This is a genomic window from Luteimonas sp. 3794, from assembly GCF_031456825.1.
GTDB lineage: Bacteria > Pseudomonadota > Gammaproteobacteria > Xanthomonadales > Xanthomonadaceae > Luteimonas.
The window spans coordinates 54,606-109,717 of sequence record NZ_JAVDVJ010000010.1; the positions used below are offsets into that span (position 1 = coordinate 54,606).

The window sequence follows — 55,112 nt, forward strand, 5'->3', positions numbered from 1 at the left end:
AATGGTGGCGGCGTCACCGGCCTGCCGACCGGCTACACCGAATTCGACGAGATGACCGCCGGCCTGCAGCCGACCGATCTGATCATCCTCGCCGCGCGTCCGGCGATGGGCAAGACGACGTTCGCGCTGAACATCGCCGAGTACGCGGCGATCAAGACCAAGAAGGCGGTCGGCGTGTTCTCGATGGAAATGTCGGCCAGCCAGCTCGCGCTGCGCCTGATTTCCTCCAATGGCCGCATCAATGCCACGCGCCTGCGCACCGGTGCGCTCGAGGACGAGGACTGGAGCCGCGTCAGCAGCGCCATACGGATGCTCAAGGAGACCAAGATCTTCATCGACGACACGCCGGGCCTCGGTCCCGACGTGCTGCGTGCGAAGTGCCGGCGCCTGAAGCGCGAGCACGATCTGGGCCTGATCGTCATCGACTACCTGCAGCTGATGTCGGTGCCGGGCAACAGCGAGAACCGCGCGACCGAGATCTCGGAGATCTCGCGATCGCTCAAGGGGCTGGCCAAGGAGCTCAACGTGCCGGTGATGGCGCTCTCGCAGCTCAACCGCTCGCTGGAAACGCGCGCCGACAAGCGCCCGGTAATGGCCGACCTGCGCGAATCCGGGGCAATCGAGCAAGACGCCGATATCATCGTCTTCATCTACCGCGACGATTACTACAACAAGGAAACCTCGCCGGACAAAGGCCTGGCCGAGATCATCATCGGCAAGCAGCGAAGTGGTCCGACGGGCTCGGTGAAGCTCAAGTTCTTCGGCGAGTACACGCGCTTCGACAACCTCTCGCACGATTCGATCGGCAGCTTCGAATAACGCAGCGGTTCACCCGCACGTCCAGCGAACGCGCCGCCGCAGGCGCACAATAGGCGGCCCTAAAGCCGCCCTCCGTCGCATGGCCCGCCCGATTACCGCCACCATCCACACCGACGCGCTGCGCCACAACCTGGGCGCGATGCGCGCGCGGGCGCCAGGGCGGCGGCTGATGGCGATGGTCAAGGCCGACGGCTACGGCCACGGGCTGGAAACCGCAGCACGTGCGCTGCGCGCGGCCGATGCGTTCGGTGTCGCCGCGATCGAGGACGCCGCGCGCATCCGCGACGCCGGGCTCGAGCAGCCGATTCTTGTGCTGTCGGGATTCGACAACCCGGACGATCTCGACCAGCTGCGCGCCCTGCGCGCCGAGGCGATCGTGCATCACGCGGCGCAGCTCGACCTGCTGGAGCAGACCGACGGCGCGCCGATCCGCGTCTGGCTCAAGATCGACACCGGCATGCACCGGCTCGGCTTCGCGCCCGACCAGGTTCGCGCGGCGCATGCGCGACTGCGCGCCGCGCGCGGCGTCACCGGCGACATCGTGCTGATGACGCACTTCGCCAGTTCCGACGAGTTCGACATGCAGGCGCCGAACGGTTTGCAGACGCCGGCGCAGATGCGCGCGTTCGTCGCGGCGACCGAAGGTCTCGACGGCCCGCGTTCGCTCGCAAATTCCGCGGCCGTGCTCGGCTGGCCTGATGCCTGCGGCGACTGGATCCGCCCGGGCGGCGCGCTGTACGGCATGTCGGTGGTCACCGGCCGCAGTGGCGCTTCGTTCGGCCTGCGTCCTGCGATGACGTTCGAGACGCGTCTGCTCGCGGTCAATCGCGTGAGCAAGGGCGAGCGCATCGGCTATTCGGCAACCTGGGAAGCACCTGAGGACATGCCGGTCGGCGTGGCCGCGGTCGGCTACGGCGACGGCTATCCGCGGCTCGCGCCGGCCGGTACGCCGGTGCTGGTGAATGGCCGCATGGCGCGCGTGGCGGGGCGCGTGTCGATGGACCTGATGACGATCGACCTGCGCGGCCAGCCCGACGCACGCGCTGGCGATCCAGTCGTGCTGTGGGGCGATGCCTTGCCGGTGGAGACAGTGGCCGAAGCCGCCGGCACGATCTCTTATGCGCTGACCTGCGGCATCACCCGCCGCGTGCGCTTCGTCAACGACTGACGTCTTGCCTTACGGTTGCACGTGGGTCAGACGGATGCGGCCCACATGCACATCCACGGTATCGGCAGCGATGTTCACCGGCACGCGCGTGTCGGTGACGAAGCGCAGGCTGCCGTCGGGCATCGAGACCGAGGCATGCAAGCCGTACTGACCGTTGTCGCGCAACCTGGCGCGCGGCACGTCGATTGCGAATTCGTAGGGCCCCGGGCCGACCGTCGTCACCTGCTCGGCGAGCACCGCCTGCGGCGTGTCGGCGAGCTGGTTGTCGAGCACCTGCAAACGCAGCTGCGCACCTTCGGGCAGCAGGATCTTCTCGAAATACATCGCTTCGCCCTGGACGCGCACGCTTTCGGTGGACTCGGTCATCGGCGCATCTCCAGAAACGGGCGAGGGCGGCGCGGTCTGGCAGGCGGCCAGCAGGGCGGATGCGCACAGCGGCAGTGCGGCAAGGCGGAGCAGGGCACGGGACATGATCGGCTTCCTGATGGATGGCGTCGCGGACGAGCATGCGCCGGCGCGATGGAACAGCGGGTCAACGCGTCGTCGGGCGCAGCACGACGAAGGTGCCGAAGTGGTCCGACGGCCAGGTGCCGTCCGCGCCGGGCGTATCGAGCACGATGCGCGCTTCGCGGATCTCGAAGCGACCGCTCCGAGCGAAAACGTGATCGATGCGCCTGCGGTAATCGGGGAAGAAATGCGGGTTCAATGTGGTGACGCCTTCGGCGTCGGCACCGGGGTGCAGTGCCCCGTAGGTGTCGATGTATCCGTCCAGCACCGAAAGCTCCGGCGCACTTACCGGTGCATTGAAGTCGCCCAGCACGATGGAAGGCGCCGCATCACCCTGACGCTGGATGAAGGCGCGCGCATCCTCGAGCTGGCGACGGCGGAGTGCAACGCCCTCGGGTGTGTGGTGCAGGTGGGTGAAGTAGACGTCCAGCGGCCTGCCGTCGAAATGCAGCCGCGCGTGCCCCATGCTGCGCGAGTCATCGCGTGGCTCCAGCGCCGTCCAGTCCTGTTCGAGCACGGGCAATCGGGTCAGCAGGGCATTGCCATAGCGGTGTGGTTGGCCTTCGGGGTCGTTGGATACGAACTGCACCGAGTAGCCGAGCGCGTCGCCGAGTGTCTGCGCCTGGTTCGGCAACTCCGCGGTCTGCAGCACCTCCTGCAGCGCGATCATGTCGGCATCGAGCGCGCGCAGCTGTTCGACGATCAGCGGCAGCCGCTTCGGCCACTCCGCCTTGTCGTGATAGATGTTGAGCGTGACGACACGCAGATCCGGTGCCTGGTTCACGCGCGGCTGGGTGGCGGCGCAGGCGGCGAGCGAGAAGGCGAGCAGGGCGGTCAACAGATGCTTCATGGCGTGATGTCTCCGGTGGTCCGCGCAGCGTCGGTGCGCATGACGGGGTAGAGGTTGTAGCGATCGTCCCAGGCGCTGTGTCGGCGGTAGAAGAACTCCAGGCGCGCGGCGGCGTCACCGGCAAACACGGCATCGTCGCGAAGTCTGGCCTCGAACTCGGCGCGTAGCGCCGGATGGGCCGCCAGCATGTCGCGCGCGACCTGTTCGGCGACGTAGTCTTCCATGTATTCCTTGCGCTCGAAATGCGTGTTGAAACGTCCCCACGCCGCCAGCGAATCGGGCGCCTGCGGTTCCAGCAGCGCGGCGACCAGGCGTGCCTTGGGTTGCCCGATCGGCACGAACAGCGCGCCCGCGCCGACATCGTGTTGCTCGATGGTCCATGCACCCTGCAGTTCGAGCCGCTGGTGGCCTTCGACCGACGTCGTCGCGGGTGTGGCCTGCGTCGCGCGGAACACCTCGACCGCGGCTGCGGGCTGCGCCGTGGCGAGCGCGTGGAACATGACGCCGTGCTGGCGCAACTTTTCGCCAACCCAGGCCGCGTGCGCGGCCGGCACCAGATAGCCGCCGCGCGGCAGCGTGACCTCGAGCGATGGCACCAGCGTGTCGCGCATCGGCACGCGCCATAGTTGCGGCGTGGTCTCGTCGTAGCGGGTCATCAGCGCGCCGGACACTTCGGACGGCGTGCGCGTGTAGGCGTAACCGCGGAAGTCCACGGTGTGGCTGGCGTCGGTGGCCTTCCAGGCCAGCGGCGCGCGCGTGCCGCCGAGGGACGCAGCGCGGGCGTCGGCCTCGCGCGCGACGTGCATCCAGTCGCGGCCATGACGCGCGACCTGTTCGACCACCGACACCACGGTATTGCGGGTGATGCGCACGCGCACCGGATATTCCTTCCAGGAATGCGTTTCCACCAGCATGGCCAAACGGTTGCGCAGCAGGAAGTAGCCGGTCGAGAACCGCGGCGGCGACACGCCATCCTCGAAGCCGGATTCCGGGTTGTCGTGTTCGACGAACGAGGGGTAATAGGGCAGCGGCAGCGAGCCCTGCTGGGCAAGATCTGCCATCACCGCGTCGCGGAACGTGCGGCCGACCTCGCGCAATACGGCGTCGCCGGCATGCACCGGCTCGACTTGGATCGAGATGTCGTGCTCGAACTGCGCGCCGTTGGTTGCATGCAGGTCGATATAGGCGATCGGATCCCAGGCCTCCACCAGCGCCAGCATCGCCTGCATCTCGGGCGCGTCGGCCTTGGCGTAGTCGCGGTTGAGGTTGAGGTTCTGCGCGGTCGTGCGCCAGCCCATCTCGCGCGGACCGCGCTGGTTGGGCCGGTTCCACGCGCCGAAGCGCTCGTGGCCGTCGACGCTGAACACCGGCACGAAGACCAGGACCGCATCGTCCAGCGCGCCGGGCGCGGCGTCGCCGTCGAGCAGTTCGCGCAGGGCGAGGAAACCCGCGTCCTTTCCGTCGATCTCGCCGGCATGAATGCCGCCCTGCACCAGCACGACCGGCATGCCGGCCTTGTGCGCGCCTTCGGGATCGAGCGCGCCGCTGCGGCTGGCGACCAGGGCCTGCATCGGCCGGCCTTCGGGCGAGGTGCCGAAGCGGATGCAGCGCACTGCGTCTGGATGCAGTCGCGCGAAGGTGTCGCACAGCGCGATCACTTCGTCGTAGCGCCCGGTCTCGATGAAACCGCTGCGCTCAGCGACGGTGATGCGCGGATCATCGGCGGCCGCGACGGGTAGGGCGGAGAGCAGCAGGGCGAGAGCCAGCGGCAGGCGGGGAACGGGCATGGCGAGGTCCGGACGGGTAATCCGCCATGATGCCGCCCGCCGCGCGCAGGCCCAAATGGGGCGGCCCCCGGATCAGGCGCAGTGGCCTTGCATGTGCCCCATCCGGAGGGGCGTACAAGCCGCTGTCGGAGCACCGCGATCGGGTAGGCTGTGCGGCTTCCAGCCACCCGCGACGCGCCGATGACGACACCGCAGACCACCAGTGGGCCGATGCCCCGCCAGATCGGCTACATCATCGGCAACGAAGCCTGCGAGCGCTTCAGCTTCTACGGCATGCGCAACATCCTGGTGCCGTTCCTGATCAGTTCGGTGCTGCTCGGCTATTTGCCGCAGGGCGCGGACCGGGACGCGGCGGCGAAGGACATCTTCCATACCTTCGTCATCGGCGTGTACTTCTTCCCGCTGCTCGGCGGCTGGCTGGCCGACCGCTTCTTCGGCAAGTACCACACCATCCTGTGGTTCTCGCTGATCTACTGCGCCGGCCACGCATGTCTGGCCGCGTTCGAGAACAACGCGACCGGCTTCTACACCGGTCTGTTCCTGATCGCGCTCGGTTCGGGCGGCATCAAACCACTGGTGGTCTCATTCTGCGGCGACCAGTTCGACCAGACCAACAAGAGCAAGGCGAAGGTGGTCTTCGACGCCTTCTACTGGATCATCAATTTCGGTTCGTTCTTCGCCTCCCTGCTGGCGCCGCTGTTCCTGCGCCACTACGGGCCGGCTGTCGCCTTCGGCATTCCCGGCATCCTGATGTTCATCGCGACCTTCGTGTTCTGGCTGGGCCGCAAGGAATACGTTAACGTGCCGCCGGCGCGTCGTGATCCAAACGCGTTCTTCGAAGTGGTCAAGACCGCGCTGCGCGCGCGTCAGGCCGGCGCGGGTCGTCCCGGTCTGGCAGTGGCGATGGTCGGTATGGTGTCGGCCGTCGTCATGTTGCTGCTGTGGCTGTTGTCGGCGACGGTCTCGATGCCGTGGTGGCCGACGGACTTCGGTTTCGTCATTACCGCATGCCTGTCGCTGGGCGTGATCATCGCGCTGGGCGGCTGGGGCGCGTCGCTGCAGCTCGAACGTGCGCGCGGGCTGCATCCCGATGCCGCCGTTGACGGCGTACGCGCCGTGCTGCGCATCCTGATCGTGTTCGCGCTGGTCACGCCGTTCTGGTCGCTGTTCGACCAGAAGGCGTCGACCTGGATCATCCAGGGCCGCGAGATGGTGATCCCGCATGCATCGGCATGGTGGCCGAGCTGGCTGATCCAGGACGCGGCGCAGATGCAGGCGCTCAATCCGTTGCTGGTGATGCTGCTGATCCCGTTCAACAATCTCGTGCTGTATCCGGCGTTGCGCCGGATGGGCTTCGAGCCGACGGCGCTGCGCCGCATGGGCTGGGGCATCGCGATCTCCGGCACCTCGTGGATCATCGCCGGTGGTCTGCAGCTGTGGCTCGACGGCGGCCAAGAAGTGTCGCTGGCGTGGCAGTCGGTGCCGTACCTGCTGCTGACCTTCGGCGAAGTGCTGGTCTCGGCAACCGCGCTGGAATTCGCCTACAGCCAGGCCCCGCAGGCGATGAAGGGCGTGATCATGGCGCTCTGGTACCTCACCAGCACCTTCGGCAGTCTGTGGGTGCTGCTGACCAACGCCGGCGTGCGCAACGATGCGGTGACGGCGTACATCGCATCGACCGGCATGAGCGAGAACGCCTTCCTGATGTTCTTCTTCGCCGCGTTCGCCTTCGCTGCGGCACTCGCGTTCGGCCTCTACGCGCGCCGCTATCCCATGCAGGACAACTACCGCGTCGCCTGACGCGGAGGACTTTCGATGAATTTTGGACCCGTCACCCTCTTCCTGATCGCCGTGACCGTGCTGGTCTCGTGGCAGGCCTTCGAGAAGCCGACATTGCTCGGCCGTCTGATCCTGTGGCCGCCTGCGATCGATCGCCACAAGCAGTACGACCGGCTGATCGCGCACGGCTTCATCCACGCCGACTGGCAGCACCTGATCTTCAACATGATCACGCTGTTCTTCTTCGGCGCCGGGATCGAGCGCGCATTCGCGCCGTACATCGGTCCGGTCGGCTTCCTGCTGTTCTATGTGTCGGCGATCCTGGTCGCGATCCTGCCCACCTATCTGCGCCATCGCCACGATCCGAATTACCGCAGCCTCGGTGCATCGGGCGCGGTGTCGGCGGTGCTGTTCGCCTCGATCCTGATCAATCCCTGGCAGTTGCTGCTGGTGCTCTTCATCCCGATGCCGGCCATCGTGTTCGGCGTCTGCTACATCGGCTACAGCATCTGGATGGACAAGCGCGGCGGCGACAACATCAATCACAGCGCGCATCTGTGGGGTGCGGGTTACGGCATGTTGTTCACCGTGATCATGGAGCCGCGGATCATCGGAGTGTTCCTCGAACGCTTGATGTCACCCTCGTTCTGACGGCGCGTTGGCCGGCACTGCTCACCGCATCTGCATGGAGCGCGTGATAATCCTGGTCGCACGTTCAACCACGGAGTGCGCCTTATGGCAGTTACGCGAGCGAAAGCCACCGCCCTGCTCAACAAGACCGAGATGGGTCTCTACGACGACAGTCGTGCCAATGCCCTGCGCGAACACAGCGAGTCGCGCCTGACGCAACTGGTCACGCGTGCGCGTACGGCGCGCGACCGCGCACGGGATCTGGAGAAGCGTCAGCGCCTGGCATCGCGCAAGACCAGCGGCAGCAAATCGGGCCGCACGGGTATTGCCAATGCGCGCACGGGCGAGAAAGCAGAGCTGCTGGCCGACATCCTGGGCCGGCTCGAGACCCGTCAGCGCGACGTCGCCAAGGCCGTGAAAACATCCGCGCGCGCGCAGTCGAAGGACAAGCCCGCCAAGGCCGCTGGAACCAAGCGTGCGCCGGCCAAGGCTGCGAAGACGACTGCAGGCAAGACGAAGGCCGCGAAGCCGACGGCGGCTGCGAAGACCTCGAAGTCCGCGAAGAAGACATCGACCACGAAGCAGGCGGCAACGCGTGCTCCGGCAGCCACGGCCACGAAGAAGACTGTCGGCGCGGCCGCGAAGAAGACGGCGTCGGCCAAGAGCGCCGCCACGGCTCCCGCTGCGCCCAAGCTTGCGAAAAAGCAGGTCGCAAAGAAGGCGGTCGCGAAAAAAACCGCATTTAAGCAGTCGACTGCCGCCAAGGCCGCGTCGGCGGCCGCGACCCGAACTGCAGGTGACGGTGCCAAGGCAGCCAAGGCGCGCGTGGGCAAGGCGAAGAATGCGAGCGGTCGCGGCAAGCGGGGCATCACACCCGAACAGGCGCTTGCGAACACCCGCAAACTGCTCGAACAGCGGGAGGCCGAGGCGAAGGGCAGCAAGTCCTGGGAAACACTGGGCGCGGAACCAGCCTCACCCGAAGCGCCCGGCTTCCAGTCACCGCAGGCGCGGTCCAAGGTGCTGGCGCTGCATGAGGCCGAGACCCGGCAGGCCTCGATCAACGGCAGCATCAGTACGCGTGACCGACGCAATCAGAGCAAGCGCGACCATCGCAGCGACTGACCGCGCAGGGCGCGCGCCATCCGCAACGCGCGCCCTTCGCGTGATCGCTCAGGCGACAACGCGCAGCGCGACCTCGGTCGCGTCCGCATAGGCGTCCAGCAGGCGCTGCTGGACGAAGTGGTCCAGCTGTTCGAATTCGCTGGAGGCGGTCTGGTCGAGCCGGGTGAGTTCGAACAGCCGCTCGAGAGCGTCCTGTAGATCCTTGCGTCGCGTGGTCATCGTGGCCTTCCCCTGTATGCCGGGGATGCAGCACGTCCCGTGCCAAACTCCCCCCCAATCAGCGTGCCGCCCCCTGCGCGCGGCCCGCGAAGGCGCCAGCGCCGGATCGTGACGCAGTGCGTCATCACCGGGTGCACGGGGACCGGCCTCCAGGGTGGCGACGTGCCGCGGGAGGCCTCGCGTAACGCGCCGCCTTTCAGACCGGATGCACGTCTCATGTCGACCCCCTCCATCCAAATGGACACGGCCCGCCGACTGTTCGAGATCAGCGTCGACGGACACGTCGCGCACCTCGAATACCGCGAAAAACAAGGCGTTCTGACGATTCTGCATACCCTTGTGCCGAGTGCACTGGGCGGCCGCGGATACGGCGCCGCGCTGGTCGATGCGGCGGTCGCGCATGCGTTGCAGGCGGGCCTCCGGGTCGCATCGGAATGCGGGTACGCGACGCGTCGTCTGGCGGCAAACGAGGCCCGCGCAACGGCTGGCAAAACCGGTCACTAAGCGCCGTTTGCGCATTCACCCTTTCTGTTTTTTTTGCGGTATCGTTCGCGAACTGTTCAAGGCGGGATCACGATCCATCGTGACTCCGATGCGGTAGATCCACGTTGAACGCCCGGTTCGCCGGTCGGGACGATCCGCTCCATCGCTTCGCGTTACCCCTTGCTCGACAGTCGCGGCATCCGGACCACAGCGTCGGCGGGTGTCGTGTTCCCAATAAAAACTGCTTCAAGGAGTAATAAACATGTCGGATCAGCGCCAGACCGGAACCGTCAAGTGGTTCAACGATGCCAAGGGCTTCGGCTTCATCACCCCGGAAAGCGGCCAGGACCTGTTCGTCCATTTCCGTTCGATCCAGGGCACCGGCTTCAAGTCGCTGCAGGAAGGCCAGCAGGTGACATTCAAGGTCGTCCAGGGCCAGAAGGGCCTGCAGGCTGACGAAGTGCAGGCCGTCTAAGACGCCACGCTTCCGCGAGACCCAGCCCCGGACGGCGACGTCCGGGGTTTTTCGTGTGTGTGATTCCTCGACGCGAACCGTCACGACAATCGCACGCCGCGCCCGTTAGTTTTTCGTTTCACCATGTCATTTGGAACATCAATGTCTGCACCGATCCGGTCCCTGTACTGCCTGCCACTGCTCGCACTGGCGCTGGCGGCTTGCCAACGCGACGTGCCGGCGCCCGAACAGGCCGGGGACGCTGCGGCGATGACAGTTGCCGAGACCGTGGAGCCGCTCGAAGAAACGCCGGCCGAGTTGCAGGACGTGGTCGAGATGGACCCGAAATTCATCGTCGGAATCAGCTATCCCCCCGAGGCCAACAAATACCCCGGACTCGCCGCTGAACTGCACCGCTATGCACAGAGCGCGCGTGAGGAACTCATGGAAGCGGTGGGCGGCGCCGAACTCCAGCCGGGCACGATGTACGACCTGTCGCTCAACTTCAGTACCTTGCTCGACACGCCGGACATGCTGGCGATCGCGGCCGATGGCAGCAGCTACACCGGTGGTGCGCACGACGCGCCGCTGATCGAACGCTTCGTGTGGTTGGTGCGCGAGCAGAAGCTGCTGACCGCCGAGGCGCTGGTGGCTGGCGAAGACGACTGGAAGGTGATCTCTCGCTACGTGCGCGAGCAGTTGCATGCGGCCCTGTCGCAGCGGATCGACGCCGACGAACTCGAGCCCGACGAGCGCAGCCGTCTGATGCGCTCGGCCGGCAGGATGATCGACGAGGGCTCGGGCCCCGACGTCGCCAATTATCAGCAGTTCGAGCCGATCCCCGGCGCAGGCGGCAAACTGTCGGGTCTGCGCTTCGTATTCCCGCCCTATCAGGTCGGGCCGTATTCGGACGGCGCCCAGACCGTGGACGTGCCGGCCGCGGTGCTGCTGCCGCATGTGGCGCCGGCTTACCGCGATCTGTTCGTGCAGGCCTGACCCGCCGACGGATCAGCGGCCGAGCGCACCAAGCGTGATGCCGATTTCGGCGTTGAGCCGCAATGTGGCGAGGGCGTCGGCTCGGGTCGTGCCGCCGTTGAGGATCGCGAGCGGCAGGCCGGCATCGGCCGCCATCTTCGCGAAGCGGAACCCCGAATAGACCATCAGCGACGAGCCGACGACGAGCATCGCCTCGCTCGCCAGCAAAGCGGCCTGCGCGTCCTGTACCCGGGCGCGCGGCACGTTTTCGCCGAAGAACACCACGTCCGGCTTCAGCATCCCGCCGCAGCGCTTGCAATACGGGGGCGCGAAGCGCTGTTCGGCATCTGCGGCGATGTCGGCGTCGCCGTCTGGCGCCATTGCTGCGTCGCCGGGATGCCAGTCCGGATTGTCGGCGACAAGCCGCGGCTGCAACGCATCGCGCGGTGTGAGGTCGCCGCAGGACAGGCAGGTGACCTGATCGAGCCTGCCGTGCAGATCGATGACACGCTGGCTGCCCGCGGCCTGGTGCAGGCCGTCGACGTTCTGGGTCAGCAAGGTCGTGACCGGTCCTTCGTGTTCCAGTGCGGCCAAGGCGCGGTGCGCCGCATTCGGCTGCGCGGCCGAGAACTTCGGCCAGCCGACGAAACTGCGTGCCCAGTAGCGGCGGTAGATGGCGGGATCACCGGTAAACGCCTGCCAGGTCACCGGCGCTGCCCGCTTCCATTCGCCGTTGGCGTCGCGGTAATCGGGGATGCCCGAGCCGGTGCTGATGCCTGCACCGGTCAGCACGAACAAGCGCTGGAACCGGGCAAGCCAGTCACGCAATTGCGTGGAGGCATCGGGCATATCGAGGACGGTCGCGGACATGTGGTCATGCTACAGGCCGGCTATCCCGCAATGTGCGTGGAACGGGACGTACGGACGCCGTGGCGGCGTCGCACGCTGTAACGGATGCGCAAAAGAAAACGCCCGGCGCGAGGCCGGGCGTTGTTGGGGTCACACAGTGCGAGGCACGATCAGTTCGTGGCGGCCTGCGGATCCGGCGCCAGGCCACGCTTGATCAGCAGCGGCTCGATCTGCGGCTCGTGTCCGGTGAAGTCCAGGAACAGCTGCTTGGCATCCTTGCTGCCGCCGCGCGAGAGCAGGGTGCTGCGGAAGCGGTCGCCGTTCTCGCGGGTCAGGCCGCCGTTCTGCTCGATCCACTGGACGGTGTTCGCGTCCAACACTTCCGACCAGATGTAGGCGTAGTAGCCGGCTGCATAACCGCCGTTGATGTGGCTGAAGTACGGCGTGCGGTAACGCGGCGGCACCGGCGCGTAGTCGAGGCCGGCGGCCTTGAGCGCGGCGGCCTCGGTGGCCATGACCTGGGAACCGTCTGGCAGCTGGTCGGCCGGCAACTGGTGCAGGTACTGGTCGAGCATCGCTGACCCCAGGTACTCGGTCGTCGCGAAGCCCTGGTTGAACTTGGCCGCGGCCTGCACCTTGGCCAGCAGTTCGGCCGGCATCGGCGCGCCGGTCTGGTAGTGCTTGGCGTAGTTGGCGAGGATCTCCGGCCAGTCGGCCCACATCTCGTTGACCTGCGACGGGAACTCGACGAAGTCGCGCGGCACGCTGGTACCGCTGAAGAACGGGTACTTCACGTCCGAGAACATGCCGTGCAGCGAATGGCCGAACTCGTGGAACATCGTGGTCACCTCGTCCCAGGTCAGCAGCGTCGGCTGGCCGGCCTGCGGCTTGGGAATGTTCTGATGGTTGGCAGTGACCGTCAGCGTGCCTTCAAGCTCCGACTGCGACACGTACGAGTTCATCCACGCACCACCGCGCTTGGACGCACGCGCATAGGGGTCGAAGATGAAGATCGCGAGCTGGCTGCCGTCTTCATTGAAGACATCGTAGGTCCAGGTGTCGGGGTGGTACTTCGGCAGGTCCGTCCGCTCCTTCATCGTGATGCCGTAGAGCTTGGTCGCGGCGAAGAACACGCCGTTTTCCAGCACGTTCTTCATCTCGAAGTAGGGCTTGAGCTGCGCGTCGTCGAAGCTGTACTTGTCCTGGCGGACCTTCTCCGAGTAGTACGCCCAGTCCCACGGCTCGAGCTGGAACGTCGGCTCGCCCTTGGAGGCCTGCTCGCGATCGATCATCGCCTGCAGTTCGGCGGCTTCGAGCTTGGCATTGGCGACGGCGGCCGGTGCCAGCTGGCCCAGCATGTCGTTGACGGCCTCGACGGTGCCGGCGGTCGAATCCTCGAGGATGAAGGCTGCCTGGTTCGGGTAGCCCATCAGGTTCGCGCGCTCGGCGCGCAGCTTGAGGATCTGCGAGATGACCTCGGTGTTGTCGTACTGGTTGCCGCGGCTGCCACGTGCGACCGACGCCTTGTGCACGCGCTCGCGCACCTCACGATTGTTGAGCTGCGGCAGCGGCGGCTGACCGGTGGTGTTGAGCAGGGTGATGACGTATTTGCCTTCGAGGCCGCGGGTCTTCGCCTCTTCGGCGGCGGCAGCGATCTGCGCCTCGCTCATGCCGTCGAGTTCCTCGACCGTGTCGACCACGACAGCGGAATCGTTGACCTCGTTGAGCACGTTCTGGCTGAAGGTCGTGCCGAGCCTCGCCGATTCGGCATTGATGCGGCGCATCTCTTCCTTCTGCGCTTCGGTCAGGTTGGCACCGGCGCGGACGAACATCGTGTGGTAACGCTCGACCAGGCGCTTGCCCTCGGCGTCGAGGCCCAGCGAGTCGACGTTCTTGAACAGCGTATCGACCCGGGCGAACAGCTTCGGGTTGAGCATCACCGCGTCGCGGTGGGCGGCGAACTTCGGCGCGTAGTCGGCGTCGATCTTCTTGCGCGCATCGTTGGTGTCGGTGCCGTTGAGGCTGCCGAAGATGACGCGCGCGCGCGACAGCAGGTCACCGGACTTCTCGAGCGCAATGATGGTGTTGTCGAACGTCGGCGCCTCCGGATTGTCGGCGATCGCTTCGATCTCGCGCAGGTTCTCGGCCATGCCGGCGTCGAACGCGGGACCGAAATGCGCGTCCTGGATCTGGTCGAAATGCGGGTAGCGCAGGTCGAGCGTACTTTCGACGAACAGCGGATTGTCGGCGGGGCGCTGGGCGCTCGTGGCAGGCGTGGCGGTGGCGGTGCCGGTGGACTGCGCGAAGACGGGCAGGGCGGACACGGCGAGGGCCGCGCAGAGTGCGACGGCGAGCGGGTGCTTCAGCAAGGGGATTCTCCCGGTGACATGACCCACTAGGCTAGCCGATCGGATGTGGAGACGGCCCATGCCGGAAGTCCGGTTGCTGAAATGCCATGTGCAGCAACGGCTTGCGGGCGGAAATGCACGCGCGACAGAAAGAGTCGCGCGTCGCGACGGCACGGGGCAGACTGGCGGTCCGTTTCCCATGCCGGAGCCGCGATGACCAGCGCGTTCGATTTCCAGGCCACCAGTCTCGACGGCTCGCCGCAGCCCCTGTCCGATTACGCCGATCGGGCGCTGCTGATCGTCAATGTCGCCTCGAAGTGCGGTTTCACCCCGCAGTACACCGGCCTGCAGCAGCTCTGGCGCGACTACCGTGACCGCGGGCTGGTGGTGCTGGGCTTCCCCTGCGACCAGTTCGGGCACCAGGAGCCGGGCGCTGCGGCCGAGATCCGGGATTTCTGCGCGCTCAATTACGCCGTCGATTTCCCGATGTTCGCCAAGACCGACGTCAACGGTGCGCACGCGCACCCGCTGTGGACCTGGCTGCAGGCGCAGAAACGCGGCGTGCTGGGCACGCGCGCGATCAAATGGAATTTCACCAAGTTCCTGGTCGGGCGGGACGGTCAGGTCCTCGACCGGTTCGCGCCGTCCGCGAAGCCAGAGAGCCTGCGCAAGCCGATCGAGGCAGCGCTGGCCGACTGACGCGGGCGTCAGTACGGCAGCGCAGGCTCTGCGTCAGCGCACGACGGTCACCGGAATCGTGGTCTGGGCGATGACCTTGCTCGAGACGGATCCGAGCAGTACGCCCTTCACCGCGCTCCGGCCGTGGGAGCCCATCACCAGCAGATCGACCTTGCGCTTGGCTGCGACCGCTAGGATGGTTTCGGCGATCTCGCCGGTTGCAGCGACTTCCTCCACAGCCACCTGGCTGCGCCCCAGCGCCTTGCGAGCGGTCTTGAAGACATGCGCGTGGTTGTCGGCGTGATAGGCCTGCACGGCCTCCTTGCCGATGCGCCGCTCCACGCCCGGAAACACCGGCGGATCGACGTGTAGCACGGTGACGCTCGAGGCTGCCGTGGACTGTTTGGCGAGCTTCAGGGCGAACTTCAGGGCGCGCGAACTGATGTCGCTGCCGTCGACGGTCACGAGAATTTTCATGGGCCGCTCCAGTGGATGATGCGTGGAGTGTAAGGCCTGCTTGCCGCAGCTACTTCTCGACGAACGCGCGCTCGAAGACATATTGGCCCGGCGTGCCGATGCGGGGCGCGGCCTCGAAGCCGCGTGCGTCGAGCAACTGGCGGAAATCGGCCAGCATCTGCGGGCTGCCACAGATCATCGCGCGGTCGTGTTCGGGATCGAGCGGCGGCAGGCCGAGGTCGGACGCCATGCGGCCGCTGTCGAGCAGTTCCGTGAGGCGCCCGCGGTGGCTGCGACCGTTGAAGTCGAAGTCCTCGCGGGTCACGGCGGGGTAGTACAGCAGCTGCTTCGACATCTGCTCGCCGAGAAACTCGTGGTGCGGCAGTTCGTTGACGATGTAGTCGCGGTAGGCCAGATCCTGCGGCGTACGCACGCCGTGGGTCACGATGACCTTGTCGAAGCGTTCGTAAGTCTCGGGATCCTTGATCACCGACAACCACGGCGCGAAGCCGGTGCCGGTGCCCAGCAGATACAGGTTGCGGCCCGGGTGCAGGTCGTGGATCAGCAGCGTGCCGGTCGGCTTGCGACCGATCAGCACCTGGTCGCCCGGTTGGATGTGCTGCAGGCGCGAGGTCAGCGGGCCGTTGTCGACCTTGATGCTGAAGAACTCGAGTTGTTCTTCCCAGTTCGCGCTGGCGATCGAATACGCACGCAGGATCGGCTTGCCTTCGGTTTCCAGCCCGATCATCACGAACTGGCCGTTCTCGAAGCGGAAGCCATCGTCGCGGGTGGTGGTGAAGCTGAAATAGGCGTCCGTCCAGTGACGGACATCCAGCACCGTTTCGGTGCCAAAGGCGGCTGACATATGCGGAAAGGCGACGCGGGGAAGGCGCGCATGATACCAGCGATGAGACCGGTTCTCATTCTGCGCGCTTGGCACGGGGCGGACATGGCGTTCCACCCGGGCCTTGCCGTTGCGCGTCAGACTGGGCGGCGTCAGTTCGGCCCGCGTTCCTCGTTGGGCCTGGCGCGCTTGTCGCCCAGCAGCGCGCTGAGCACGATCGCGATGCCGAGACCGGCGCCGGTCAAAAACAGCAGCAGCGCGATCGCCGGGTAGCCGAACAGCCGCGGGCCGCCGGGGTTGTCCATCATCATCGCCGAGGCCAGGATCAGCGCCGCGGTGACGATGCCGGCCGCGATGCGGTTGGCGATCTTGTGCAGGCTTTCGAGCAGGTGCGATTCCTCCAGCCCGGTGAGCCGCACCCGCAGGCGGTTTTCCGACAGCAGCGACAGCACGTTCGACACCTTGCGCGGCGCGTCGCGCACCAGCTCCTGCATGTCCATCAGTTCGCTGGCGAGGTTCGCCGGCGACAGCGATTTGCGCAGGCGCTGGCGCATCATGTTGTTGAGGTGATCCTCGACGACGCGTTTCATGTCGAGATCGGGATCGAGCGCCTGCACCACCGATTCGAGATGCAGCAGCGTCTTGCCGAGCAGGCTCATTTCCGGCGCGGTGCGCAGGCCACACGCCGTGGCTAGCCGCACGAGGTCGAGCATCAGCCGGCCTTCGGTCTGCCCGGTTGCGCCGGATTGCGCGGCGTAGCGCGCGACCAGCTGGCCGACATCGCGGTAGTAACGGCCTTCGTCGAAGTCTTCCAGCCGCGTGCCCATCGCGATGCCTTCGGCGGCGACTTGCTCGCCGCGGCCGTCGACCGCTGCGAACAGCAGCTTGAGCAAGCGCTCGCGGGTACGCGGAGGGACGTGGGCGACCATGCCCAGATCCAGCAGGGCCAGCCGCCCGTCGCGGGTGAACAACAGGTTGCCCGGATGCGGGTCGGCGTGGATCTCGCCGTGCACGAACACCTGGTCCAGATAGCCGTGCAGCAGTTCGGTCGCCAGCGGTGCCATGTCGCGCTCGGTGCGCTGCAGGCCGGTGATGTCGGTGACCTTGGTGCCTTCGACCAGCTCCATCGTCAGCACGCGGGCGCGGGTGAGATCCCAGATCGGCTTGGGCACGAACAGCGCGGGATAGGCGACGAAATGCGCGTCGAAGCGGTCGAGGTTCTCGGCCTCGATGCGGTAGTCGAGTTCGGCCAGCAGGGTGCGCCGGAATTCGTGCACCCAGTCGGCGAAGCGGATGCGCCGGCCGACTTCGGTGACCCGGTCCACGCCGCCGGCGAGGCGGGCGAGGGTGTCGAGGTCGTCGCGGATCTGTTCGGTGATGCCCGGGCGCTGCACCTTCACCGCGACCTTGCGGCCGTCGCGCAGCGTCGCGCGATGCACCTGCGCCAGTGACGCGCTGCCGAGCGGCTTCTCGTCGAAACTCTCGAAGATCTTGCTGATGCGCACACCCAGCGCATCTTCGACTGCTTCGTGGATCACCTCGAACGGCAGCGGCGCCACGTCGTCCTGCATGCGCTCCAGCGCGACGAGATACGCCGGCGGGACCATGTCCGGCCGCGTCGACAAGGCCTGGCCGATCTTGATGAAGGTCGGACCCAGCGCTTCGAGATCGTCGACGAAGGCCTCGGGCTTGCCGGGTTCACCTTCGGGCGCCGCATCCGCCGTGGACGGGTCGAATTCGAATCCCGACAACACCCCCGCACTGCGATACTTCATCAGGAATCGCAGAATCTGCGCATGGCGCGCAAGGGCGCGGCTGGTGTCGGTCATTCGGTCTACTCCGTTGGTCCCACGCAGCGTACGCAAGGCGCCGTCAACGGCGACTCACGACCGCTGCCCGTGTAGGAGCGCGCTTGCGCGCGAGGGCATTCCCGGCAACGCCCCATCGCGCGCCAGCGCGCTCCTACAGATGCGGATCAGCGGTATCCGGCGGCCTGCAGTTCGAACAGCTCCGCATAGCGTCCGCCCTGCGTCATCAGCTCGGCATGGGTGCCGCTGGCTTCGATGCGGCCCTGCTCGAGCACGAGGATGCGGTCGGCCATGCGCACGCTGGAGAAGCGGTGCGAGATCAATACCGCGGTCCGGTCTTCCGAAAGCTCCTTGAAACGGCGGAACACTTCGAACTCGCTGCGTGCGTCCAGCGCGGCGGTCGGCTCGTCGAGGATCATCACCTGCGCCTCGCGCATGTAGGCGCGGGCGATGGCGATTTTCTGCCACTGGCCGCCCGACAGGTCCACGCCGGTCTTGAAGCGCCGGCCGATCAACTGGTCGTAGCCGTCCGGCAGGCCGGCGATGAGCTCGTCGGCCATCGAGCGGCGCGCGGCGTCCTGGATGCGTGACGCGTCGCCCATGGCCTCGATGCGGCCGACGCCGATGTTCTCGCCGGCGGTGAGGTGGTAGCGCACGAAGTCCTGGAAGATCACGCCGGTGTTCGCGCGCAGCGCGTCGAGGTCGTACTCGCGCAGGTCGCGGCCGTCGAGCAGGATGCGGCCTTCGTCCGGGTCGTAGAGCCGCGCCAGCAGCTTGACCAGCGTGGTCTTGCCCGCGCCGTTCTCGCCGACCAGGGCCAGCACTTCACCGGCCTGCAGGGTGAAATCGAGATGGCGCACCGCCCAGCGTTCGGCGCCGGGATAGCGGAAGCCCACGTTCTCGAACGTGAAGCCTTCGCGGATCGGCTGCGGGAACGGCACCGGATCGGCGGGCGAGGTGATCTCGGGTTCGATCGCAAAGAACGAGAACAGATCGTCGAGATACAGCGCTTGGCCGGCGACCTGCGAAAACCCGACCAGCAGGCTTTCCAAGAGCTGGCGCAGGCGGCGGAAGCTGCCGGCGAGGAAGGTCAGATCGCCGATCGTGAAATCGCCACGCACCGTGCGCCAGGCGATGTAGGCGTAGGCGACGTAGTAGCCCAGGGTGCCGAGTGCGGCCAGCAGCGTGCCCCAGACCGCACGCCTGCGCGCGAGCGAGCGGTTGGCGCGGAAGAAGCCGTCGGCGAGCGTGCGGTAGCGGTCGATCAGGAACCGGTGCAGGCCGAAGATCTTGACCTCTTTCGCCGTTTCCAGACTGGCGCCGGTCTGGCGCACGTATTCGAGCTGGCGGCGCTCGGGCGTCCACTGGAAGTTGAGCGTGTAGCCGAGCGCGTTGAAGTGCGATTCGCCGATGAAAGCCGGGATCAGCGCGATCGCCAGCAGCAGGATCAGCCACGGCGCGTAGACCACCAAGCCGATCGCGAAACTCACCACCGTGATCGCGTCCTGCACCTGGCCGAACAGCTGGCCCATCAGGTTCATGCGTCCCATGGTCTGGCGGCGCGCGCGGTCGAGCTTGTCCTGCAGCTCGGGATCCTCGAAGTCCTCGAGGTCGAGCGTCGCCGCATGTTCCATCAGGCGCACGCTGGTCGCGTTGGTGAACAGCTCCGACAGCAGGTTGTCGGCGTAGCTGACCACGCGGCCGAGCAGATCGGAGCCGATCGCCAGACCGAATTCCAGCGCGAGCAACCAGGCCAGATGATCGAGCGCGCCGCCATTCCAGGCAGTGGCGAGATCGTCGAAGGCGACGCCCGCGCCGACCAGCCGGATCGCCTCGTCGATGATCAGCTTGCCGATGTAGAGCATCACCACCGGCAGGAACGCGCGGATCAGCCGCAGGCCCAGGCTGGTCAGCGTCAGGCCGGGGCTGGTCTGCCAGATCATGCGCAGGAAAGGCCGCAGGTTGCGCATCGCGTTCACGCGTTCGCGGAAGCTCGGTTTGACGGAGGCGGACCTGTTCGCTGTGCTCATCCGCGGATTGTGCGCGATCCCCGAGGGTCGATGGCATGGGCATGGGCACGGGCGATGCGCGATTGCGGGCCGCGCGCACACGGCGATCCGCGTCGCCATTGCAGTGCACGGTCGGCGGAACGCCGGCGTCTGGCACCCGCAGACGGGAGAGTCCGGCCGCGCATGCGGCCGTGATGGCGTGCCGGAACCGGCATGCCGCCCGCGTCGACAGGTGTCAGATCAGCGGCGCGGGCCTGGCGAGAGCGTATCCCTGGGCGTAGTCCACGCCGATCTCGCGCAGTCGCTGGACGATCGCTGCGTCCTCGGCGAACTCGGCAATGGTGCGCAGGCCCATCATGTGGCCGATGTGGTTGATGGCTTCCACCATCGCCTGGTCGATCGGGTCGACGAGCAGATCGCGGACGAACGCGCCGTCGATCTTCAGATAATCCACCGGCAGGTGCTTGAGATAGGCGAACGAGGACATGCCGCTGCCGAAATCGTCCAGCGCGAAGGTGCAGCCCAGGGCCTTGAGTTCGACCATCAGCGCCGATGCCTGGGCCAGGTTGCCGATGGCCGCGGTCTCGGTGATCTCGAAGCAGATCCGCGCCGGGTCGACGCCGGTGGCATCGAATGCCTCGCGCACGAACACAGCCAAGCCCTCGTCGGCCAGCGAAGCGCCCGACAGGTTGACCGCGAACACCTGTTCGGCCTGCGTGCCGGCGCGCAGCCGCGCCAGGACATTGCCGATCACCCAGCGGTCGAGCGTCGGCATCAGGCCGTAGCGTTCGGCCGCCGGTATGAAAGCCATCGGCATCACGAGGGTGCCATCGGTGTCGCGCATCCGCAGCAGGACCTCGTGATGCAGCACATGACCATCCTGCAGGCCATAGATGGGCTGGGCGTGCAGCAGAAGCCGTCCTTCCTCCAATGCGCGGTTGACGCGCCCGATCCACTCCATCTCGCCATGGCGGCGCGCCAGCGCCTCGTCCTGCGGTCGATAGACATGGACCCGGTTGCGCCCTTGATCCTTGGCGACATAGCACGCCGCGTCCGCCGTGCTGAGGATCTCCATGGGCGTCATGCTGCCATCGCTGAAATCGACCTGCCCGATGCTGACCGCCACTGGAAACCGCTTGTCCTCCCAGCTGAAGGCCAGATCCGACGCGGCGCGGCGCAGCCGGCCGGCGGTCGCCCGCGAGACATCGGGCGCACTGTTCTCGAGCAGCACGCCGAACTCGTCGCCGCCGAGTCTGGCCAGGACGTCGGTCCGCCCCAGTGCGGCCCTGAGCACGGTCGAGACCTGCCGCAAGAGCTCGTCTCCAGCCATGTGGCCGCAGGTGTCGTTGACCACCTTGAACTGGTCGAGGTCCAGGTACAGCAGCGAGTGCGAGAGGCCCTGCCGGGTTGCGCTCTTGAGTGCGGCCCGCAGCCGGCGATTGAACTCGTTGCGATTGACGAGTCCGGTCAGCGGATCATGTCGTGCCTGGTAGCTGATCTCGGCCGCCATGCGTCTGGACGGGGACACGTCGCGAAACGCGATCACCGCACCGGCCGGCCGAGGGCCGCGATCGGCCAGGGGCGCGATCGATCCCTCGATCGAGAACACCTCGCCGTCGCGCCGGACGAGCAGGCTGCGGTCCCCAAGCTGGAGGGCCTCGCCGCTGTCGAGCGCGCGGACAACAAGGTCGAGCACTGTCGCCTCGCTCTCCTCGTCGACAAGGTGCAGGACCTGGCCGCAGTTGCGGGCGATCGCTTCGTCGTAATGCCAGCCCGTCAGCAGCTCAGCGGCCGCGTTGAGGAAGGTGATGGTGCCATCACAATCCACGGTCACTACGCCGTCGGCAATCGAGCGCAAGGTCGTCTGCGCACGCTCCTTCTCGTTCCAGAGGGCTTCCTCGGCGCGCTTGCGCGCGCTGATGTCGCGGAAAAAGCCGACAAACAGTCGCCGGCCCTCCATCTCGATGTCGGCGAAGGAAATGTCGACGGGCACCTCGGCCCCATCGGCGCGGATCGCGGGGACCTCGGTCGATCGCCAGTCGAGCGTGCGGACCCCGCTTTCCAGATAGCGGCGCATGCCATGCCGATGCGCCTCGCGATGACGCATGTGCTGCAGCACCTCGAGATTCCGGCCGACGAGATCCTCGGGTCGATAGCCCAGTACGTCCCGGACCGCAGGGTTGGCAGACACGATGGTGCTGTCGACATCGAGGATCAGCACCGCGTCCGTCGTGGTGTCCCACAGCGCGCCGTAGAGCTTTTCGATCTGCCGCGCGTCCGGTCGAAAAGGGGGAGGCGCGTGTGGCGTTGCCGTCATCGTACGTCGCCCTGGGTGGCCGGAGTGCCCGGTGATCGCGCCTCGGTCCGCCAGCGCGGCAGCCTCGCGGGACCGGGCGTGGCAGCGCCTGAAGTTACACTATCGGCTCCCAGCCTGAGGCCTTGAGCGCCGTGACCCAGATCCGCCAGGAAGATTTGATCCAGTCCGTCGCCGACGCGCTGCAGTACATCAGCTACTACCACCCGGTCGACTACATCAAGAACCTCGCCGCCGCCTACGAGCGCGAGGCATCGCCGGCCGCGAAGGACGCGATCGCGCAGATCCTGATCAATTCGCGCATGTGCGCCGAGGGCCACCGGCCGATCTGCCAGGACACCGGCATCGTCACCGTGTTCCTTGAAGTCGGCATGTCGGTGCGCTGGGACGACGCGACGATGGGCGTCGAGGACATGGTCAACGAGGGCGTGCGCCGCGCCTACGCGCACCCGGACAACAAGCTGCGCGCTTCGGTCCTGGCTGATCCCGCGGGCAAGCGCATCAATACAAAGGACAACACCCCGGGCGTGGTCAACGTCAAGATCGTGCCCGGCAACACCGTGGATGTGATCGTCGCGGCCAAGGGCGGCGGCTCGGAAGCGAAGTCGAAGTTCGCGATGCTCAATCCGTCCGATTCGATCGTCGACTGGGTGCTCAAGACCGTGCCGACGATGGGCGCCGGCTGGTGCCCGCCGGGCATGCTCGGCATCGGCATCGGCGGCACCGCCGAGAAGGCGATGCTGCTGGCCAAGGAAGCGCTGATGGAGCCGATCGACATCGTCGAGCTGCAGGCGCGCGGCGCGTCGACCCGTGCCGAGGAACTGCGGCTGGAGCTCTACCACAAGGTCAACGCGCTCGGCATCGGCGCGCAGGGCCTGGGCGGCCTGACCACGGTGCTCGACATCAAGGTCAAGGATTTCCCGACCCACGCGGCGAATCTCCCGGTGGCGCTGATCCCGAACTGCGCGGCCACGCGTCATGCGCACTTCACGCTCGACGGCAGCGGCCCGGTGATGCTCGATCCGCCGTCGCTGGCCGACTGGCCGGAGCTGACTTACAACCCGACCGGCGCGCGCCGCGTCGACCTCGACACGATCACGCCGGACGAGGTCACGACCTTCAAGCCGGGTGAGGTACTGCTGCTCAGCGGCAAGCTGCTGACCGGCCGCGACGCCGCGCACAAGCGCATGGTCGAAATGCTCAACCGCGGCGAGACACTGCCGGTCGATCTCAAGGGTCGCTTCATCTATTACGTCGGCCCGGTCGATCCGGTGCGCGATGAAGTCGTCGGCCCCGCGGGCCCGACCACCGCGACGCGCATGGACAAGTTCACCGACCAGATCCTCGAACAGACCGGCCTGCTGGGCATGGTCGGCAAGGCCGAGCGCGGGCCGACCGCGATCGAGGCGATCAAAAAGCATCAGTCGGTCTACCTGATGGCGGTCGGCGGCTCGGCGTATCTGGTGTCGAAGGCGATCAAGGCGGCGAAGGTGCTCGCGTTCGAGGACCTCGGCATGGAAGCGATCTACGAGTTCACCGTGCAGGACATGCCGGTGACCGTCGCCGTCGATTCGGCCGGCACCTCGGTGCACGAGACCGGCCCGTGCGAGTGGAAGGCACGCATCGGCGGGATTCCGGTGGTCGAGATCGCCTGAAGCGCGTTGCTGCGCCAGCGTCACGTATCGATCCCTGGTCGATGCGACGCTTGAACGAGAACGGCGCCCCAGGGCGCCGTTCTCGTTGGCGGTCCCGCCCGACGGCCAGGTTGGGCTGCCCGGAATCTCCGCTCGCGCGCACAATGCGAGCCTCCGTCGAGAGAACCATGCACATGCGCACCACCTTGTACGGATCCCCCAGCACCGCCGCCCTGGTGGTGCACTGGCTGCTGCTGGAATTGAAGATCGAGCACGCACTGGTGTTGCTGGATTTCGAGAAGCGCGAGCACAAGACGGCGGCGTATCTCGCCTTGAATCCGGCCGGTCTGGTACCGACGCTCGTCCTCGACGGACAGGTGCTGACGGAAGCAGCGGCCATCGCGCTGCACCTCGCCGAACGGCATCCGGAAGCCGCACTGCTGCCGGCGCCCGGCACCGCCGGGCGTGCTGAGGCCTATCGCTGGATGTTCTGGTGCGCCAATACCCTGCAGCCCGCGTACCGTGCGTGGTTCTATCCGCAGGAGATGGCCGGTGCCGAGCATGTGGATGCGACACGGGAGCGGGCACGCGAGCGTCTGGAAGGCGGCTGGCAGCATCTTGCGGCGCACCTGTCCACGCACGGCCCGTATGTGCTGCGCGACGCAGTGAGCGTGGTCGATTTCATGCTGGTGATGCTGATGCGCTGGTCGCGCAACATGCCCACGCCGAGTGATACCTGGCCGGTATTGAAAGCCTACGCGGATCGCCTGAAAGCACGTCCGGCATTTGCCGAGGTCTACCGGCGCGAGGGCATCACCGACTGGCGTTGATGCATGCGCATCGGGCGGCGGGATTGCCGCGCAGTGCAAGCGCTGCCGGATCCTGCCGGCAGCGTCATTCGACAAACGCGTCGAATGTCTTCTTCCGCCGGAACGGCATCAGATGCTGCTCGACGATGCCCTGCGGCACGGTCTCCAGTTTCATGACGCCGTATTCTTCCGGCCACTGCGTCTGGTCGCGCGGCAGCTTGAACGTGCCCATCAGCATGTCGACCAGCGGCAGGTGGATGGCGTAGTTGACGTCGATGTAGTCCTGCTGCCGCGCGTGGTGCCAGTGGTGATAGCGCGGCAGCACCAGCAGGTATTCGAGCCAGCCGAAGCGCACGCCGATGTTGGCGTGGGCGAGTACCGCTTGCAGGCCGACGAGAATCACGTAGGCGTTGACCGCCGGCGTGGAGAAACCGAGCACGAGCAGTGGCAGCAGCACGATGCTGCGCGTGAGTACGATTTCGACGAAGTGGATGCGCGAGCCGGCGAGCCAGTCCATCTCGCGACTGGAATGGTGCACGGCGTGGAAGCGCCAGAGCCACGGCACGTTGTGATACGCGCGGTGCAGCAGGGCCTGCGCCATGTCGGCGACGAACACCGCGATCAGGAACTGCGCCCAGACGGGCAGCGACTGGATCGCATCCTTGAGCGCCGGAAACGCGGCCAGGCCGGCGATCGTCGAGGTGGAGGCGGTCACCAGGATCAGGATGAACTGCACGAGCACGTGGCTCATGAAGAAGTAGGTCATGTCCGTTCGCCAGCCGCGCCGCAGCGGCGACAGCCGACGTTTGCCCAGATACCGCTCCAGCGGCACGAACACCAACGCGGAGAAGAACAGCGAGATCACGAACCAGTCCAGCCCCAGCGAGTAGGGCGTCTCGCCAATGCCCTCGAACTGCACGTTGCTGCCACCGAGCAGCACGGCGAGCGTCGCGCTGCCGACCCCGACCGTCGCGATGCGCTTGTTGCGGTCACGCAGGATCGCCAGCGTTCCCAGGATGAAGGCCGCGACCAGCCCGACCAGCAGGAGGTGTCGTGCGAAATATTCGTTGTAGACCGCGCGGAATTCGCGGCTGGTCAGCAGGTCGGGAAAGTGGAAGCAGACGACGCCGAAGACGCTGAGCAAGCCCAGCAGGGCCGATGCGTAGGCCAAGAACGAGCGGCGGGGGCGTTCAGCGGCAGCGTCCATGCATGAACCGGTCGGCGGGAGATGCTGCCGAGCATAGGGCAGATCGCGCCGTCGCCGCCCGGGTGAGGCGACGACGGCGTCAGGTCGTCAGTGGACGCGCCTCAGAACCAGTCGAGCAGCGAAATGCCCAGGCCGACGTAGGTGGCCTTGTGGTTGTAGTCGATCAGGCTTTCGCCGTAGCCGTTGAACACCTGCAGGTGGCCACGGAAATTGCGGTGGATCGGGAAGCCCCAGTCGAACTGCAGCGCGCCGCGCGAGCGTTCGCCGCCGCGCAGCGTATGTCGACCCATCAGCGTGTACATGTGACCGCCGCGGACGTGGGTCAGGGTCATGTCGCCGCGCCCCATGTAGTCCTCGATATCCGGATTGTCGTCCTCGCTGCCGTCCGAGATGCGCACCCAAGGGCGTACCACGAGTGCCCAGTCATCGCGGTCGAATCCGAAATTGAACATCACCCGGTTCCAACTGCGCGACAGCGGATCGCCGCGCCCGTTGGACTGGTGGTTGACGCCGATCGCGGCCATGCGGCCATGCCAGCCGCCGGGCAGGCTGTAGCCGTTGCGGAAGACCATCAGCACTTCGGGTTCGTAATTGGTCTCGCGGAACGGGCGCGACTCCTCGGTGTTGTAGACCTGCCACCGCGAGCTCTGGGTGTAGCCCATCCAGATGTCGCCATTGCTGCCGAACAGGTTCTCGACCGCCTTGGTCTTGAAGCTCAGCTGGAACTTCGCCTCCAGGCTGTCGAGCCCCTGGGGCGTGGTCAACGTGTTGTCCGGATTCGGCGATGACGGCGTCTGGTTGACGTCGGAGGTCCAGAAGGCCGGCAACAGATAGACCGGCTTGTAGGCCCGCATATTGAAGATGCCGAGCTTGGAGTCCTTGGCCAGTTCCCAGCGACTGTCGAGCAGCGAGCCCTGGCCGACGTTGGCGATCGCGTTGGCGAGGTGGTCGCCGCCATCGTGGGCATAAAGACTGTGCGATGCGGTGCCCTCGGCCAGCGCGTCCGCGCGCAGGGCCGGATCCTTGCGCAACTCGCGTGCGACGGCGGCCTCGGTGTCGGCCTGCTCCGGCGTACGCGCAGCCCGTCCGGTCATGGTGTCGAAACAGGCCAGGCGCTGGGCGTCCTGCTCGAGCGCCACGCAGGCGTCGAGGCTCGCCGGCGCGGTGGGGGCGAGGCTGGGCCCTTCGGGCACCTGCGCATAGGCAAGACTGGAAGCTGCAGCCAAAGCAGCGGGAAACAGGTAGGCGGGTCGCATGATCAGGTCGCGTCCTTGAGCGTGAGGAGGTTGCGTTCGTCGGTACTCTGCACCTCGGCGACCTGGCGGTCGATATCCCGGTTGACCGAGGTGTCGACGCCAGCGCTGGTGGCTGGCTCCTGGTCGGCGAGCGCCGGAGTGGCGGTCGCTTCGTCTTTGGCCAGCACCACATGTGTCGTGGTCTTCGGCCCTTGTATCCCTTCGCGCCAGAATGCGCCCTTCACAAGGCGGATCGCCTCGCTGCGGGTCTTGCCCAGATCGCTGTGGCGTTGGTCCACCCAGCCGAAGAAACGCAGCACGCTGCCGCTGGCGCCGAACTCGACCACGGTCCACGACGGCGCAGGGTCGGTCAGCACGTCCGCGATGCTGGCGATCTCCTCCATGGCGATCGCGTGCGCCTTGCGGATCGACTGGCTGGCATCGATGCTGAAGGTGAAATCGAAGCGCCGCTTCGGGTTGCTGGTGTAATTGAGGATCACGGCCTTGAACACCAGCGCATTGGGCAGGCGCAACTCGTTGCCTTCCAGCGTGATCAGCGTCATGGCACGCGCGCTGAGCGCCGCCACCTTGCCTTCGTAGCTGTCGATTCTGACCAGCTCGCCGGGTTCGAACGGCCGTCGCAGGCTCAGCAGGATGCCGGCGATGTAGTTCTCGGCGATGTCCTTGAACGCGAAGCCCAGCGCCAGCCCCAACACGCCGGCCGACCCCAGCATCGCGCCGACGAGTGCGGTGGCATTGAGCAGATCCAGCGCGACGAGAAAGCCGATCAGCAGGATCACCGCACGGACCGCGCGCCGGATCAGACCATCCAGGTAAGGATTGCGCGTGCGCAGGCGCAGCCAATGCAGCCGTTGCGAGATGAAGCCGCCGATCCACGAGGCCAGGAACACGATCAGCGCAGCGGCGAGCAGCAGCGGCAGGTTGGCGAGGAGGCGAAGTACCCGCAGTTCGGCTTCGTCGTAGACCTGTTCCAGGCGGGTGCGCACATCGACTTCATCAACGACGCTGCCGTGCGCCGTTTCAGCAACGGCAGGGACTGGCTGCGCGGCAGGTGCTGCGGCAACGGCCGACGTCGAGACGCCGGGCGTGGCTGCATGGAGCGGTGCGGAGAGCGCGGCTGCCAGCAGTGCGATGAGGACACAGCCCATCACGCAGGTCAGGCGTGCCGGGAAAAGCTTGGGCAGGGGGACATCGTGCATGTTGCAGTCGTTCGCGTGCGGTCGAAGCGCGACGATAGTGCACTCACCACCACCAGGCGAATGCAAAGACCGCCAGCATCAGCACCGCAAGGGCAAGCTTGAGCGCCACGCCGATGGCGATCCCCACCCAGGTGCCGATGCCCACCCGGGTCGCCTGACCGAGCCCGCTCGGGCGCAGATCGCGGCGGCTGATCAGCTCGCCGATCACTGCGCCCACGAACGGGCCGGCAAACAGGCCCGGCAGACCGAAGAACAGGCCGACGAAGGTACCGATGATCGTGCCGACCAGCGCGAGCCTGCTGGCACCGACCCGTTTCGCGCCGAGCGCGGTTGCCCAGAAGTCCACCGCGAACGACACCGCCGTCAACACGCCCAGCGTGACCAGCGACCAGACGCCGACGCGCTCGAAACCATCCGCCCAGGCCGCAAGCAGCATGCCGCCGAACATCAAGGGCACGCCGGGCAACGCAGGCAATACGACACCTGCCAGACCGATTAGGACGAGCAGCGCCGCCAGGATGTAGAACAGCGCACTCAGATCCATGTTTCAACTCCACACAAGCGTGTTTCAGCAAGGTTTTGACGAGGGGAAAAAGCTGGGGAAACCCCGGATTGCATTTTCATAAACAGCGGGTTACTTTCCAACCGCTGTGTTTGTCAAGGTCACCGTGAACCGTGACCCTGCGTGAAGTAGATTCGTGTTGGCTCGTCCCACCCGGTCCGCTGCATCGTCGCACCCGTGTTCTCCTTGCAACCAGCCGCCGCATCCGGCGTTCCATCGATCAACCATCGAAACGTTCCAGGGAGAGAGAGCAGCATGGCAACTCGCGAAGAAGGCACCGTCAAGTGGTTCAACGACGCCAAGGGCTTCGGCTTCATCAGCCGCGAGAGCGGTGAAGACGTATTCGTGCATTTCCGCGCCATCCAGGGCACCGGCTTCAAGTCGCTGCAGGAAGGCCAGAAGGTTTCGTTCGAAGTCGTGCAGGGCCAGAAGGGTCTGCAGGCGGATGCTGTCACGCCGCTCTGATCCCGCCGGATTCGAGCCAGAAAAAACCCGGCTTGCGCCGGGTTTTTTCTTGTCCGGTTGCGCGGCGCCGATCAGTAAGCGTAGGCCTGACCGTTCTGCACGCGCACGTTCGAACCCTCGCGCAGACCACTGACGTCGCCCTGCGACAGCACGGTCGTGCGACCATCCTGCATGCGCACATGGACGTTGTACACATTGCCGCCTTCGGTGCGGTTCTGGATCGCGTTGCCGGCGACGGCACCACCGATCGCACCCGCGCCGATCGCGACGTTGCGACGGCCCTCGCTGTCGGTGTTGCGCCGCGCAAGCTCCTTCGCAGCGACCGCGCCCACGACGCCGCCGATCAGCGGCCCGGCGACATTGGGGTTGCTGTTGCCGCGGATGGTATCGATCCGCGTAACGGTGCCGCAGTCGTAACAGTTCGCGGGGCGGCCGTAGCCACTATTGCCATAGCCACTGTTGCCGTAGCCGGACGAGGATCCGGGCGAGGTCGCGCAGCCGGCAAGGGCGACGGACGCGGCCAGTACGGCGGTTCCGATCAGACCAGTCTTCATGGGGCAAGCCTCCGCTGCATTCGCAGCATTCTTAAGGGAGCGCGGGCGTGATCGGCCCGACGGGTCAACGCTAGGCAGGTGTGCGTGAATGACGCAGCAATTCCGCCGGCGCCAGCAGAAACGTGCAGCGCCCGTTCAGTCGAATCGCGGCTTCGGCATCACCCGCGCACGTCTTGGTGACAGGCGCTGCAGGTCGCTCCGATTGAATCGATCGTCGTGCGCAGGCCTGCGCAGTCCACCGGCGGCGACGCCAGCGCTGTATCGAGCGTGCGACGGGCGTCGGCTGCATGAGCGACGAAGCCCCGGTGGTCACGCAGGGCGGGGAAGGCGGGTTCGAGATCGTTGGACAGAGCCCGCATCGTCTGCAGATGCCCAACGGTATCGCTCGTTGCGCAGCGGTTGGCATCCAGATTTCCCGACAGCTGGGCCATCTGCGCCTGGTAGAGCTGCATCAGTGCGGCGGGATAGCGGTCCTGCCAGGTCTTGCGGGCATCGAGCACGCGCAGCATCACCACGATCAATACGATACCCATCAGCAAACCAATCGCGAACACCACCAGATAGCCGGCTGCCGAGGGAGGTGTGCGCGGCGACTGGGTAGGGGGCGGAGGTGCCGTGGACATCGCAATTCCTGTCGAGCTGCGGGGCTGCGCGACACTAACATGCCGCCGCGCGGGCCTTCGCCCCCGTTAAACTGTGCGCATGGACGACGACGCACGTGCACGCTTTTCCGGCATCGAACGCCTGTACGGGCAGGGCAGCGTCACGCGCCTGCTGCAGCGGCACGTTGCGGTGGTCGGGCTGGGCGGCGTCGGCTCGTGGGTCGCCGAGGCGCTCGCGCGGACCGGCGTCGGCGCGCTAACCCTGATCGATGCCGACGACATCTGCGTCTCCAACACCAACCGGCAACTGCCCGCGCTCGCGGGGCAGTACGGGCGCAACAAGGCCGAGGCGATGGCCGAGCGCTGTCGCGCGATCAATCCGTCGATGGAACTGCACGCCGTGCAGGCTTTCGTGACCCCGACCAATCTGGAAGAGATGCTCGGCGGCGGCTTCGATCTCGTCATCGATGCCTGCGACAGCTTCCGCAGCAAGGTGGAACTGATTGCCTGGTGCCGTCGTCGCAAGTTGCCGGTAATCACGGTGGGCGCCGCGGGCGGACGCGTCGACCCGACCCTGGTCCGCGTGCGCGACCTGTCACGCACCGAACACGACGCGATGCTGGCGCTGATCCGCAAGAAGCTGCGCGCGGAGTTCAATTTCCCGAAAACCGTCAAGCGCTACTTCGGCGTCTCGGCGATCTATTCGCTGGAGAATGTGCGCTACCCGCAGGCGGATGGCACGGTTTGCGGCATCCGTCCGCAGCTCGGTCCCGATGCGGCGCTGAATCTCGATTGCGGCAGTGGTCTGGGCGCGGCGACGCACATCACAGGCGCGTTCGCATTCGCCGCCGTGGGCCGCGCGATCGAACTGCTGCTCAAACCGCCGGCCGAGATCGCGGCCTGAGCAGGCGTTTCAGTCCGCGTCGATCCGGAACAGCGTCAGCGCATTGCGCGACGTCCGGGCGGCGACCTCATCGGGCGTAATACCGCGCAGCTGCGCCACCACGTCGCGGATGCGCGACAGCCGTGACGGCTCGTTGCGCTGACCACGGTGATCGGCGTCGGGCTGGTCAGGCGCGTCGGTTTCGAGCAGCAGCTGTTCGATCGGCATCTCCGCGACCACGCGATGCAGACGCTTGGCGCGGTCATAGGTCAGCGGCCCGCCGAGCCCGATCAGAAAGCCGATCTTCCACAACTGCGTGGCCTGTTCGGGGCTGCCGCTGAAACTGTGAACCACGCCGCGCAGCCCGTCGAAGCGGCGCAGCAGGCCGATGGTTTCTTCCACCGCGCGTCGCGCATGCACGATCACCGGCAGATCGTGCGCATGCGCGAGCCGCAGCTGGCCTTCGAAATAATGCAGTTGCGCGTCGGAATCGAGGCCTTCGACGAAGCGATCCAGGCCGCACTCGCCGATGGCGACCGGGCGCTCGCGTTCGACCCATTCGGCAAGCGCGTCGAGGTGCTCGTGCCTGTGGCGCGTGAGGAATGTGGGATGCAGCCCGTAGGTCGCATGCAGGCCGGGCGCGGCCGCGCAGACATCGCGCAGCTTCGGCCAAGCCTCGGCGTGGGTCGCCGGAATCACCTGGTGCGTGATCCCGGCCTGCCGCGCTCGCGCGATGACAGCCTCGCGATCGGGGTCGAACTCCGACGCATCGAGATGGCAGTGGCTGTCGACCAGCATGGCAGTGCTCAGGAGCGACGCGCCTCGCCGTCCAGAGGCGGGCGGGGCGCTTCGTCGCCCGGCTTGGGCGCGCGCTTGCGCTTGGCCAGCACGACGGTTGCCAGGCCGAGCAGGACCTCGTCGATCAGGATGATCGGGTCGGGAATCAGCAGGTTCACCCCGAACAGCACGGCGGTGACCATGAAGATGCGCGGGTAGCTCAGCCGCGACAGCCAGGCGATGAGCGGGACAGACAGGGGATTGCGCACGGCGGCCTCCAGCGGCGGAATTCACAACAGCAAATGGACGCTAGCACGCGGTTGTGCAACCCCGGTTTAGCGGGTCCTCAGGCTGGAGGGTCATATTCCGGTGGCTGTTCAGCATGCGAATGCTGCAATCGGCACCAAGAACGCAACAGGCCGTCCAGGTCGAAAGGAGAGAGCGATGAAGAGCAACACGATCGCGATTGCATTGGCGTCCCTGCTCGTGGGTGGCGTGGCCGTCGGCGCGTATCACAACAGCCGCGATGCGGTCGATCCGGTTGCCGGCGCGGATGCACCCGGCGCCATCGACGCGAAAACCGGCGAGCCTATCGGCACCGCAACCGACGCGCTGGCCTATGCCGACGTCGTCGATGTCCGCCCGGTGACCGAAACCGGGCAGCTCTATGCCACCGTGCTGGGCAGTGAGCCGATCCGCGAAACCATGACCAGCAGCTCGCCGCGTGAGGTCTGCGAAGACGTGGTGGTGCAGGAGCGGCTTCCGGAACGCGACGGCAATGTCGGCGGCACGGTAGCCGGCGCACTGATCGGTGGCTTGGTCGGCAACCAGATCGGCAGCGGAAACGGCCGCAAGCTGGCCACGGCCGCTGGCGCGACTGCGGGCGGATTCGTCGGTAACCGCGTCGACCGCAACCATGTGGGTGGCCGCGTCGTGGAGCGCGTCGATCGCCAGTGCCGCACGGTGCAGGATTCGTCACAGTCCTCGCGCGTCGTCGCCTACAACGTCAGCTATCGCAATCCCGACGGCACGACCGGCTCTATGCGCACCGACGCCAAGCCGGGCAACCGCATCCTGCTGGGCGATGAAGAGCGCACGGTCGGCTACGACGTGACCTACGTCTACGACGGTACCGAGCGCACCATCCGTATGGACGAGCGTCCGGAGGAGCGTCTGCCGGTCATCAACGGCCGGATCATGACGGCCGCGATGGAGTCGTCGGCCGAGCGCCAGTAACGATTCACCGCGTGATCGCGTGACCCGAAGGGCCGGCCAATGCCGGCCCTTCGCACGTCCAGGCCCGGGTCGGCACGCAATCGTTGCCCTCGATACAATCAGCCGATCACCCTCCGGGACGATCCGCCATGGCCCTGCATCCCTACGATCTCTACGACGTGCGTTCGCTGCTGTCCGACGAGGAGCGTGCAGTACAGGATGCAGTGGCGCGCTTCACCGACGAACGCGTGCTGCCGATCATCGGTGACTGCTTCGACCAGGCGCGCTTCCCGAACGAACTGATCCCCGAGATGGCCAGCCTCGGGTTGCTTGGTGCAACGCTGCCGGAGGAGTACGGCTGCGCCGGCCTCAACTCGGTCAGCTACGGCCTGATCTGCCAGGAACTCGAGCGCGGCGATTCGGGTCTGCGCAGCTTCGCCAGCGTGCAGTCCTCGCTGTGCATGTATCCGATCTTTGCCTACGGCTCCGAAGCGCAGCGCCGACGCTGGCTGCCCGACATGGCCAAGGGCGAGGTCATCGGCTGCTTCGGCTTGACCGAAGCGCATGGCGGCTCGGATCCGGCGAACATGAAGACCCACGCCAAACGCGACGGCGACGATTGGGTGCTCACCGGTTCCAAGATGTGGATCACCAACGGCAATCTAGCCCATGTGGCGATCGTCTGGGCGCAGACCGACGAGGGCATCCAGGGGTTCCTGGTCGAGAAAGACTTCGCCGGCTTCACCGCGCAGGAGATCAAGCACAAGATGAGCCTGCGGGCGTCGGTGACCAGCGCGCTGTACTTCGATGGCGTGCGCGTGCCGGAGGCTAACCGCCTGCCTAACGTCAAGGGTCTGAAAGGCCCGCTGGGCTGCCTGACCCAGGCGCGTTACGGCATCACCTGGGGGCCGATCGGTGCGGCGATCGCCTGCCTCGACGAAGCACTGAACTACTCCAAGGAACGCATTCTGTTCGAACGCCCGGTCGCGGCGACGCAGAGCGCGCAGATCAAGATGGCCGACTGGGCGCGCCGCATCACCACGGCGCAGTTGCTGTCGCTGCAGCTCGGTCGCCTGAAGGATGCGGGCAACATGCAGCCCACGCAGGTGTCGCTGGCGAAGTGGAACAACTGCCGCATGGCGATCGACATCGCGCGCGAAGCGCGTGACCTGCTCGGCGGCGCCGGTATCACCACCGAGCACAGTCCGATCCGCCACGCGCTCAATCTCGAATCGGTGATCACCTACGAGGGCACCGAGACCGTGCATCAGCTCGTGGTCGGGCGTGAGCTGACCGGGATCAGCGCGTTCTGACACCCGCGGTCCGGGCGCCGCATGCGCGGCGGGGACCGAGGCCACTGCACCGACGTTCCAGGAGGTCACGACGTGCCATATCCGGATGTCCAGCTCGAAACCGAACGCCTGATCCTGCGCCTGCCGCGGCGCGAGGACTTCGAGGCGTATGCCGAATTTGCCGGCGATGCGGAGACCATGCGTCACCTCGGTGGCGTGCAGCCGCCACCGACGGCCTGGCGCAGCCTGGCCGCACTGGTGGGCAGTTGGCATTTGCTGGGATACGGCATGTTCTCGGTGATCGAGAAGGCCAGCGGCGACTGGATCGGCCGGGTCGGGCCTTGGCAGCCGTTCGGATGGCCGGGTCCCGAAGTGGGCTGGAGCCTGCGTCGCGCATCGTGGGGGCAGGGGTACGGGCCTGAAGCGGCGGCCGCGACGATCGATTGGGCATTCGACACGCTGGGCTGGGACGAAGTGATTCACACCATTGCACCGGCCAATGCCGGTTCGAAACGTGTCGCGGAAAAGCTGGGCTCGTGCTTTCTGCGCATGGGTCTGCTGCCCGCACCGTTTGACACCGACCCAATGGAGATATGGGGTCAGACGCGCGCCCAGTGGCAGGCGGGCAGGGCGACTCCTGCATGACCGTCGTCTACGGGTACTCGCCGTCCGGCAACTGCCACAAGGTGCGTCTGCTGCTGGCGCAACTCGGGCGGCCCTACACGTGGATCGAAACCGACAGCAGTCGCGGCGAGACGCGCACGCCGGCGTATCTGGCGAAGAATCCGAACGGCCAGGTGCCGATGCTGGAGCTCGAGGACGGCCGCGTCCTGGTCGAGTCGAACGCGATCCTGTGTTTCCTCGCCGCCGGCACGCCGTTGCTGCCGACTGATCCCTGGCAGCACGCGCAGGCGCTGCGCTGGATGTTCTTCGAGCAGTACAGCCATGAGCCGGCGATCGCGGTCGCGCGTTTCATCCGCGGCTGGACCGAAGCCGATTCGTCGCGCCGCGCTGAACTTCCCGCGCTGCAGGCGCGTGGCCATCGTGCGCTGGCGGTCATGGAGGGCCATCTCGCGGGCGGCGCGGCATGGTTTTCCGGCAGCGTTTATGGCGTCGCCGATATTGCGCTGTTCGCCTATACCGCCGTCGCGCCCGACGGCGGCCTCGACCTGGCCCCGTATCCCGCGCTGCAAGACTGGCTGACGCGCGTGCGCGGCACGCCGGGTTTCATCGACATGCCGGCGCCCGCGCCGGTGAACGCCGCGAGGCTCGCGGCCACGGACTGAAGGTGACTCGATGTTCGCAGTCGTTCCCGATCCGATCCCGGCCCGCATGAAGGGGCTCAACCGCGCCGAGATCTGCGACGCGAATTTCCAGCAGTTCGTTCGCGACTGGGAAGGGCCGCGCGCTGCGGCGCCGGCCGAAGACGCGCCGATTCTCCACGGCAGCGCTCTCGATGCACGAGGCTTCCGAGAGCTGTTCGAATCGCAGCTGATCAGCCGACACCTCGATCTGATGGCACGCGTGCTGCGCGTGCAGAACAAGGTCTTCTACACGATCGGTTCCAGCGGCCACGAGGGCAACGCGATGGTCGCGCGCGTCACACGGCATACCGATCCAGCGTTCCTGCACTACCGCAGCGGCGGCTTCATGGCGGAGCGGTTCCGCAAGGTGCCGGGGATGGATCCGGTCATGGATTCGGCATTGTCGTTCGCCGCCAGCGCGGATGATCCGGCCAGCGGCGGTCGGCACAAGGTCTGGGGCAGCAAGCCGCTGTGGGTGCTGCCGCAGACCTCGACAATCGCCTCGCACCTGCCCAAGGCGCTGGGCACCGCGATCGCGATCGAGCACGCGCGTCGTATCGGCCATGCGCTGCCGGTGCCCGCCGACAGCATCGTGGTGTGCTCGTTCGGCGATGCGTCGACCAACCACGCGACTGCGCAGACAGCGTTCAACGCCGCGGCCTACACCGCGTACCAGAAGCTGCCCGCGCCGGTGTTGTTCGTCTGCGAGGACAACGGCATCGGCATTTCAGTGAAGACACCGGAGGGCTGGATCGCGCGCAATTTCGCCCACCGCCCGGACCTCGACTATTTCGCCGCCGACGGGCTGGATCTGGGAGCCGGCTACGGCCAGGTGGCACGCGCGGTCGAGCACTGCCGTCGCATGCGGCGTCCCACCTTCCTGCACCTGCGCACGGTCCGTCTCATGGGCCACGCCGGGACCGACTTCGAGATCGAATGGCGCGCGCTGGGGGAATTGTGCGCCGTCGAGGCCAGCGATCCGCTGCTGCGCAGCGCCGCGATCGCACTCCAGTCCGGCCTGATGTCGAAGCAAGATTTGCTGGCGTTGTATGAAACCACGCGTGCGCGGTGTTTCGCAGCCGCGGAAGATGCCGACAGCCGTCCGCGACTGACCCGGCTTGACGATGTGATGGCGCCGCTCGCGCCGTATTCGCCCGGGCCGGTGCACGAAGAGGCCACCCGTGTTCCCGACGCGGCAGCGCGCCTCGCGGCCTTTGGCAGCGAGGCCGCGCTGCCCGAGCGTCAGCCGCCGAAGCATCTCGCGGTGCAGATCAACCAGACGCTGCACGACCTGTTCGCAAAGTATCCCGAAGCCCTGTTGTTCGGCGAGGACGTCGCCAAGAAGGGGGGTGTCTATACCGTGACCAAGGGGCTGCAGAAGGCCTTCGGCGGCCGACGCGTGTTCAACACCCTGCTCGACGAGACGACGATCCTCGGCCTGGCGCAGGGCTTCGCCAACATGGGCATGCTCCCGCTGCCGGAGATCCAGTACCTGGCGTACTTCCACAATGCCGGCGACCAGATCCGCGGCGAGGCCGCCAGCCTGCAGTTCTTCAGCAACGGGCAGTACCGCAATCCGATGGTCGTGCGGATCGCATCGCTGGGCTACCAGCGCGGGTTCGGCGGGCATTTCCACAACGACAACTCGATTGCCGCACTGCGCGACATTCCCGGCATCGTCATCGGCTGCCCCTCGCGCGGCGACGACGCAGCGACGATGCTGCGCACGCTCACCGCGATGGCCAAGGTCGACGGCCGCGTCTGCCTGTTCCTCGAACCGATCGCGCTGTACATGGCCAAGGATCTGTACGCCGCAGGCGACGGCGGCTGGTCGACGACATACCCGACGCCGGACCAGGCGATGCCGTTCGGCGAGGCGCGCGTCTACGACGCGGATGCCACCGACCTGGTCGTGCTGACGTTCGGCAATGGTGTGCCGATGAGTCTGCGCGCGGCGCGCGCGATCGAAGCCGAGCGCGGCTGGCGGGTGCGCGTAGTCGATCTGCGCTGGCTGTTGCCGCTCAACGAGGGCGAGATTGCCCGCCATGTCGGCGAGTGTGCCCGCGTGCTCGTGGTGGACGAGGGCCGGCGCAGTGCGGGCGTGGGCGAGGGCATCGTCACCGCGATCGCCGAGGCCGGGTTCGGCGACGTGCCGCTTCGGCGCGTGGTGGGCGCCGATACGTTCACGCCGCTGGCGGGCGCGGCGTTCCTGGTGATTCCGTCGGAGGCGGACATCGTGACGGCGGCGTTAGCGATGGTGTAACGCACCTGTTGGTGCAGGGATGTGCCTCGTCAGCCAGAAGGGAAATGGACACCGTTTGTTCTTGGCGAGGGTCGATCAGGGGGGGCGCATTTGCGAAAGCACCCTCATCCGCCCTGCGGGCACCTTCCCCCAGAGGGGGAAGGGTCGCAACCCATCAAGAAGCTCGCGATCGGCGTCAGTCCGCCAACCGCACTCGCACTTCCACACGTCGGTTCGGCGCCAGGCAGGTGATCAACGCCTGACCGCGCTCCGATCCACACTCTGCCACTGGCTCCACATCGCCGCGCCCGACGGCCGTGATGCGGTCCGACGGTACGCCGCGCTCGACCAGATAATCGCGGACAGCGTCGGCGCGGCGGTTCGACAGGCGCAGGTTGCCTTGGCGGTTACCGATGCGGTCGCTGTGTCCGATGACGTGGACGACGTCGAGATTGCGGCCAGTCAGGCGGCCGGCGAGTGTGTCGAGTGCGGCGCGCCCCGCCGGGCTGATGTCGCGGATGTCGGCCTTGCCGAATGCGAACAGGCCGTCGGCGTCGAGTTGCTCGACGAACGCGGTCGGCTCGGGAGGCGCTGGCGCGGCGGATTCGTGCATCGGTGCCGAGCTTGCGCAGGCAGCGAGTACACACGTAAACACGGATGCGGCAAACGCCGCAGACAGCGAGCTGTGCTTCATGACGACCCCTTGGATGATGCCCCTGATCCATATCGCCACACCGGCGGCAGCCCATGCGGCGACGGCTTCGACATTTCCCCTGGGCGCGTGCGCCCCCTGTCGCGGCCGAGCATAGCAGCCGGATCACGACATTCGCATGGCGGACGAGCGGGGGTGAATCCGCGGGATCAGCGGGCGAGGCCGTCCAGCAGCGGTGTATCGACGACATCGATGCCGCCGATCTGCAGCGGCGCATCCAGGCGTTCGAGCGGCAGCACGGCCAGCACGAGATCGCCGGCGACGGACACGACCTTGCCTTGCACCTGCTCGCCGGCACGCACATCTTCGCCAGCTGCGGCATCAGGCGCGCCGCGCAGGACGGCCAGGCCGCGCTTCGCCTGGCCGAGGAAGTGCGTGCGCGCGACGATCTCCTGTCCGGGATAGCAGCCCTTGGCAACGCTGAAGGCACGCAGGCGTTCCAGCGACAGCTGTTGCGGCGTCCACTGCTCGCGCTGGTCCGCGTCGAGGCGGGGCAGGCCGTGGGTGATGTCGAAGGCGCGCCAGCGGCGTTGCGCATCCTCATCGACTGCGATCACCGGATCGGCTTCGCGCAGGGTAAGGGAGCGCGGTTCCGACGGTGAGCCGAGGTCCAGCTCGACCGCAGACGCATCGATCGCGGCAGTCGCACCGCGCGCAATCGACGGCAATGCGAACTGTCCCATCGCAGAAACGCCACCGCCCACCTCGATCGAGACCTTGCTGCGGAAGACGTAGCGTTTCAACGATGTCGCCAATGCAGCGATATCGGCGTCGAGCACGATCAGGTCGAGCCGCTCCGCGCTGTGCCGCAAGACGGCGAACAGGGCGATCACGCGCCCCTTCGGGGTCAACCAACCGCTCCACTGCCACTGTCCGTCACCGAGCGCCGCGATGTCGCTCATGAACTGCGCCTGCGCGAATGCGATGCAATCGCGTCCGTGAAGCGTCAGCGACGCGATGTCCGGAAGCGCGAATGCAGGGCGTGAAGTGGATTGCAGCTTGTCTGACATGCCTGTGGGAACTAAAATTGAACGAATGACCAACCCCGACATCATAGGCGAGCAGACGGACACGCCGTCGTCGACGCCTGCGGAAATGCCTGTTCCGGCATCGCCGCCCGCCGAAGAGATCGGAGGCCGCGAGGGCCTCGATCCGACGCGCTATGGCGACTGGGAAAAGAACGGTCGTTGCATCGATTTCTGATCTGTCACGTCGTGTCTGGCGGGCAGATCCGCAGTACCAGCCACGCGGCGAGACGCCGCCAGCGAGGAGAGCACTACAACGATGGCACACCGTAACCGTCCTCTGTCACCGTTCATGCTCGGCACGCTGTATCGCCTGCAGATCACATCGGTGATGTCCCTGATGCACCGGGTCACCGGCATCATCGCCTCGGTCGGTGCATTCGGCCTCGCCTGGTGGTTGCTGGCGGTCGCCCAAGGCGGCGACGCCTACGCGAATGCGTCGGCCTGCCTCGCTTCGCCGTTGGGCACGCTCGCACTCGCCGCGTTCTCGTTCGCGCTGGTCTATCACCTGCTCAATGGCATCCGCCACCTGATGTGGGATGCGGGCATGGGCTTCGAACTGCCGGAGGTCTATCGCTCCGGGTACACCGTGATCACGCTGGCCGTCGTGCTGACGGCCGTGATCTGGTTCATTGCATTGCGGGGTGGCGCATGAGCGAGTCGAAGGCACCGGTCGAGGTCGTGCGCCAGCGCGATTTCCGCACGCCGGTCGGTCGTGCACGTGGCCTGGGCTCGGGCAAGACCGGGACCAGTCATTTCTGGTGGCAGCGCGTGACCGCCGTCGCGCTAGTGCCGCTGGTCGCCTGGTTCATCGGCACGCTGGTGTCGCTGGCCGGCGCTGACCTCGCCACCGTGCAGACCGTCATCGCGCGTCCGTTCAATGCGATCGCCTTCGCGCTCTTCGCGATCGCCATGTTCTGGCACGCCAAGCTCGGCCTGCAGGTGATCATCGAGGACTACATCCACCAGCGCGCGCTGGAAGTCAGTCTCCAGCTTCTCGTCACATTCGCCTGCGCCGCTGGCGCGCTCGCATCGCTGTACGCGATTGCGCGCATCGCACTGCTGGGCTGAGAACCACATGACCAACGCTTACAAGATCACCGAACACACCTACGACATGATCGTCGTCGGCGCCGGCGGCGCCGGCCTGCGCGCGACCTTCGGGCTGGCCCACAAGGGCCTGCAGACCGCATGTCTGACCAAGGTCTTCCCCACACGCTCGCACACCGTGGCGGCGCAGGGCGGCATCTCCGCGGCGCTCGGCAACATGGGCGAGGACGACTGGCGCTATCACTTCTACGACACGATCAAGGGTTCCGACTGGCTGGGCGACCAAGACGCCATCCAGTACATGTGCCGCGAGGCGATCCCCGCGATCATCGAGCTCGAGCACCAGGGCGTACCGTTCTCGCGCACCGAAGAGGGCAAGATCTACCAGCGCCCCTTCGGCGGCATGACCACCCATTACGGCAAGGGCACCGCCCAGCGCACCTGCGCGGCGGCCGACCGTACCGGTCACGCGATCCTGCACACGCTCTATCAGCAGTCGCTGGCGCATGACGCACGCTTCTTCATCGAGTACTTCGCCCTCGATCTGATCATGGACGAGGACGGCGCCTGCCGCGGCGTGCTCGCCCTCGACATGGCCGAAGGCACGCTGCATCTGTTCCGCGCCCAGGGCGTGGTGCTGGCGACCGGCGGCTACGGCCGTGCGTACTTCTCCGCGACTTCGGCGCACACCTGCACCGGCGACGGTGGCGGCATGGCGCTGCGTGCGGGCCTGGGTCTGCAGGACATGGAGTTCGTGCAGTTCCACCCGACCGGCATCTACGGCGCGGGCTGCCTGATTACCGAAGGCGTGCGCGGCGAAGGCGGCATCCTGCGCAACGCTAGCGGCGAACGCTTCATGGAGCGCTACGCGCCCAACGCCAAGGATCTCGCCTCGCGCGACGTCGTCTCGCGTTCGATGACGATGGAGATCCGTGAAGGCCGCGGTGTCGGCGAGCACAAGGATCACATCCATCTGGATCTGACCCATCTCGATCCGAAGGACATCCACGAGAAGCTGCCCGGTATCGCCGAGAGCGCGCGGATCTTCGCCGGCGTCGACGTCGAGAAGCAGCCGATCCCGGTGATTCCGACCGTTCACTACAACATGGGCGGCATCCCGACCAACTATCACGGCGAAGTCGTGCAGTTGAAGGATGGCAATCCGGATGCAGTGGTGCCGGGCCTGTACGCGATCGGCGAAGCCGCCTGCGTGTCGGTGCACGGTGCCAATCGCCTGGGTTCGAACTCGCTGCTGGATCTGGTGGTGTTCGGCCGTGCGGTCGCGAACCGCTGCGCCGAGACGATCACACCGAACGCACGCCACAAGCCGCTGCCCAAGGATGCCTGCGACCAGTCGCTGGCGAATCTCGACAAGCTGCGCCATGCGACGGGCGGCACGCCGACCTCGGTGATCCGCGACAACATGCAGCGCACGATGCAGAACGACGCCGCGGTGTTCCGCACCAGCAAGACGCTGGCCGAGGGTGTCGACAAGATCCGCGAGATCCACGCTTCGTTCGCCGACGTCAAGGTCAGCGACCGGTCCATGGTGTGGAACTCGGATCTGATCGAAACCATGGAACTGCAGAACCTGCTGGGCCAGGCGCTGGTGACCATCGTCTCGGCCGAGAACCGCAAGGAATCCCGCGGCGCGCACGCGCACGAGGACTTCCCGGACCGCGACGACGAGAACTGGCACAAGCACACGCTGTGCTGGGCCGACGATGCCGGCAACACGCAGATCGATTACCGCCCGGTGCACATGTACACGCTCGACGACGAAGTCGAAGTCGTGCCGCCGAAAGCACGCGTTTACTGAGCCGGGGACCCCAGATGGCAGAATTTTCGCTTCCGAAGAATTCCAAGGTGCAGCAGGGCCGGCACTTCCCGGCCACAGGCGCCACGCGTACGCGCACCTTCAAGGTCTACCGCTGGAATCCCGATGACGGTCGCAATCCGTCGACGGATACCTACGAAGTCGATCTCGACAAGTGCGGTCCGATGGTTCTCGACGCGCTGATCAAGATCAAGAACGAGATCGATCCGACGCTGACCTTCCGCCGTTCGTGCCGCGAGGGCATCTGCGGTTCGTGCGCGATGAACATCGACGGCACGAACACGCTGGCCTGCACCCGCGCGATCGAGGACTGCAAGAAGGCCGAGGTGCCGATCTACCCGCTGCCGCACATGGAAGTGGTCAAGGATCTGGTCCCCGACCTGACCCACTTCTACGCGCAGTACGCCTCGATCCAGCCGTGGATCCGCACGCAGAGCGCGGCGCCGCCGGACCGTGAACGCCTGCAGTCCAAGGAAGACCGCGCCAAGCTCGACGGCCTGTACGAGTGCATCCTGTGCGCCTGCTGTTCGACCAGCTGCCCGAGCTACTGGTGGAACGGCGAGCGTTACCTCGGCCCGGCGGTCCTGCTGCAGGCCTACCGCTGGATCATCGACAGCCGCGACGAGGACACCGGTGCGCGTCTGGACGATCTGGAAGATCCGTTCAAGCTCTACCGCTGCCACACGATCATGAACTGCGCTCGGACCTGCCCGAAGGGTCTGAATCCCGCCAAGGCGATCGGCGAGATCAAGCAGCTGATGCTGGCGCGGCGTGGCTGATTGGTTGGCGCCTGATCGGTGCGTTGCATCGGTCGGGCGCACAGGCGGCGCCAGTTCCCTTCGGAATACCTGCCCGTCATTCCGGCTTTCGCCGGAATGACGGGGCTATAGTCCGCGACCCGTCAGGGATCAGGCACGCATGACTTACGACGACGCCACCGAACTCCGTCGCCTGCGCTGGCGCAGCCGGCGTGGCATGCGTGAACTCGATCGGTTGTTCGAACGCTGGCTCGACCGCTGCTGGCCGTCATCCACCGAAGCCGAACGCGAGGTTTTCCGACGGTTGCTGGATTGCGAGGACGATAGGCTCTGGAAGTGGTTCCTCGGCCATGAGCGTTCCGATGATGCGCAGCTCGACACCCTCGTACAGTCGATCCGGCAGCTGCCGCCAAGCTGAGCCACTGCCGCTGCGGTTGGCCTGGCGGCCCTCCATGTTGTTGCAGGGCGCGCTCGCGTTGCTCGGCGTCTGCGCCTGCATCGCGTTGCGGCTGTCGGAACTGCCGCCGCTCGCGACCGTTTGCGCGCTGCCGCTGATCGTCGCCGTGACTCTGCACCGCATCGCCATCGAACGGCGCGCCCCGATACGCGAGCTGATCATCGATGCCGCAGGCACCGTGCACCTCGACGGCGTCGTTCTTGAGACCCCGCAACTCGAATGGCGCGGGCCGATGGCGGTCCTGCGCTGGCGCGACGGCCGGCGCAGGCGGCACCTGCTGTGGTGGCCCGACACGCTGCCGCCGGCTGCACGACGTGAACTCCGACTGGCCGCATCAGCCCTCGCAACGCGACCGCCAGCGGATTCGATGGCACCATAGCGACGCCCCGGGCGGGCGGTGCACCGGCGCAGCTGCCGCAGGCGCCGCGGCCCCCATGACCGGACGCTCATGCTCAGACCCATTCCTGCCGCCATCGGCCTGCGTTATCTCAGGGCCAAGCGGCGCAACGGCTTCATCTCCTTCATCTCGCTGGCCTCGATCCTCGGCATCGCCATCGGCGTGACCGTGCTGATCACCACGCTCGCGGTGATGAGCGGCTTCCAGAAGGAAATCCGCGACCGCATGCTCGGCATGGTCGCGCACGCGACGATCAGCGCCGACGGCGACACGCTGTCGAACTGGCAGCGCGCGGTCGACGTGGCCCGCGAAGATCCCCGCGTCGCCGGCGCCGCGCCCTACGTCGACACGCAGGCATTGCTGCGCGGCCGCCGCAACGAGCCCGCCGCGGTGCGTGCGATCGTGCCCGAGGACGAAGCGCAGGTGTCGGACCTCACCACGTCGATGGTCATCGGCAAGCTCGAGGACCTGCAGCCGGGCACGTTCAACATCGTGCTCGGGCGCGAACTCGCGCTGTGGCTCGGCGTGGGCGTCGGCGACAGCGTCATCGTCACTACCGACTTCCAGGTCACGCCGATGGGCGCGGTGCCGCAGCTCAAACGCTTCACCGTCAGCGGCATTTTCGAGGCCGGCTATCAGGATTTCGACCGGCGCCTGGCCGTGGTCAATCTCAGCGATGCGCAGCGCCTGCTGCGCATTGGCGATGGCGTCACCGGCGTGCGCCTGAAACTGCACGACATGGATCGTGCGCAGCAGGTCACGCGCGATCTGGTGCACAAGCTGGGCGGCGTGTACCGGGTCAGCGACTGGAGCATCGAGAACGCGAACATGTTCCGCGCGCTCAAACTCGAGAAGACCATGATCGGCATCCTGCTGTCGCTGATCATCGTCATGGGCTCGTTCAATCTCGTCGCGTCGCAGGTGAGCCTGGTGACCGACAAGCAGGCCGACATCGCGATCCTGCGCACGCTGGGGCTCACGCCCGGCGGGGTCATGCAGGTGTTCATGGTGCAGGGCACGATGATCGGCGTGATCGGCACGATTCTCGGCATCACCGGCGGTCTGCTGCTGACCTTCAATCTCGAACACATCCTCGGCGCGATCGAACGCGTGTTCGGCGTCGTGCTGATGCCCGAGGACGTCTATTACGTGACTGGCCTGCCGATCGACCTGCAGGTCAGCGACGTGGTGATGATCGCCAGCGTCGCACTGGTGATGGCCTTCGTCGCAACGATCTATCCGGCGCTGCGCGCGGCGCGCACGGCCCCGGCGGAGGCGCTGCGCTATGAGTGACACGATCACGGCTGCACCCACGACCGCGCCCGATACTGTCGTACTCGCGGCCGAAGGCCTGGGCAAGACCTACGCCGAAGGCAGCTTGAACACGCCGGTATTCGACGGCCTGGATTTCGCGGTGCGCGCCGGCGAGACCGTCGCGATCCTCGGCGCATCCGGCGCCGGCAAGAGCACGCTGCTGCATCTGCTCGGCGGGCTGGATACGCCGACCGCGGGCGAGGTGTTCGTGTCGGGGCAGAAGATGAGCGCGCTGTCGAACGCCGCGCGCGGCACGCTGCGCAACCGCTCGCTGGGCTTCGTCTACCAGTTCCACCATCTGCTGCCCGAGTTCACGGCGCTGGAGAACGTCATGCTGCCGGCGCTGCTCAACGGCGCCAGCGATGCCGATGCGACCAAGCGTTCGCGCGATCTGCTGGAGACCGTCGGCCTCGGCCATCGTCTCGCCCACAAGCCGGGCGAACTGTCGGGCGGTGAGCGTCAGCGCGCCGCGGTCGCGCGTGCGCTGGTCAACAAGCCGGCCTGCGTGCTCGGTGACGAGCCGACCGGCAATCTCGATGAGCGCACCGCGGCGACAGTGTTCGAGCTGATGCTCGAGCTCAACCGCGCGCAGCACACCAGCCTGGTGCTGGTGACCCACGACCGCCGGCTTGCGCGCAAGCTCGACCGGGTGATGGAGCTGCACCAGGGCAAGCTGCGCGAGGTCGCAAAGGACGACGTCTGACGCGCGACCTGTAGGAGCGCGCTGGCGCGCGAAGAGGTGTTGCCGGTCAAGCCCATCGCGCGCCAGCGCGCTCCTACAGGTCCGGTTATTCGCTCGGCTTCGCCGCTTCTGCTGGCCGCTGCGTCGCCGCCCGGCGCGACAGCACCGCTTCGCGATGCGCGATGTAGCCGTTCGCGCCGAACACGATCGCCGCGCCGATTGCGGTCCACATGTCGATGACCTCGCCAAACAGCAGCCAGCCGAACAGCACGACGATCGGCAGCTGCACGAAGCTGATCGGCTGCAGCGCCGACACTTCGCCCAGGCGCAGCGCCCGCGTCCACAGCCACTGGCCCAGCGTGCCGAGCACGCCGGTCGCGATCAGCCACAGCCAGACCGTCGGGCTCGGCCAGACCCACTGGAACAGCGCCGGCACCAACGACAGCGGCACCCACAGCAGGTAGGTGTAGAAAACGATCGTGTCCGGGGCATCCAGCTTCGAGAGCTGCTTCATCTGGATCGCGACGAGCGCGGCGAGCAGCGCGCCGATCACCGGCACCAGCATCGCAGCCGTGAACGCCACGCCAGGCCGCAGGATCACCAGCACGCCGAGAAACCCTGCGGACACCGCCATCCAGCGCCGGACGCGCACGATCTCGCCGAGCCAGATCACCGCCGCGATCGTCGCGAACAGCGGCGCCGCGTACGAGAGCGAGATCGCCTGCGACAAGGGCAGATGGCCGATCGCCCAGAACGCGCACAGCATCGAGCCCAGGCCGACCACAGTGCGGACCACGTAACGGCCCAGATTGCGCGTGCGCGGCAGACCAGCGCCGCTGCGCAGGATGATCGGCAGCAGCGCCAGCAGGCCGAAGAAGTTGCGGAAGAAGGCGACTTCGGTCGTCGGGACGGTCGCCGATGCGTAGCGGATCGCGATCGCCATCAGTGCGAAGGCCGAGGTGCTGCCGAGCATCAGCAGCGCGGCTTGTCCCTGCACGGTCGCGGGTCGCCAGCGGAGCAGGGCGCGCGCGTTCACCACGTCGCCCCGACGATCCTCGGTTCGGGCTCCAGCGTCACGCCGAAGCGCATCTGCACCGAGGCTGCGATGCGCCGCGCAAGCCCAAGCAGCTCGGTGCCCCGTGCGTTGCCGTGATTCACCAGCACCAGCGCGTGGCCGGGCGCGACGCCGGCATCGCCGTCGCGATGGCCTTTCCAGCCGCAGCGATCGATCAGCCACGCCGCCGACAGCTTGCGCAGGCCGTCGTCGACGGCGAACACCGGGATGCCTGCATGCGCGGCGACCAGCGCCGCGGCCTGCGCGGCCGGCACGATCGGATTCTTGAAGAAACTGCCGGCGTTGCCGATCACCGCGGGGTCCGGCAGCTTGCTGCGACGGATATCGATGACGGCTTCGGCCACGTCGAGCGGGCGGGGCGCCGTGATGCCGCGCGCGGCCAGCACGTCGCGCAGGCCGGCGTAGTCGAGCACCGGCTGCGCGAAGCGATGCAGCGCGAATTCGACCGAGGTGACGATCCAGCGATCCGGCATCTGCTTGAAGACACTGTCGCGATAGGCGAAGCGGCAGGCGTCTGCGTCGAGCCGTACGAAGCTGCGCGTGTCCTGGTCGAAGGCCTCGACCGCGACCACGTGTTCACCGACCTCGACGCCATACGCGCCGATGTTCTGGATCGGCGCCGCGCCGACCGTGCCCGGAATCAGCGCGAAGTTCTCGAGGCCGCCGAGTTCCTGCGCCAGCGTCCACAACACGAAGCCGTGCCAGTCGGCACCGGCCGCAGCGCGCACGATGACCTGTTCGCCATCGTCGGAGACCACGTTGCGACGCGCATCGACGATCGCAAGTGCCTCGGCCGCGTCGCCCGCGAACAGCAGATTGCTGCCGCCGCCGATGACCAGCGGGCGCACGTCACCGTCGAACATGGCGAGTGCCTGCGGCAGTGCCGCTGCGTCGAGCACCTCGATCAACCGGCGCGCATGCGCGGCCACGCCGAAGGTGTTGCGCGGGCGCAGATCGGCCGGCTGTAGCAGGCGGAAGGAATCGGACATCGCTGCGGTCAGAGGCTGGGCAGGTTGCCGCGGCTCGGCGCTTCACGGCGTCGGCGGATCGCCTCGACGCAATCGCCGATCAGTGCCGGCCCGCGATAGATCAGGCCCGAATACACCTGCACCAGAGAAGCACCGGCGGCCATCTTCTTGACCGCATCGGCGCCGGAGAGGATGCCACCCACACCGACCAGCGGGATCTCGCTGGCGAGGCGCGTGCGCATCATCCGCAGCACGGTGGTCGATTTGTTCATCAGCGGCTCGCCGGACAGGCCACCGGCTTCGCCAGCGAGGCGGTCGTCCTGCACGCTGATGCGCGAGATCGTGGTGTTGGTGGCGATCACGCCGTCGACGCGGAGATCCGACAGCACGCGCGCCGCGGCCTCGATGTCGTCATCGCTGAGGTCGGGCGCCACCTTGACCAGCAAGGGCACGCGTTTGCCGTGCTGCGCGGCCAGACGCTCCTGCGCCTCGCGCAGCGTGCCGATCAGCCGACGCAATGCCTGCTCTTCCTGCAGCTCACGCAGCCCGGCGGTGTTGGGCGATGAGATGTTGACGGTGATGTAGTCGGCCAGCGGATACACCCGCTCCATGCAGAACAGGTAGTCGTCGGCCGCGGATTCATTCGGCGTGTCCTTGTTCTTGCCGATGTTGATGCCGAGGATGCCGGGGCGCTTTGCGCGGCTGACGTTGGCGATCAGGGCGTCGACGCCCTGGTTGTTGAAACCCAGGCGGTTGATCAGCGCGCGGTGGCGGGGCAGCCGGAACATACGCGGCTTCGGGTTGCCGTCCTGCGGCCTGGGCGTGATCGTGCCGATCTCGACAAAGCCGAAGCCCAGCGCGAACAGCGCATCGATGTGGTCGCCGTTCTTGTCGAGTCCGGCGGCGAGGCCGACCGGGTTCGGGAAACGCAGGCCGAAGGCCTCGGTCGGCAGCGGTGGCGGTGGCGTGGCGATCAACGACGACAGGCCCATGCGATGCAGCGCATCCAACGCGGTGAGCGTGACGCCGTGCGCGCGTTCGGGGTCGAGCCGGAACAGCAGCGGACGGGCGCTTGCGTACATCAGGACGCCGCCGCGATGAAGGCCAGCAGGCCGCCGAAGAACAGGAACACGAACAGCAGGCCGATGATCGCCATCGCGACCATCAGATAACCCAGCACCAGCCCTGCGATCGCCAGGCCATCGCCCTCCAGTGCTTCGGGACGTCGCCGGATCTCGGCGCGTGCGAGGTGTCCGGTCACGATCGCGACGACACTGCCGATGACCGGCAACAGCGACCAGCCGAGCAGCCCGGCGACGAGACTGATGATCGCCATCGCACTGGTCTGGCGGTATGCGACAGGCGTGTTCATGCGCGTGGACCTCGCGTCGGAGCATCGGACACAGGCAGGCGCACGGCGCGATCACGCGGTGCGACAGACGAACGGGCCGGAATTCGCGGCGCCATCGGCGGCGGTCCAGGGAAAGCGGGGGAAGGCACGATTATTCAGACACCCGGGTGTGGCGCGCAAGCGCGCAGACGCCGCGGACCGGCTCCGCGGCGTCCGGGATCGACCTCAGAGGTCGAACTTGATGCCCTGTGCGAGCGGCATGGAATCGGAGTAGTTGATCGTGTTGGTCTGGCGGCGCATGTAGGCGCGCCACGCGTCCGAACCCGATTCACGACCGCCGCCGGTTTCCTTCTCGCCACCGAAGGCGCCGCCGATTTCCGCGCCCGAGGTGCCGATGTTGACGTTGGCGATGCCGCAATCCGAACCCCAGGCCGACAGGAACTGCTCGGACGCGCGCAGGTCGGTGGTGAACAGCGACGACGACAGACCCTGCGGCACGTCGTTCTGCAGGTCGATCGCTTCTTCCAGATCGCGGTACTTCATGACGTAGAGGATCGGCGCGAAGGTTTCGGTCTGCACGACCTCGGCGTCGTTGGTCAGGCCACTGACCAGCGCAGGCAGCACGAAGTTGCCCTTGCGGTCGGTGAGCGCCTTGCCGCCACTCTCGATCGTGCCGCCGCTGGCCTTGGCCTTCTCGATCGCGTCCAGATACGCCTGCACGCCGTCGCGGCTGTTGAGCGGGCCCATCAGGTTGGCGGCATCGGTGGGATCGCCGATCCTCGATTCGACCTGGCTGTAGGCGGTCTTGAGCTTGCCCAGCACGTCGTCGTAGATCGACTCGTGCACGAACAGGCGGCGCGTCGTCGTGCAGCGCTGGCCGGCGGTGCCGACGGCGCCGAACACGATCGCCGGAATCGCCAGTTTCAGGTCGGCGGTCGGATCGACGATGATCGCGTTGTTCCCGCCCAGTTCCAGCAGCGAGCGGCCCATGCGCTTGGCGACGCGCTCACCGACGTGGCGGCCGACCTTGGTCGAACCGGTGAAGCTGACCAGCGCGATGCGCTTGTCGTCGACGAAGGCCTGCGCGAGATCGCTGCCGGCATCGTTGAACAGGAAGAAGATGTCCGGGAAGCCGGCCTTGTTCAGCGCCTCGTTGCAGATCTTCATCGACGCGATGGCGGAGAGCGGCGTCTTCGGCGACGGCTTCCAGATCGAGATATTGCCGCAGACCGCGGCGACCAGCGCGTTCCAGGCCCACACCGCGACCGGGAAGTTGAACGCGCTGATGATGCCGACCACGCCCATCGGGTGCCACTGCTCGTACATGCGGTGGCCCGGACGCTCGGAGTGCATGGTCAGGCCATAGAGCTGGCGCGAAAGGCCGACCGCGAATTCGCCGATGTCGATCATTTCCTGCACTTCGCCGTCGCCTTCCGGCTTCGACTTGCCCATCTCCAGCGCGACCAGCGAACCCAGCGCGTCCTTGTGCGTGCGCAGCGCGTCGGCGCACAGGCGCACGGCTTCGCCACGGCGCGGCGCCGGCGTCTTGCGCCAGATCTTGAACGCCGCCTGGGCGCGCTCGACGATCAGGTCGTAATCGGCCTGCGAGCTGGCCTGCACGCGGGCGAGCACTTCGCCGTCGGTCGGGTTGACGGGTTCGATGACGCCGGCGTCGCGGGTCTTCGACCACTCGCCGTTGCCCAGATAGGTGCCCGATTCGGTATCGGACAGGCCGAGCGCGGTGAGGACGGAATGGGTCATGGACGGAACTCCTTGTGAGCGGACGCCGCCGATGTGAAAACCGGCGGACGTTCGGTGGGAAGCGGCGCGACGCGGCGCAGGGCCGTTGGGGGAAGTCGCGGTTGGTGACCCCGGCCCGATTCGAACGGGCGACCTGTCCCTTAGGAGGGGACCGCTCTATCCAGCTGAGCTACGGGGCCGTGTAGCCGCACAGGATACCGGACTGGCCCGGCTGCACGAAACCACGGGTCTGGGCGTGACGCGGGGCTGGGCGTCAGCCGGCCGTGGACAGCTCCACGCAGTCGCGGCCATTGGCCTTGGCGGCGTACAGCGCGCAGTCGGCACTGCCCAGAACATCGTCGAGGTCGGTGTCGGCCTGCGGATCAAGCACGTGCACGCCGATGCTCGCCGTGACCCGGATCCGCTTCTCGCCACTGGGACAGGCCTCATCGCCGAGCTGGTGGCGGATGGCTTCGGCAATGACGCCAGCTTCGGCCAGACCGCAGTCGGGAATTGCGACCACGAATTCTTCGCCGCCGAAACGGGCGAGCAGGGCGTCGTGCGGGCGCAGGATGCGACCGATGCACCGCGCTGCCCAGCGCAGGCAGTCGTCGCCGGCGAGGTGGCCGTGACGGTCGTTGATCGACTTGAAATGGTCGAGATCGATCATCAGCACCGCGAGCGGCGTGCCGCTGTGTTTCGCCTGTTGCGCGAGGTCGCGGAAGGCCTCGCGGAACCAGCTGCGGTTGTAGAGACCGGTCAGGCCGTCGCGCCGGCTCGAATCGCGCAGCCGCGCGTGCGCGTCCTCGAGCCGCAGCAGCGCGCTGCGCACTTCCTGGGTGCGTTGCGCGACCTTGCGCTCCAGCCGCAGGTTGGCTTCGGCGGTGATGCGCAGATTCTCCTGGCGCAGCGCCGCGTAACGATGACCGAGTGCGATCGACAGCAGCAGCATCTCCAGCGCCGAACCGATCTGCACGCCGTACTCGGTGGCGAAGTTCTTAGGCAGCAGGCCGAACGCCAGCAGGGTGAACGCCGCGGTGCCGAGCAGGAACATCGACCAGGCGAGCAGCAGCAGCGAGGCCGGCGCGTAGCCGCGACGCAGCACCACGATCGTCGCGATGACGATGCCGACCACGCCGACCAGCACCGCCCGCGAAGCGACGGGTGTGGAGATGCGCAGCGGCAGCCAGATCGAGGCGATGCCGAACAACACGAAGAACGCCATCAGCGCGAGCAGCAGCACATTGCCGTTCGGCCAGCGTCTGGGCAGTTCGAGGAAGGTGCGCGAGAACTGCAGCATCGCCACGAGCGCCAGGCAGATCGAGATCGGCACCATGTGGTCGGCCATCCACGACGAACTTGGCCACAGGTATTCGAAGCCCAGGCCGTTGAGCGTGAACAGCACCAGGCCGAATGCGGTGACGTGGCACAGATACCAGAAGTAGCTGGCGTCGCGCAGCGACAGCCACAGCACCAGGTTGTAGAAAAACAGTGCCAGCATGATGCCGTAGTACAGACCGATCGCCAGCTGCGCGTCGCGCGAGACCTCGGTGAACGCTTTCGGCGTGTACAGCTGCAGCGGGACCTGCATCGAGCTCTGGCTGCGCACGCGCGCCAGCAGATCCACCGGTTCGCCGACCGGCAGGTCGAAACTGAAGTTCGGATGCCGGTAGCGCACGCTGCGCGAAGCGAACGGGCGATGATCGCCGCCTGCGAAGTGCAGCACGCGATCGTCTGCGTAGCGCACGTGCAGATCGACTTCGTCGCTGAGCGGATACTCCTGCACGAGCATCCAGCGCGGTTCGTGCACTTCGCGATTGATCACGCGCGCATGGAACCAGAACGTGCCGCGCTGGAAACCGAATGCATCGACGCCGTCGGGCAACGGCATCATTTCGCCCCCGTCGATCCTTCGCCACGCGGTGGCGAGATCGTCGAGGTCCTCGGCGTCGTGGTGGTAGGCCAGTTGCGGCGCCAGCGCGACACGCTCGGTACCCGGTGCCAGCACGACCTCCTCGCGCTCGAACGCGACCGCCCACAGCGGACAGCACAGGCAGGCCAGCAGCAGCCAGCAACGCCATGCCCGCAACGTCCCGCCGATCAGCGTCATCCCTTCGCCCCCGTGTGTTCCATGCAGTTCCGCATCGGCCGTGTCCATGGCCTCCGAACGCGGGAAGCGTAGATCAGCGGCCGGCCGAAATCATCCGGCGGCATAATCCGGCGATTCCTCTGCAGCCCAGGTGTCGCCGATGTCGTCCATTCACTGTCGTTCGTTCATGCCGGCCGCGCTCGCAGCACTGTGCCTGTCGACCGGCGTCTCGTTCGCCTGCGACACCGGGCGCGTGGTCGGCACGCAGCCCGATGGCCACAGCGCAGGCCTTGCAGGTGTACGCGTGTCCGACGGTCGCAACATCGTCGATACCGATGCGGACGGCTGGTACCACGGCTTGAGCAGCGACGCGCCGGTGTTCGTGATCAAGCCGGCGGGTTGGACGCTGCCGCGTCAGGGCGCGAATCCCGCGTTCTGGCGCGCGGCCGGCAGCCGCGGCGCGGCATGCACGTTCACGCTGCAGGCGGGCGAGGCGCAGGGTTCCCTCGATGTGGCGGTGTTCGCCGATCCGCAGACCGGCACCGAAGCAGAAGTCGGCTACTACGACCGCGCCGTGGTCGAGGCCGCACGCGCGGCCGGACCGTTCGGGCTCGGGCTGATGCTCGGCGACGTCACCAACGACGATCCGGCGCTGTATCCGCTGATCGATCGCGCGACTGCACGCCTCCACGCGCCCTGGCTGCACGCGGCCGGCAATCACGATCTGGATTTCGACGCGGGTGACGACGAGGGTTCGACCGCCTCGTTTCGCGCTGCCTACGGTCCCGAAACCTACGCCTGGGAAACGCCGCAGGCGAACGTGCTGGTGCTCGACAACGTGATCTACCAGCCCGGCGCGCGGCCGGCCTATGTCGGCGGTCTGCGCGAGGACCAGTTCGCGTTCGTCGAGGCGTATCTCGCGTCCGCGCCGGTCGACCGCCTGCTGGTGGTCGCCGCGCATGTGCCCTGGTTCGACACTGCATCTGCCGGCGCGCCCGAGACGATGCGCAGCGCAGATCGCGCGCGCCTCTTCGCCGCTCTGCAGCGGCACCCGCGCGTGCTGCTGCTCACCGGCCATCGCCACACCCAGCAGCATGTGCGCCACGACGCGGCGAGCGGCTGGCACGGCGCGACGCCGCTGCACGAATACAACGTCGGCGCAGTCAGCGGCGCGTTCTGGAGCGGCGCGCCGGATGCCGAGGGCATTCCGGATGCGACGATGGCAGATGGCACGCCGAACGGCTTCGCGACGCTGCGTATCGAAACCGGTGGCGCCTATCGTCTGGCCTGGCACCCGGCGCGCGCTTCCGACGATCCGGCGATCACGCAGGCAATGGCCCTGCATGCACCGCGCGTGCTGCGGCAGGGTGCGTATCCGGCCTGGGGCGTCTATGCCAACGTCTACATGGGGCAAGCCGATACGCGCGTCGAGTTTCGCGTCGGCGACGGCGACTGGGCGCCGATGCGTCGCGTCGAACGCGCCGATCCGCGGCTGCTGCTGGAGAACGCACGCGACGATCTCGCCGAGACGCTGCGCGGCCTGGACCGATCGCCCGA

Annotated in this window: 55 protein-coding genes and 1 tRNA gene (2 of these 56 cut by a window edge); 28 read left to right on the forward strand and 28 right to left on the reverse strand. The window is 66.8% G+C overall.

Features of this window, described 5'->3' with window-relative positions:
- Together J2X52_RS13300 and alr are read left to right on the forward strand one after the other, a co-directional pair.
- Window positions 1–819, forward strand: the 3' portion of a protein-coding gene (locus J2X52_RS13300) for a replicative DNA helicase (RefSeq protein ID WP_310154190.1). 609 nt of this gene lie to the left of the window's left edge; the window shows 819 of its 1,428 coding nt (coding positions 610–1,428); its start codon lies beyond the left edge, outside the window; the stop codon is at window positions 817–819.
- A gap of 79 nt (window positions 820–898) precedes the next feature.
- Window positions 899–1,987, forward strand: a complete 1,089-nt coding sequence (alr, locus tag J2X52_RS13305; protein WP_310154192.1) for an alanine racemase — start codon at window positions 899–901, stop codon at window positions 1,985–1,987.
- Window positions 1,988–1,996: 9 nt separating this feature from the next.
- On the opposite strand, the gene J2X52_RS13310 is transcribed toward alr, so the two are convergent.
- The 3 genes from J2X52_RS13310 to J2X52_RS13320 all read right to left on the reverse strand — a co-directional run bounded on the left by J2X52_RS13310 (window position 1,997) and on the right by J2X52_RS13320 (window position 5,131).
- Complete coding sequence (locus J2X52_RS13310; RefSeq protein WP_310154193.1) at window positions 1,997–2,458, reverse strand: YbaY family lipoprotein; 462 nt, start codon at window positions 2,456–2,458, stop codon at window positions 1,997–1,999.
- A gap of 61 nt (window positions 2,459–2,519) precedes the next feature.
- Window positions 2,520–3,344, reverse strand: a complete 825-nt coding sequence (locus tag J2X52_RS13315; protein WP_310154196.1) for an endonuclease/exonuclease/phosphatase family protein — start codon at window positions 3,342–3,344, stop codon at window positions 2,520–2,522.
- Entirely contained in the window at window positions 3,341–5,131 is a 1,791-nt protein-coding gene (locus J2X52_RS13320; protein ID WP_310154197.1) for a M14 family metallopeptidase, read from the reverse strand. Before J2X52_RS13320 ends, J2X52_RS13315 begins: the two co-directional genes overlap by 4 nt.
- A gap of 210 nt (window positions 5,132–5,341) precedes the next feature.
- Here J2X52_RS13320 and J2X52_RS13325 point away from each other — a divergent pair, with 210 nt between their 5' ends.
- The 3 genes from J2X52_RS13325 (at window position 5,342) to J2X52_RS13335 (ending at window position 8,662) form a co-directional block, all read left to right on the forward strand.
- The gene (locus tag J2X52_RS13325) at window positions 5,342–6,931 is read left to right on the forward strand and encodes an oligopeptide:H+ symporter (protein ID WP_310154199.1); all 1,590 of its coding nucleotides are present in this window, start codon (window positions 5,342–5,344) and stop codon (window positions 6,929–6,931) included.
- A gap of 15 nt (window positions 6,932–6,946) precedes the next feature.
- Entirely contained in the window at window positions 6,947–7,561 is a 615-nt protein-coding gene (locus J2X52_RS13330; protein ID WP_310154201.1) for a rhomboid family intramembrane serine protease, read from the forward strand.
- Window positions 7,562–7,645: 84 nt separating this feature from the next.
- Window positions 7,646–8,662 (forward strand): hypothetical protein, encoded by a 1,017-nt coding sequence (locus J2X52_RS13335; protein ID WP_310154203.1) that lies wholly within the window; start codon window positions 7,646–7,648, stop codon window positions 8,660–8,662.
- Between the two features lie 48 nt (window positions 8,663–8,710).
- Here the strand turns inward: J2X52_RS13335 and J2X52_RS13340 are convergent, their stop codons facing one another.
- Complete coding sequence (locus J2X52_RS13340; protein WP_310154206.1) at window positions 8,711–8,881, reverse strand: hypothetical protein; 171 nt, start codon at window positions 8,879–8,881, stop codon at window positions 8,711–8,713.
- Between the two features lie 216 nt (window positions 8,882–9,097).
- Between J2X52_RS13340 and J2X52_RS13345 the strand changes: the two genes are divergently transcribed.
- The 3 genes from J2X52_RS13345 (at window position 9,098) to J2X52_RS13355 (ending at window position 10,814) form a co-directional block, all read left to right on the forward strand.
- Window positions 9,098–9,385 (forward strand): GNAT family N-acetyltransferase, encoded by a 288-nt coding sequence (locus J2X52_RS13345; protein ID WP_310154208.1) that lies wholly within the window; start codon window positions 9,098–9,100, stop codon window positions 9,383–9,385.
- 241 nt (window positions 9,386–9,626) lie between these two features.
- Window positions 9,627–9,839, forward strand: a complete 213-nt coding sequence (locus J2X52_RS13350) for a cold-shock protein (protein ID WP_310154210.1) — start codon at window positions 9,627–9,629, stop codon at window positions 9,837–9,839.
- 141 nt (window positions 9,840–9,980) lie between these two features.
- Entirely contained in the window at window positions 9,981–10,814 is an 834-nt protein-coding gene (locus tag J2X52_RS13355) for a DUF3298 domain-containing protein (RefSeq protein WP_310154213.1), read from the forward strand.
- Window positions 10,815–10,826: 12 nt separating this feature from the next.
- On the opposite strand, the gene J2X52_RS13360 is transcribed toward J2X52_RS13355, so the two are convergent.
- Window positions 10,827–11,663: an NAD-dependent protein deacetylase gene (locus J2X52_RS13360; protein WP_310154215.1), complete on the reverse strand. Its 837-nt coding sequence runs from the start codon at window positions 11,661–11,663 to the stop codon at window positions 10,827–10,829.
- 149 nt (window positions 11,664–11,812) lie between these two features.
- Complete coding sequence (locus tag J2X52_RS13365) at window positions 11,813–13,966, reverse strand: M3 family metallopeptidase (RefSeq protein ID WP_310154217.1); 2,154 nt, start codon at window positions 13,964–13,966, stop codon at window positions 11,813–11,815.
- A 237-nt stretch (window positions 13,967–14,203) separates the two neighbouring features.
- Here J2X52_RS13365 and J2X52_RS13370 point away from each other — a divergent pair, with 237 nt between their 5' ends.
- Window positions 14,204–14,689, forward strand: coding sequence for a glutathione peroxidase (locus J2X52_RS13370; protein WP_310154219.1), 486 nt, complete (start codon window positions 14,204–14,206; stop codon window positions 14,687–14,689).
- Between the two features lie 33 nt (window positions 14,690–14,722).
- Here the strand turns inward: J2X52_RS13370 and J2X52_RS13375 are convergent, their stop codons facing one another.
- The 5 genes from J2X52_RS13375 to J2X52_RS13395 all read right to left on the reverse strand — a co-directional run bounded on the left by J2X52_RS13375 (window position 14,723) and on the right by J2X52_RS13395 (window position 22,102).
- Window positions 14,723–15,145, reverse strand: coding sequence for a universal stress protein (locus J2X52_RS13375; RefSeq protein WP_310154223.1), 423 nt, complete (start codon window positions 15,143–15,145; stop codon window positions 14,723–14,725).
- A 49-nt stretch (window positions 15,146–15,194) separates the two neighbouring features.
- Entirely contained in the window at window positions 15,195–15,989 is a 795-nt protein-coding gene (locus tag J2X52_RS13380; RefSeq protein ID WP_310154226.1) for a ferredoxin--NADP reductase, read from the reverse strand.
- Window positions 15,990–16,120: 131 nt separating this feature from the next.
- Window positions 16,121–17,797 carry an AarF/UbiB family protein gene (locus J2X52_RS13385; protein WP_310154229.1) on the reverse strand — a complete coding sequence of 559 codons (1,677 nt, stop codon included), beginning with the start codon at window positions 17,795–17,797 and terminating at the stop codon, window positions 16,121–16,123.
- A 146-nt stretch (window positions 17,798–17,943) separates the two neighbouring features.
- Window positions 17,944–19,806 (reverse strand): ABC transporter ATP-binding protein, encoded by a 1,863-nt coding sequence (locus J2X52_RS13390; protein ID WP_310154232.1) that lies wholly within the window; start codon window positions 19,804–19,806, stop codon window positions 17,944–17,946.
- Between the two features lie 214 nt (window positions 19,807–20,020).
- Window positions 20,021–22,102, reverse strand: coding sequence for an EAL domain-containing protein (locus J2X52_RS13395; RefSeq protein ID WP_310154235.1), 2,082 nt, complete (start codon window positions 22,100–22,102; stop codon window positions 20,021–20,023).
- A gap of 131 nt (window positions 22,103–22,233) precedes the next feature.
- Here J2X52_RS13395 and J2X52_RS13400 point away from each other — a divergent pair, with 131 nt between their 5' ends.
- Window positions 22,234–23,754, forward strand: coding sequence for a fumarate hydratase (locus J2X52_RS13400; protein ID WP_310154237.1), 1,521 nt, complete (start codon window positions 22,234–22,236; stop codon window positions 23,752–23,754).
- 173 nt (window positions 23,755–23,927) lie between these two features.
- Window positions 23,928–24,563, forward strand: a complete 636-nt coding sequence (locus J2X52_RS13405; RefSeq protein ID WP_310154240.1) for a glutathione S-transferase family protein — start codon at window positions 23,928–23,930, stop codon at window positions 24,561–24,563.
- 64 nt (window positions 24,564–24,627) lie between these two features.
- Here the strand turns inward: J2X52_RS13405 and J2X52_RS13410 are convergent, their stop codons facing one another.
- From J2X52_RS13410 to J2X52_RS13425, 4 genes are all read right to left on the reverse strand, one after another.
- The gene (locus J2X52_RS13410; protein WP_310154243.1) at window positions 24,628–25,749 is read right to left on the reverse strand and encodes a sterol desaturase family protein; all 1,122 of its coding nucleotides are present in this window, start codon (window positions 25,747–25,749) and stop codon (window positions 24,628–24,630) included.
- Window positions 25,750–25,850: 101 nt separating this feature from the next.
- Entirely contained in the window at window positions 25,851–27,005 is a 1,155-nt protein-coding gene (locus tag J2X52_RS13415) for a phospholipase A (RefSeq protein ID WP_310154246.1), read from the reverse strand.
- Window positions 27,006–27,007: 2 nt separating this feature from the next.
- Complete coding sequence (locus J2X52_RS13420; RefSeq protein ID WP_310154249.1) at window positions 27,008–28,204, reverse strand: mechanosensitive ion channel family protein; 1,197 nt, start codon at window positions 28,202–28,204, stop codon at window positions 27,008–27,010.
- Window positions 28,205–28,247: 43 nt separating this feature from the next.
- A complete protein-coding gene (locus tag J2X52_RS13425; protein ID WP_310154251.1) occupies window positions 28,248–28,748 on the reverse strand; it encodes a DUF456 domain-containing protein in 501 nt (166 codons plus the stop codon).
- 273 nt (window positions 28,749–29,021) lie between these two features.
- Here J2X52_RS13425 and J2X52_RS13430 point away from each other — a divergent pair, with 273 nt between their 5' ends.
- Entirely contained in the window at window positions 29,022–29,231 is a 210-nt protein-coding gene (locus J2X52_RS13430; RefSeq protein ID WP_310154253.1) for a cold-shock protein, read from the forward strand.
- Between the two features lie 71 nt (window positions 29,232–29,302).
- On the opposite strand, the gene J2X52_RS13435 is transcribed toward J2X52_RS13430, so the two are convergent.
- Window positions 29,303–29,785, reverse strand: a complete 483-nt coding sequence (locus tag J2X52_RS13435) for a peptidoglycan-associated outer membrane lipoprotein precursor (RefSeq protein ID WP_310154256.1) — start codon at window positions 29,783–29,785, stop codon at window positions 29,303–29,305.
- Between the two features lie 158 nt (window positions 29,786–29,943).
- Window positions 29,944–30,408, reverse strand: a complete 465-nt coding sequence (locus tag J2X52_RS13440; protein ID WP_310154259.1) for a hypothetical protein — start codon at window positions 30,406–30,408, stop codon at window positions 29,944–29,946.
- Between the two features lie 79 nt (window positions 30,409–30,487).
- On the opposite strand from J2X52_RS13440, the gene J2X52_RS13445 reads away from it, so the two are divergent.
- Window positions 30,488–31,291 (forward strand): tRNA threonylcarbamoyladenosine dehydratase, encoded by an 804-nt coding sequence (locus tag J2X52_RS13445; RefSeq protein ID WP_310154262.1) that lies wholly within the window; start codon window positions 30,488–30,490, stop codon window positions 31,289–31,291.
- Between the two features lie 9 nt (window positions 31,292–31,300).
- Here J2X52_RS13445 and J2X52_RS13450 read toward each other — a convergent pair whose 3' ends face one another.
- Together J2X52_RS13450 and J2X52_RS13455 are read right to left on the reverse strand one after the other, a co-directional pair.
- Complete coding sequence (locus J2X52_RS13450; RefSeq protein WP_310154265.1) at window positions 31,301–32,068, reverse strand: TatD family hydrolase; 768 nt, start codon at window positions 32,066–32,068, stop codon at window positions 31,301–31,303.
- A gap of 8 nt (window positions 32,069–32,076) precedes the next feature.
- The gene (locus tag J2X52_RS13455) at window positions 32,077–32,316 is read right to left on the reverse strand and encodes a DUF6116 family protein (RefSeq protein WP_310154267.1); all 240 of its coding nucleotides are present in this window, start codon (window positions 32,314–32,316) and stop codon (window positions 32,077–32,079) included.
- A gap of 175 nt (window positions 32,317–32,491) precedes the next feature.
- Between J2X52_RS13455 and J2X52_RS13460 the strand changes: the two genes are divergently transcribed.
- The 5 genes from J2X52_RS13460 (at window position 32,492) to J2X52_RS13480 (ending at window position 38,121) form a co-directional block, all read left to right on the forward strand.
- Entirely contained in the window at window positions 32,492–33,283 is a 792-nt protein-coding gene (locus J2X52_RS13460; RefSeq protein WP_310154270.1) for a glycine zipper 2TM domain-containing protein, read from the forward strand.
- 128 nt (window positions 33,284–33,411) lie between these two features.
- Window positions 33,412–34,575, forward strand: a complete 1,164-nt coding sequence (locus tag J2X52_RS13465) for an acyl-CoA dehydrogenase family protein (RefSeq protein WP_310154272.1) — start codon at window positions 33,412–33,414, stop codon at window positions 34,573–34,575.
- A 72-nt stretch (window positions 34,576–34,647) separates the two neighbouring features.
- Entirely contained in the window at window positions 34,648–35,199 is a 552-nt protein-coding gene (locus J2X52_RS13470; protein WP_310154274.1) for a GNAT family N-acetyltransferase, read from the forward strand.
- Entirely contained in the window at window positions 35,196–35,840 is a 645-nt protein-coding gene (locus J2X52_RS13475) for a glutathione S-transferase family protein (RefSeq protein ID WP_310154276.1), read from the forward strand. Before J2X52_RS13470 ends, J2X52_RS13475 begins: the two co-directional genes overlap by 4 nt.
- 10 nt (window positions 35,841–35,850) lie before the next feature.
- The gene (locus J2X52_RS13480; RefSeq protein ID WP_310154278.1) at window positions 35,851–38,121 is read left to right on the forward strand and encodes a thiamine pyrophosphate-dependent enzyme; all 2,271 of its coding nucleotides are present in this window, start codon (window positions 35,851–35,853) and stop codon (window positions 38,119–38,121) included.
- A 175-nt stretch (window positions 38,122–38,296) separates the two neighbouring features.
- Here the strand turns inward: J2X52_RS13480 and J2X52_RS13485 are convergent, their stop codons facing one another.
- Together J2X52_RS13485 and J2X52_RS13490 are read right to left on the reverse strand one after the other, a co-directional pair.
- The gene (locus J2X52_RS13485; RefSeq protein ID WP_310154280.1) at window positions 38,297–38,713 is read right to left on the reverse strand and encodes an OmpA family protein; all 417 of its coding nucleotides are present in this window, start codon (window positions 38,711–38,713) and stop codon (window positions 38,297–38,299) included.
- 248 nt (window positions 38,714–38,961) lie between these two features.
- A complete protein-coding gene (locus J2X52_RS13490) occupies window positions 38,962–39,714 on the reverse strand; it encodes a folate-binding protein (RefSeq protein WP_310154285.1) in 753 nt (250 codons plus the stop codon).
- A 133-nt stretch (window positions 39,715–39,847) separates the two neighbouring features.
- Between J2X52_RS13490 and J2X52_RS13495 the strand changes: the two genes are divergently transcribed.
- The 9 genes from J2X52_RS13495 to lolD all read left to right on the forward strand — a co-directional run bounded on the left by J2X52_RS13495 (window position 39,848) and on the right by lolD (window position 46,353).
- Window positions 39,848–40,015, forward strand: coding sequence for a DUF1674 domain-containing protein (locus tag J2X52_RS13495; RefSeq protein ID WP_310154288.1), 168 nt, complete (start codon window positions 39,848–39,850; stop codon window positions 40,013–40,015).
- A gap of 81 nt (window positions 40,016–40,096) precedes the next feature.
- Window positions 40,097–40,492, forward strand: coding sequence for a succinate dehydrogenase, cytochrome b556 subunit (gene sdhC, locus J2X52_RS13500; RefSeq protein WP_310154290.1), 396 nt, complete (start codon window positions 40,097–40,099; stop codon window positions 40,490–40,492).
- Window positions 40,489–40,908: a succinate dehydrogenase, hydrophobic membrane anchor protein gene (gene sdhD / locus J2X52_RS13505; RefSeq protein ID WP_310154292.1), complete on the forward strand. Its 420-nt coding sequence runs from the start codon at window positions 40,489–40,491 to the stop codon at window positions 40,906–40,908. The genes sdhC and sdhD overlap by 4 nt, the downstream gene beginning before the upstream one ends.
- A 7-nt stretch (window positions 40,909–40,915) precedes the next feature.
- Window positions 40,916–42,706: a succinate dehydrogenase flavoprotein subunit gene (gene sdhA / locus J2X52_RS13510; protein WP_310154294.1), complete on the forward strand. Its 1,791-nt coding sequence runs from the start codon at window positions 40,916–40,918 to the stop codon at window positions 42,704–42,706.
- Between the two features lie 14 nt (window positions 42,707–42,720).
- A complete protein-coding gene (locus J2X52_RS13515) occupies window positions 42,721–43,503 on the forward strand; it encodes a succinate dehydrogenase iron-sulfur subunit (RefSeq protein WP_232135770.1) in 783 nt (260 codons plus the stop codon).
- A gap of 139 nt (window positions 43,504–43,642) precedes the next feature.
- Window positions 43,643–43,900, forward strand: coding sequence for a succinate dehydrogenase assembly factor 2 (locus J2X52_RS13520; RefSeq protein WP_310154296.1), 258 nt, complete (start codon window positions 43,643–43,645; stop codon window positions 43,898–43,900).
- 34 nt (window positions 43,901–43,934) lie between these two features.
- Complete coding sequence (locus tag J2X52_RS13525; RefSeq protein ID WP_310154298.1) at window positions 43,935–44,318, forward strand: hypothetical protein; 384 nt, start codon at window positions 43,935–43,937, stop codon at window positions 44,316–44,318.
- Window positions 44,319–44,387: 69 nt separating this feature from the next.
- The gene (locus J2X52_RS13530; RefSeq protein ID WP_310154300.1) at window positions 44,388–45,629 is read left to right on the forward strand and encodes a lipoprotein-releasing ABC transporter permease subunit; all 1,242 of its coding nucleotides are present in this window, start codon (window positions 44,388–44,390) and stop codon (window positions 45,627–45,629) included.
- Window positions 45,622–46,353 carry a lipoprotein-releasing ABC transporter ATP-binding protein LolD gene (lolD, locus tag J2X52_RS13535; RefSeq protein ID WP_310154302.1) on the forward strand — a complete coding sequence of 244 codons (732 nt, stop codon included), beginning with the start codon at window positions 45,622–45,624 and terminating at the stop codon, window positions 46,351–46,353. Before J2X52_RS13530 ends, lolD begins: the two co-directional genes overlap by 8 nt.
- Before the next feature lie 85 nt (window positions 46,354–46,438).
- Here the strand turns inward: lolD and J2X52_RS13540 are convergent, their stop codons facing one another.
- From J2X52_RS13540 to J2X52_RS13570, 7 genes are all read right to left on the reverse strand, one after another.
- A complete protein-coding gene (locus J2X52_RS13540) occupies window positions 46,439–47,305 on the reverse strand; it encodes a DMT family transporter (protein WP_310154320.1) in 867 nt (288 codons plus the stop codon).
- Window positions 47,306–47,364: 59 nt separating this feature from the next.
- Window positions 47,365–48,396, reverse strand: coding sequence for a UDP-N-acetylmuramate dehydrogenase (murB, locus tag J2X52_RS13545; RefSeq protein ID WP_310154304.1), 1,032 nt, complete (start codon window positions 48,394–48,396; stop codon window positions 47,365–47,367).
- 8 nt (window positions 48,397–48,404) lie between these two features.
- On the reverse strand, window positions 48,405–49,457 hold the full coding sequence (locus tag J2X52_RS13550; protein WP_310154307.1) for a quinone-dependent dihydroorotate dehydrogenase: 1,053 nt from the start codon (window positions 49,455–49,457) through the stop codon (window positions 48,405–48,407).
- Entirely contained in the window at window positions 49,457–49,747 is a 291-nt protein-coding gene (locus tag J2X52_RS13555; RefSeq protein WP_310154309.1) for a DUF4190 domain-containing protein, read from the reverse strand. Before J2X52_RS13555 ends, J2X52_RS13550 begins: the two co-directional genes overlap by 1 nt.
- A gap of 204 nt (window positions 49,748–49,951) precedes the next feature.
- Complete coding sequence (locus J2X52_RS13560) at window positions 49,952–51,487, reverse strand: aldehyde dehydrogenase family protein (protein ID WP_310154310.1); 1,536 nt, start codon at window positions 51,485–51,487, stop codon at window positions 49,952–49,954.
- A gap of 102 nt (window positions 51,488–51,589) precedes the next feature.
- Window positions 51,590–51,666: transfer RNA gene (locus J2X52_RS13565), tRNA-Arg, on the reverse strand.
- A 74-nt stretch (window positions 51,667–51,740) separates the two neighbouring features.
- On the reverse strand, window positions 51,741–53,624 hold the full coding sequence (locus tag J2X52_RS13570; RefSeq protein ID WP_310154312.1) for a diguanylate cyclase: 1,884 nt from the start codon (window positions 53,622–53,624) through the stop codon (window positions 51,741–51,743).
- Between the two features lie 91 nt (window positions 53,625–53,715).
- On the opposite strand from J2X52_RS13570, the gene J2X52_RS13575 reads away from it, so the two are divergent.
- Window positions 53,716–55,112, forward strand: the 5' portion of a protein-coding gene (locus J2X52_RS13575) for a calcineurin-like phosphoesterase family protein (protein ID WP_310154314.1). The gene runs 163 nt beyond the window's last position; 1,397 of the gene's 1,560 nt are visible here — the first part of the coding sequence; its start codon is at window positions 53,716–53,718; the stop codon falls past the right edge of the window.

Excerpts from the sequence above, each read along its gene's own strand:
- alr (WP_310154192.1), top strand. The coding sequence starts at position 899 with ATGGCCCGCCCGATTACCGCCACCATCCACACCGACGCGCTGCGCCAC.
- J2X52_RS13310 (WP_310154193.1), bottom strand. The coding sequence starts at position 2,458 with ATGTCCCGTGCCCTGCTCCGCCTTGCCGCACTGCCGCTGTGCGCATCC.
- J2X52_RS13315 (WP_310154196.1), bottom strand. The coding sequence starts at position 3,344 with ATGAAGCATCTGTTGACCGCCCTGCTCGCCTTCTCGCTCGCCGCCTGC.
- J2X52_RS13320 (WP_310154197.1), bottom strand. The coding sequence starts at position 5,131 with ATGCCCGTTCCCCGCCTGCCGCTGGCTCTCGCCCTGCTGCTCTCCGCC.
- J2X52_RS13325 (WP_310154199.1), top strand. The coding sequence starts at position 5,342 with ATGCCCCGCCAGATCGGCTACATCATCGGCAACGAAGCCTGCGAGCGC.
- J2X52_RS13330 (WP_310154201.1), top strand. The coding sequence starts at position 6,947 with ATGAATTTTGGACCCGTCACCCTCTTCCTGATCGCCGTGACCGTGCTG.
- J2X52_RS13335 (WP_310154203.1), top strand. The coding sequence starts at position 7,646 with ATGGCAGTTACGCGAGCGAAAGCCACCGCCCTGCTCAACAAGACCGAG.
- J2X52_RS13340 (WP_310154206.1), bottom strand. The coding sequence starts at position 8,881 with ATGACCACGCGACGCAAGGATCTACAGGACGCTCTCGAGCGGCTGTTC.
- J2X52_RS13345 (WP_310154208.1), top strand. The coding sequence starts at position 9,098 with ATGTCGACCCCCTCCATCCAAATGGACACGGCCCGCCGACTGTTCGAG.
- J2X52_RS13350 (WP_310154210.1), top strand. The coding sequence starts at position 9,627 with ATGTCGGATCAGCGCCAGACCGGAACCGTCAAGTGGTTCAACGATGCC.
- J2X52_RS13355 (WP_310154213.1), top strand. The coding sequence starts at position 9,981 with ATGTCTGCACCGATCCGGTCCCTGTACTGCCTGCCACTGCTCGCACTG.
- J2X52_RS13360 (WP_310154215.1), bottom strand. The coding sequence starts at position 11,663 with ATGTCCGCGACCGTCCTCGATATGCCCGATGCCTCCACGCAATTGCGT.
- J2X52_RS13370 (WP_310154219.1), top strand. The coding sequence starts at position 14,204 with ATGACCAGCGCGTTCGATTTCCAGGCCACCAGTCTCGACGGCTCGCCG.
- J2X52_RS13375 (WP_310154223.1), bottom strand. The coding sequence starts at position 15,145 with ATGAAAATTCTCGTGACCGTCGACGGCAGCGACATCAGTTCGCGCGCC.
- J2X52_RS13380 (WP_310154226.1), bottom strand. The coding sequence starts at position 15,989 with ATGTCAGCCGCCTTTGGCACCGAAACGGTGCTGGATGTCCGTCACTGG.
- J2X52_RS13385 (WP_310154229.1), bottom strand. The coding sequence starts at position 17,797 with ATGACCGACACCAGCCGCGCCCTTGCGCGCCATGCGCAGATTCTGCGA.
- J2X52_RS13390 (WP_310154232.1), bottom strand. The coding sequence starts at position 19,806 with ATGAGCACAGCGAACAGGTCCGCCTCCGTCAAACCGAGCTTCCGCGAA.
- J2X52_RS13395 (WP_310154235.1), bottom strand. The coding sequence starts at position 22,102 with ATGACGGCAACGCCACACGCGCCTCCCCCTTTTCGACCGGACGCGCGG.
- J2X52_RS13405 (WP_310154240.1), top strand. The coding sequence starts at position 23,928 with ATGCGCACCACCTTGTACGGATCCCCCAGCACCGCCGCCCTGGTGGTG.
- J2X52_RS13410 (WP_310154243.1), bottom strand. The coding sequence starts at position 25,749 with ATGGACGCTGCCGCTGAACGCCCCCGCCGCTCGTTCTTGGCCTACGCA.
- J2X52_RS13415 (WP_310154246.1), bottom strand. The coding sequence starts at position 27,005 with ATGCGACCCGCCTACCTGTTTCCCGCTGCTTTGGCTGCAGCTTCCAGT.
- J2X52_RS13420 (WP_310154249.1), bottom strand. The coding sequence starts at position 28,204 with ATGCACGATGTCCCCCTGCCCAAGCTTTTCCCGGCACGCCTGACCTGC.
- J2X52_RS13425 (WP_310154251.1), bottom strand. The coding sequence starts at position 28,748 with ATGGATCTGAGTGCGCTGTTCTACATCCTGGCGGCGCTGCTCGTCCTA.
- J2X52_RS13430 (WP_310154253.1), top strand. The coding sequence starts at position 29,022 with ATGGCAACTCGCGAAGAAGGCACCGTCAAGTGGTTCAACGACGCCAAG.
- J2X52_RS13435 (WP_310154256.1), bottom strand. The coding sequence starts at position 29,785 with ATGAAGACTGGTCTGATCGGAACCGCCGTACTGGCCGCGTCCGTCGCC.
- J2X52_RS13440 (WP_310154259.1), bottom strand. The coding sequence starts at position 30,408 with ATGTCCACGGCACCTCCGCCCCCTACCCAGTCGCCGCGCACACCTCCC.
- J2X52_RS13445 (WP_310154262.1), top strand. The coding sequence starts at position 30,488 with ATGGACGACGACGCACGTGCACGCTTTTCCGGCATCGAACGCCTGTAC.
- J2X52_RS13450 (WP_310154265.1), bottom strand. The coding sequence starts at position 32,068 with ATGCTGGTCGACAGCCACTGCCATCTCGATGCGTCGGAGTTCGACCCC.
- J2X52_RS13460 (WP_310154270.1), top strand. The coding sequence starts at position 32,492 with ATGAAGAGCAACACGATCGCGATTGCATTGGCGTCCCTGCTCGTGGGT.
- J2X52_RS13465 (WP_310154272.1), top strand. The coding sequence starts at position 33,412 with ATGGCCCTGCATCCCTACGATCTCTACGACGTGCGTTCGCTGCTGTCC.
- J2X52_RS13475 (WP_310154276.1), top strand. The coding sequence starts at position 35,196 with ATGACCGTCGTCTACGGGTACTCGCCGTCCGGCAACTGCCACAAGGTG.
- J2X52_RS13480 (WP_310154278.1), top strand. The coding sequence starts at position 35,851 with ATGTTCGCAGTCGTTCCCGATCCGATCCCGGCCCGCATGAAGGGGCTC.
- J2X52_RS13485 (WP_310154280.1), bottom strand. The coding sequence starts at position 38,713 with ATGCACGAATCCGCCGCGCCAGCGCCTCCCGAGCCGACCGCGTTCGTC.
- J2X52_RS13490 (WP_310154285.1), bottom strand. The coding sequence starts at position 39,714 with ATGAGCGACATCGCGGCGCTCGGTGACGGACAGTGGCAGTGGAGCGGT.
- J2X52_RS13495 (WP_310154288.1), top strand. The coding sequence starts at position 39,848 with ATGACCAACCCCGACATCATAGGCGAGCAGACGGACACGCCGTCGTCG.
- sdhC (WP_310154290.1), top strand. The coding sequence starts at position 40,097 with ATGGCACACCGTAACCGTCCTCTGTCACCGTTCATGCTCGGCACGCTG.
- sdhD (WP_310154292.1), top strand. The coding sequence starts at position 40,489 with ATGAGCGAGTCGAAGGCACCGGTCGAGGTCGTGCGCCAGCGCGATTTC.
- sdhA (WP_310154294.1), top strand. The coding sequence starts at position 40,916 with ATGACCAACGCTTACAAGATCACCGAACACACCTACGACATGATCGTC.
- J2X52_RS13515 (WP_232135770.1), top strand. The coding sequence starts at position 42,721 with ATGGCAGAATTTTCGCTTCCGAAGAATTCCAAGGTGCAGCAGGGCCGG.
- J2X52_RS13520 (WP_310154296.1), top strand. The coding sequence starts at position 43,643 with ATGACTTACGACGACGCCACCGAACTCCGTCGCCTGCGCTGGCGCAGC.
- J2X52_RS13525 (WP_310154298.1), top strand. The coding sequence starts at position 43,935 with ATGTTGTTGCAGGGCGCGCTCGCGTTGCTCGGCGTCTGCGCCTGCATC.
- J2X52_RS13530 (WP_310154300.1), top strand. The coding sequence starts at position 44,388 with ATGCTCAGACCCATTCCTGCCGCCATCGGCCTGCGTTATCTCAGGGCC.
- lolD (WP_310154302.1), top strand. The coding sequence starts at position 45,622 with ATGAGTGACACGATCACGGCTGCACCCACGACCGCGCCCGATACTGTC.
- J2X52_RS13540 (WP_310154320.1), bottom strand. The coding sequence starts at position 47,305 with ATGCTCGGCAGCACCTCGGCCTTCGCACTGATGGCGATCGCGATCCGC.
- murB (WP_310154304.1), bottom strand. The coding sequence starts at position 48,396 with ATGTCCGATTCCTTCCGCCTGCTACAGCCGGCCGATCTGCGCCCGCGC.
- J2X52_RS13550 (WP_310154307.1), bottom strand. The coding sequence starts at position 49,457 with ATGTACGCAAGCGCCCGTCCGCTGCTGTTCCGGCTCGACCCCGAACGC.
- J2X52_RS13555 (WP_310154309.1), bottom strand. The coding sequence starts at position 49,747 with ATGAACACGCCTGTCGCATACCGCCAGACCAGTGCGATGGCGATCATC.
- J2X52_RS13560 (WP_310154310.1), bottom strand. The coding sequence starts at position 51,487 with ATGACCCATTCCGTCCTCACCGCGCTCGGCCTGTCCGATACCGAATCG.
- J2X52_RS13570 (WP_310154312.1), bottom strand. The coding sequence starts at position 53,624 with ATGGACACGGCCGATGCGGAACTGCATGGAACACACGGGGGCGAAGGG.